Here is a 56994-nt window from a genome sequence, read left to right as displayed (position 1 = left end):
ATACAGTCTTTGCCGCAGGATCAAGTTCCTGCAGCCGGAGCACGGCAATCTCCCCCGTCACGCCAGTGTCAGGAACCGTGCCGGTCAGGGAAACATCGACGGTGAACTGTTTCCGGGAAAAACTCAGGGCCCACCCGTCAAGTCGTACCTGGGCAGACTGCCGGTCTGCCAGCTGCGTGGTCATCGGCTCGTCGTTCATCTCCTCGGTCTTGACTACAACCCAGTGCGGCTCAAGGAGATCCGTATACATCACAAGGGAATTATCGGAGTCGAAGGTTGTTCCGGTGTCAAACGAGCTGAAACTCAGGGAATATCCGGCATTCACCTGGCTGCCGGGCTGGAGCTCGGCGCCGGATGACGGGCCGGTCCAGCCGGCGAATGTCCATGCCGATACCGGCATGACAACAAGGAGGAGAAGCAGGGTGATGAGAATAGATCGGAAAAAAACCGGTGAGTGGTTCATACGTTCTTAAAGAAGACCGGAAAAACCATAAAGATACCGGTTTTATGCAAGATAGCGCGCTCTCCCGTCGCAAAAACTCCGCATCGCGGAGCCTGTGCCCGTGAGTCCTGCCATATCCTGCCTCACGTTTATTAGCATCACGGGTGCAATGGATGTAAATGCATCCCACCGGCTGCCGGCGGATCCCGGATGGCACCATCCGGCGGGACCCGGCCGCAAAAGTGCCGGTTCTTCCCCATCCTGCCTGCTCATATCCCCGTGATCCCCCATGACGTTATCCCGATTCACCCTGCCACAATGCAGCGTCAGGACAAAGATCCTGGCGGTGTTCCTGACACTCTCCCTCATCACGCTCCTCGTCACGGGATACATAGCGCTCTTTACCATCAGCAGCCTCGCGAGATCAGCCGAGTCCGGCAGCGTACAGCAGGGGCAGCAGGCTGTTGACATTGCCACCTGTGCGCTCCAGCAGTCTGCCGAGCTGTACCTCCAGCAGGCAGCAACGGACCAGGCTGCGATCGCAGGCACCCTCTTCAACGACACCGAGACGGAACTCGACCTCCTCTCCGTACAGGCAGCCACCCTGCAGGGCAATCCGCCGGTTGTGCCGGTCATTCGGTCGTATAACCGGAATACGCCACCGGTGAACCCCCTGAATGCGACCCGCTTCCTCATCAGCCCGAAGAGCACTGTCACCCTGAATTCCGAGGAGTTTTTAAAGTCCGCAGGTATGGACGACCTCTTGCAGGGGATGTATGTCACCGATTCTGACCTGGTCTCGGTTTTCCTCGCAACCGACTCCGGCATCCTGCGGTCCTATCCCTGGGAGGACACGGAGCCGGACCAGTTCGATCACCGTACCCGTGCCTGGTTTGCCGGTGCAAAGGACACAAACGGCATCTATTGGTCCAAGCCCTATGTTGACTCGTTCGGCCATGGCCTGGTGGTAACCTCGTCAAAGGCGCTGGAAACACCCTACGGGGCATGGGTCATCGGGAGTGATGTGCGGGTGGATGTGATCACCCGGGAATTCCTGAACACCACGCTCGGCGGAAGAGGGTACGCCGTTCTCATGGACAAAAACGGTGACATCATCAGCCGGCCACAGCTTGACGCCGGCGATTACCCGTGGGACCAGCCCTTTCCCCAGGACAACGTGTTCACGAGCCCTGACCCCGCGCTCAGGGCTGCCGGGAAGAACATGACCGAAGGCAGGACCGGGGTCGAGAGGGTGCAGTTCAACGGGGTGGATACCATTGTTGCCTATGCCCCGATCCCGTCGCAGGGCTGGAGCGTCGCCGTCTGCCTGCCGGTGAGCGTGGTGACGGCCCCCATCGATCAGACCCGTGCCGGGATAGAGGAATCGAGCCGGGATGCGGAAGAGAGGATCGCCATGCAGTCGCAGCAGGTAATGTTCCTCTTCTCCCTGCTCTCCGGCATCCTGATCATCATCGTCATCGCACTCTCCGTAATCCTGTCCAAAGCCATTACCCGCCCTGTCGACACCCTGCGGCAGGCAACGCAGGCCATCGGGAAAGGCGATCTTGCATACCGCGTCGAGCTCAGGACAGGCGACGAGTTCGAGGAACTTGGGGATTCCTTCAACCACATGGCAGCGGACCTCCGCCATACCATCGACAATCTCCAGCGCACCACTGCCGAAAAGGAGAGGTATGCAAGCGAAATGGAGATCGCGCAGGAGATCCAGCAGACATTCCTCCCGGAAACAATACCGGATATCCCGGGATTCGAGATCGTTGCAACAACGATCCCGGCAATGGAGATAGGGGGAGATCTCTATGACTTCATACCCCAGGAAGACGGCAGCATGGGCTTTGTCATCGGCGATGTCTCAGGCAAGGGCGTCAGTGCTGCCCTGTATATGGCCCTGTGCCGGACCCAGATCCATACCTGCGGAGCAGGAACAAAAGATCCCTCGGAAGCGATTGACCAGGCGAACCGGCTGATCTATGACGAGGGCAGGTCAAGCATGTTCATCACGGTCTTCTATGCCATTCTCGATCCACAGGCAATGTCACTCTCGTATGTGAACGCCGGACACAATCCCCCGCTGCTGATCCGAAACGAACCCCCCGTTGCGTGGTTTCTTGAAGGTAAGGGGATTGCGCTCGGCGTGATCGATGATACCCGGGTAAAGACCCAGGCGCTCCCGCTCCAACGCGGAGACCTCCTCGTGCTGTATACTGACGGCGTTACCGAGGCCTTCAACGAACGGGAGGAATATTACGGTGAGGAGCGGATGATCGCGGCTATAACGAAGAACAGGAGCCGCCCGGCCCGGGAAATCGGGGAGGCTCTCCTTGAGGACATCCGGTTGTTTGCGGGATCGGCACCCCAGTCGGATGATATCACCTTCATTCTCATTAAAGTCAGGTAAGCATGCGGCAATTCACCCGGTGATCCCGGGTGCAATGCTCACGCAATGGCAGGATCAGGGGTGATCTGCAGAAGGCCTCGTCCCACAACAATGGTATACATCTTTGCCGGGGCTGCACAACGAAAAGAGTCCCTGCGACGTAAAATCTTCCTCCGAACCCTTACCTGAGACGATCTTGTCTGCCCCAACGGCATTTGCATCCACGGTGGCAACCAGCGCTTCCAGGGCTGATAGAGGATAATGGCTGTTAAGGTGCTCCAGGAGTTCCCCGATCAATTCACGGTGGGAAACCGCGGACCGTGCGCATTCGTGGTCACTCCCGAGACTGGCGTGGCAGGTCTCCGCGAGGTATACATGGACAAGAGCCCCCAGTTCCGCAAGCAGGAGGTCGCGGTACACCTGCCCGTGCTCGTCAAGCAGGGCATCGAGTTTCTCTACGATCCGGGTGTATTCCTGTACAAGAAACGCCTTTTCTTCCGGTAATAGAGAGGTAGAATTCATAAGGGACCGGATCCTGCATTTCCCGACAAACGGTGCACTCGCGTGCCAGGAACCGGGATCCGATGGTGCAGAGAGGTGCCGGGCAGTCTCGCTGACCGATTGTTCGAACAACGTGATCTGGTCCTTGAGGAAAGCAGCAGAGTGTGTGTGCATGGGTGATCCTGCTCGTAGTTGGGGATTGTTACAGAGACACGGTGATGATGACCGGTTGAAGTATATATTATGCGTCTTCGCTCTAAAAAAAAGGATCCCACGTACCAAAAACCGCGGGATGTCCTTCCTCATTCAGATCCGGGGCTGCTGCTGGGTGGCGCAATGGAAGGTTCCAAACCCTTCGACCATGGCGCGGGCCAAAATCCCAATCACTGTTCGATCCGGGAAGATTGTGCGCAGGATATCCAGCGCAGCGGTATCCCGGGGATCGTTGAAGACCGGCACGATCACGACCGTGTTGCCGATATAGAAATTCGTGTAGCTTGCGGGATAGCGCTGCCCGTCTGCATCTTCCACCAGTCCCGGCATCGGGAGCCGGATGACGGTGAGGGGGGTGCCATCCTCGGTGGTTGAGCGGGAGAGGATCTCGAAATTCTCGTGGAGCGGTGCATAATTTGCATCGGATGTGTCCTCCTCGTACGCGCAGATAACAGTCGAAGGCCCGACAAACCGTGCGATATCATCGATGTGCCCATCGGTATCATCACCTTCGATCCCCTCGTTGAGCCAGATGATCTTCTCTGCTCCAAGATACTCGCAGAGCATGCCTTCAATCTCCCCTTCGGAGAGCGAGGGATTGCGGTTGGGATTGAGGAGGCATGCCCGGGTGGTGAGGATTGTTCCCCGGCCATTGGTATCAAACGATCCTCCTTCCATCACGATCCCCGGCTCGAACAGCGGCAGGTTGAGCCGGCGGTTCATGTGGACCGGGATTTTCCCGTCCTGGAAATGGTCCTCGTACTTGCCGCCCCATGCATTGAATTCCCACCGCACCATGGCCAGCTTCCCAAGAGCACGGCTGACGACAAAGGTCGGGCCATAGTCGCGGATCCAGACATCCGAGTATTCGGTAGTATGGAGAATGACCCGGTCAAAATCAATGCCCATCTCCCTGAGCCGTGCCCGCACTTTCCGGTGCACCACTGCGGTGGGAACGAAGACCTCGACGCGTTCCGATGTATGGACATGCGCGATGAACTCGTAATATGCCTGTTCCACGGCGGGGATATCCAGGAAGGTGGAGATGTTGTGGGGCCACGAGATCCAGACCGCATCATGCGGCTCCCATTCCGCGGACATATGAAACCCGCGGTTTTGCGGCGTGTCTTTTTCCCGCAGGTCGGGGAATCTCGCTTCTTTTCCCGCAAACGGGACCGTGATCCGGGAATAGGTCTCCGGCCGGCGGTTGCGGAAGAATCCCCATGAATCCTGAACTTTGGCATTCATCGTGAGATCGACTGGCACGACCAGAACCTCCTCGGAATCCCCGGCCCGCGCAAGTACCTTGCCGAACGCATCGGCAACAAAGGAGCCGCCAAAAAACCGACAGCTGCCTTCGGTGCCGACACGATTCACCGCGGCGACATGGACACTGTTTGCCACGGCATGACTCCTCTGGATCAGTTCCCAAGCCTCCTGCCAGCCACCTTCTTTCGGGGTGTCCGGCCCCGGGTGGCCAATCGCTGTCGGGTAGAAGATGATGTCCGCCTCGTCAAGCGCTACAGAGCGTGCTGCCTCGGGGAACCACTGGTCAAAACAGATGAGCACCGCGATGGTGCCGTACCGGGTTGGAAAGACGCGGAACATGTCTCCCGGGTAGAAGTATCCCTTCTCGAAAAAACCCGGATCCTGCGGGATATGGACCTTGTGATAAGGCTCCGAAACAGTCCCGTCCGCATCGATCACCACAGCGGCGTTGAAAAATTTCCCGTCAACTGTCTTCTCATACACCGGGAGAATGATCACGACATTGTGCTCGCGGGCAAGGGCCGCAAAGATGATCGTCGACCTGCCGGGGATGGTCTCGGCAAGATCCGCCGTCTCCTGGCCGCTGTGCTGCGGAAAGTACCGGACATGATAAAGCTCAGGGAGGCAGATAACCTGTACCCCCCGCCCTGCTGCCTCTATTACCTTCCGGCGCGCCTTCTCAATGTTCTCCTCAGGATCGGGACCCATCGCCATCTGGATGAGCCCGAGCGTTACACCTTCCAGCTCCACACACCTCGTGGTGTATGGATTTTGCCTGATCTCATATGAGAGTATCCATCCGTGCCACTGCGGATTCACTCATGAATGCCGGTGTACAGCACATTTATCACGGGCGGAGGTTAAAAACCAATAATAACGGGAAATCATGAAGAAGAACACTTTTTATCTCATGTGCGGGTGTATCGCGCTCTTCCTGCTGGCAATCTTCTGGTACTCTGTGGAGATCCACAATCCTCTCTTCATCGAGATCGCATTCCTCCTTGGCATCGCTCTTGCCTACCTGGCGCGGAAGAAGGTCACCGATCTTGTCGAGGACGAGCGGAGCGCGAAGATCACGGAACAGGCCGTGCTCCGCACCTTCCAGGTGTTCTGGGTTGTTTTCTGTGCCTTTTCAATAGGCGCAGTCATGCAGATCCTGTATATTCCGCAGAGCCCCAAAGTATTCTTCACCCAGCCACCGCCGGCGCTCCTGTCGCCGAGGATGATGGGGTATTTCCAGCTCGCCCTCCTCTGCCTGATGATCTTCCTGTATGTCGGATTCAGGATCTACTATGCCCGCAAGTACGGGGACTGGGAGACCGATGAAGAATAAGATCAAGGTCTTCCGTGCCATGCACGATATGACCCAGGAAGACCTTGCGCAGGCAATCGGGGTAACCCGGCAGACCATCCTCGCCATTGAGAAGGGTAAGTACGTCCCCTCGCTTGACCTTGCGTTCCGCATTGCCCGGCACTTTGCGGTGAATATCGAAGAAGTTTTCACGTACGAGGACGAGCCCCCGGCAGCGGGGGGCCGGGGCTGACCGGTTGTTCCTGTTCCATACCCATGACATTCGGCTTGGATACTCTTTTTCGGGCCGGAACAATGCCATTTGCTTCCCATTTTTGCTGCGCGCGACAGCCCCTTTTTCTCTTCTTCCGGCCCCTGCACCGTCGTTTGAGTAATCCCGGCCTCCTGCAAGATTGTGGAAAACAATAATATACAAAATGTTAAACATACATTACAATCTGTTTGGATTACCAGCCATTGTTCCTGATTCAGTCAGGATTGGCACCAGCCAGAACCCATCATCACCATGCAGGAGAATCCATGAAACCACTACCCCTCATGACGGGCATCCTTTTCGTGCTCGTTGTCATCTCATCGGTCAGCGCAGCCGGAAACACCATCCAGGCAACCAGCAAGGAAGACGCCGCTGCACTCGTCTACGTATCCGGCTACGATATGGAACCCGCCGTGTTTTATCCCTACGAGTCCGGGACCATCACCGTTCGCGTAACGAACGCTGCCAATGCTTCAGTCGTCCTGTCTGAACCCAGCCTCATCGAATCGCGCATTAAAATCCTGAGTGAGAAGGCATACAATACCAAGACAACAATCGGTCCCGGGCAAACGGTCTCCTACACGTTTGTTGTCGAGGCCAATGCCATGGACGGGAAGTATTACCCGCTTTTCAGCATCTCACCCGTGATCAATACCTATCCCATCCATGCAACACTCACGCTCAAGGTGGACTCAACGGATGTGAGAGCAGGCATTGCAAAGAAACCCGACACCTTCTCCGCCTCCAAGAAAGAGACCGTGAATATCAGCATCACCAATCCCCGCGACGCAGGTGTGGATAATGTTCTCATTGTCCCGGAGAGCGATGGCGCTGAGGTCTTCCCGCAGGAATCCTATATCGGCACTCTTGCTGCCGGACAATCCGTGCAGGTCCCCTTCTCCATCACACCGGACAAGGAGACGAATGTCACGTTCCATGTCAGTTTCTTAAGCGGGGACACGAAGCACACCACGGAGGTTGTCCTGCCGGTCACCCTGGAAAAAGACAAGATGGGGGCCGAGATTGTTGTCAACAATATCGAGAGTTCGTCTTCCGGTATGACAACAACGCTGAAAGGCGATGTCACAAATAACGGGCTTACCGATGCAAAATCGATCCTTGTCACGGTCGGCGATCCAGCCCGGCCCGTCAACCCGAATCCTGTCTATGCCATCGGGAATCTCGAACCTGACGACTTTTCCAGCTTCGAGATCACGTACGCTTATGCAGGGAATAAGTCCGTACCGCTGATAGTCGAATACAAGGATGAAGAGGGAAATACATTCACGGAATCCTTCAGCATTGCTGCATCTGACAGCATGGCACTACCGGGAGCAGGTTCCGCGGCCCAGCTTGGAGCCGCAGGCTCTGTCCAGCGGAGGGGCATGTTCGGATCGTTCGGCTCCGGCTTCGGCCAGATCCCGGTGACAGAGATTGTCATCATCCTCGTGGCAATAGCACTTCTTGCCTATGTATGGAGAAAGGGGTATCTCAAATCCCTTGCAAACCGGTTCAGGAAAGATCCCCTTCCGGGAGGAAAGGATAATGATGATGATGACGACGATGAGCCGGTGGAGAAATAACCCGGCTTTTCCCTGGTACGACCATGACAGCAGTACCGGTCATCGAACTCCGGGATGTCACGAAGATCTACCCGCTCCCTTCCGGTAACGTGCTGGCGCTCGACCGCCTCTCGATCCGGATCGAGCGGGGCGAGTTTGTCGCCATCATGGGGCCTTCAGGCTCCGGCAAGTCCACTCTCCTCAACCAGATCGGGGGTCTGGATGTCCCGACCTCCGGGATCCTGCGCATCACCGGCAGGAACATCAGGAAGATGTCCGATGATGAACTCACCGACCTCCGGCTCAATACCATCGGCTACATCTTCCAGAAATTCAACCTTATCCCGCTCCTCACCGCGTTCGAGAACGTGGAGTACCCCTACATCCTCAAGCACCGGTGTAATGATACCACCGGCCGGGTCAGCCGGCTGCTCAATGAAGTGGGGATCAACACGCGCATGGCCAAACACAAGCCGGCCGAACTTTCCGGGGGGCAGCAGCAGCGGGTCGCCATAGCCCGGGCGCTCGTGAATGACCCGGACATCCTCCTCTGCGACGAACCGACCGGCAACCTGGACACAAAGACAGGCGCCCAGATCATGGATATGCTCATCGCGCTTCACCGCCAGGGCAGGACCGTCATCATCGTCACTCACGACCCATCTGTCGGAGAACAGGCAGAACGGATCATCCGGATCAAGGACGGGAAGGTGGACGAAACATGACGAAAGATATCATCCTCCAGCTCTCCATCAGGAGTATCCGGCTGAATTTCCTCCGTTCGCTGCTTGCAGCGCTCGGGATCGTGATCGGTGTCGTGGCCATCTCATCCATGGGCATGATGGGTGCGAACATGACCCTCTCGGTCACCGAGGAGCTCTCGGCCATGGCCAATGTACTGGTCGTGAAGGCGAATGCCAACGGGGGCGGCGGGGGAATGATGGGGCCCGGCGGGGGCGGTTCCGGCGGTTCATCGTCATCCGATGACGACTACATCAGCAAGGATCAGCTGGACGATATCGATCGGGCTGTCGGGCAGTACGGCCTGGTCTATCCCCTGTACCAGGACACCGAGACAATTGAGGTGGGTGACAACGAAGGGCGGGCGACTATCTACGGCCTGCGCGACGAGGACATGGCAACCGTACTGACTGTCGAGGAAGGGGCCCTCCCCAAGACCACGAGTTCGGTGGTTGTCGGCCCGTCCTTTGCCGAACGCCATGGCCTGACTATCGGCAGCAGGATCACGATAGGCGACGAAGATGACGACGAGGCAGTTGTCCAGAAAGTCCGGGTGGTGGGCATTCTCGAAGAGAAAGGCATGTCCATGGACATGAACACGGACAATGCCATCGTGATGCCCGAGAAGACCTTTGTCGGGTTGTTCGGGGGCGAAAGCGAGTACGATCAGGTCAATGTTATCCTCAACGACATCAATGACGCAGACACCGCAACGGAAGCCATCGAGAACCAGCTGAACCGCAAGGAGGACGAGATCACCGTGCAGGACAGCAGCAGGATGATGGAGAGCATTACCTCGACGGTCAGCACCCTGACAACGTTCGTCATGGCAATCGCCGCCATCTCGCTGCTCGTTGCCGCAACCTCGATCTTCAATGTGATGATGATGTCGGTGACCGAACGGATCCGCGAGATTGGTATCCTGCGGAGCATCGGCACGCGGAAGAACGAGGTGCTCCGGATGTTCATCTACGAAGCGGTGATCCTCGGCCTTGTCGGAGCCGCCATCGGCGCCATCATGAGCCTCGTCCTCGGCTGGCTCGTTGTGCTCGCCATGGTTGGGACAACGAAATATTTCTTCACCTTCCAAAGCCTCATTTATGTCCCGATGGCGATGCTGATCGGGATTGCCATCTGCATCTTCTCAGGCGTCTACCCCGCCTGGCGGGCAGCAAACCTCGACCCGATCGAGGCGCTCCGGAGCGACTAAAAAAAACCAGCCCGTAACCTGGATTCCCCTTCAGCAACGGGGAAAAGCCCCCTCGATTTTTCCCGCAAATACTCCATTTTGGTGCATATCAGTGGCTCATAAAAACACGATGGTGCCTTTTTCCCTACCATTTCAGGAATGGTTATGCCACTCGAACAAAAGTGGTGCACCACAGTGCAAATAAATGATGGCGTTTTTAACAGAGAACACCATATTTTGTAGGATGTGGTGCACAAATCTCAATATAATCCAGCAATCTGGTGCATTTCCGGGGTTTTCAGCCATCACATGAGGTTATCATGCAGCATATGGAAGAAGTAAACAGGAACAATATTTTCATGATGGACAACACCGCCAACCCGGCCCCGCTTGGGCTGTGCGCTTTCGGTATGACGACCATCCTCTTGAGCCTGCACAATGCAGGATTCACCGGCCTCTCGAGCCCGATTGTCGCAATGGCGCTCCTGTATGGCGGCGTGGCCCAGTCCGTTGTCGGTGTCATGGAATGGAAGAAGAAGAACACCTTCGGCATGCTGACTTTTGGCAGCTTTGGGATCTTCTGGATCACCTTTGCCGTGATCCTGATGCTGCCCGCTCTCTCGCTTGCAAAAGCCCCGTCACCGGTGGAACTGGCGGCATTCCTTGCTATCTGGGGAATCTTCGCCCTCGGCCTCTTCATCTGCACGCTCAAGATGCACCGCCTTCTCCAGGTCACCCTTGCTTTCGTGGTGATCCTTGTCGCACTCCTGGTTGCAGCACATCTGACCGCGAACCCGCTCATCCTCACGCTGGGAGGCATCTCCGGCCTGATCGCGGGCGGCCTTGCGCTCTACATGGGCATGGGGCAGACCATCAACGAGATCTTCGGGAGCCGCGTCCTCCCGGTCTGATCTTTTTTTACCGGAACCGGACAAACATTACCTCGTCCATTGTCACACCGTTCTTCGTAACCGCGTCCTTGTGGATCGCCTCGCGGATAAACCCGCACTTTTCCAGCACCTGCATAGATGCCGGGTTATTCGAGAAGATTCCTGCCTGGATCCGTACGATGTCATACCGGTCGAATGCCACAGGGACGATGGCCCGGACTGCATCAGTCACAATACCCCTGCCCCAGTACGGCTCCGCAAGCCAGTACCCGATCTCCGCTGTCCTGTGATAAACATCCTCCAGCGGGTGGATCCCGATCGCGCCGCAGGCCTGTGCATCCACTTCAATGGCTAAGATAAGGTTCCGGCTTTCGGGTGCGGTTGCCTGTGTGATGAAGCGCTCCGCATCACCAGAAGTATAGAGGGAGGGAAAGCCATCCCGCAGGGTGGCGGCAATACGGGGATTGTTCGCGAACCGGACAAGGGATGAGACATCGTCCGCTGACCAGTCACGGAGGATTGCCGAAGGTGTTATGATCTGCACAGGAAAACCTCGTTTCTTAGCATTTGGCCTGCATCTGCAATTACCCTGACGGGCACGGGCATGCCCATGCATCACCAGCTATTTACCATGGCAAAGAGACCGTTCTTTAAAAAGGACTCAACCCGCATGTTATTCCTCTCGGAAACGGAGAAGGCTGAATGGCGCCGGTATGCCCGCGAGATTGCCGACAGTCCCACAGCCCCGGCAGAGTATGAAGGCCGGATCCGGAAAAACCTGGTCCCGGCATTCGATTACTATATCGCAGTCGACCTTGCCGGCCGGGGCGAGAGCCGTCGCGCCGTGGAATGGCTGGAAGCGGCCACGCTCGCCGAGGAGGACGACCTCTTCTCCGCAGCGTTCCTCTTAAGTTTCCTCTCGCGGCACAACGGCACCCTCATCCCGCCCGCAACGGCATTCGAGGACCCGCGCCCGTTCCTCCATTTTGCCAGCGTCCCGGTGATGAAAGCGGCACGACAGCAGCTCGTAAAGCAGTTTGCCCACAGCCTCCCTGCCTTCGACAACCCGGTGCGGTTCATTGACATCGGTTGCGGAGACGGATCCCTTACAGCAATGGTCCTCTCCCAACTGCTGGAGACCGGTAAAGCCGATGCCATTGGCGAAGTGCTCCTCATAGATGCCTCCCCGGCAATGATCGCCCTTGCCAAAAATACCGTCGGAGACCAGTTCCCGGATACACGGATCGTGACCGAGAATTCCCGGATACAGGACTGCTCCGCATCCATCCGTACCCGGTACGATATCGCCATGAGCTCCCTTGCTTACCACCACATGCCGGTAGAAGACAAGAGGCTCCACCTCCTGCGGCTCAAGCCCTGGATCGACCATTTCCTCCTCTTTGAGATGGACGCCGACAACGACACCTCCGAACTCGCCACGCCGGAACTTGCCCTCTCGGTATACCAGTCATACAGCAGGATCATGGACTTTGTCTATTCCCATGATGCACCGGTCGACATTGTCACGGACTGCATCGACTCCTTCCTCATGACCGAGGTTGTCTCGCTCCTCACCCGGCCACGGGGAGAGCGCACGGAGTACCACATGCTCCGGAGCCAGTGGCACGACCTGTTCCGTTCCTCCCTATACCCGGAGTTTGCCGTCTGTTCCGACTCCACGTGCTATGCCGACGAGTACATGACGCTCTTTACCCTCCATTATGGCAGGAAGAAGTAACCGTCACCCCGTCTTCACCAGGTCGAAAACCCAGCGCTTGATCCCCGGCGCGACATTGCCGCACTCGTCATGGAACGTGAGGGCGAATCCCTTTTTCTCAAGCGCCTCCACGAGCGCCGGCATTCCGTTCTTCGGCCCGAACGCGTAGAAGTGGATCATGCCGTCGCGGGCTGCAAACGGGGCGAAGATATCCAGGCTGTCCTTCATGCCATAGGGCGTGGGGATGATGATCCGGTCAAATCGCTTCCCCAGAAGGTGCCCCGTATCCGTTGCATCGCCAAGAATTGCCATCACTGAATCATCGACATGGTTCAGGATGATATTCTCCCGGAGCCAGCCGTACGCCTCAGGGTTCTTCTCGATTGCAGTGACCCGGCCGCCCCGGGCAGCTGCCGGAATGGCAAACGGCCCCACACCGCAGAACGGCACGAGGACCGTCTCGCCGGGCTCCACCTGTTCCGTGACCCGTCTCCGCTCATAGGCCATACGGCTGGTGAAGAAGACTTTCGTAACATCGAAACGGTACTGGAAACCGAACTCGCGGTACCGGGTGAGTGTTGTCTCCCCGGCAAGAATCTCAAAGGATGCGGTCCGTGCATCCGATCCAACCTTCTGCACTTTGTTGAGGACCGTGTACACGTTCTTCCGGGTGGACAGGATAGTTTTTGCAACCAGCGGTTTGTAGGCATCCATCTCCGGGGGGACCGAAACAATGGCAACGTCCCCCACCACATCGAAGCGGCCGGAAAACCGGCGGAGTGCGTCATCGGGTACCCGGCCTTTGAGGTGGTCCTTGAGCCGCATCGTCAGAAGGTATTCAGCATGAATCCCTATAAACCCGTTCCCGAACAGGAGGAAGTATCGCGTACGCACTAATCGATTACCCGCTATCGGAGACCGTCATGCAGCCGATGGATTAAAAAGAATCAGGGGAATGCAGGGGCCGGCGGCTGCAGGGCAAACCAGGTGAGAAGCGCGATATACACGAGCGCAAAGAAGAGGACGAGGGCAAGGTTGACGCGCTTGTCCTCTGCCGTCATTGCCGACCAGGCCGGTTTCTGCCGCTTCGCCGCGTAACCGATAATAAGGCCGGTGATGGTGCCGGCAAGCGTGCCGAGGGCGACAATATTCAGGATTACGAACGTCTCCATGGTCTCTCCTAACCGGTTGCCTGTTGACGAATATTAATCCTGTTACAGCCATGCGGGCGGGATACCCAGTGTCACACGAAAAAGGAGAGAAGGAGATGCATTCATTTATTCTTTGACCGGAGACGGATGACCGCAAGAGCTGCACACGAAAGACCGGCAAGAGTTGCTATCACAAGCCCCGGTGTCCTGATCGGAAGGGCCTGCAGCGGGGAGACCGGGGACAGGGTGAGGGAAACCGGGGTAGTAAGCCCCGCTTCAACAGAGACCTGCTGCTGCACGGTGACATATCCTTCTTTTACGACCGTCAGGTTATGCCCGCCCGGCAGTACGTTGATGAGCGTGACCGGTGCAATCCCGGCAACCGCACCGTCCAGCAGGATCTGTGCCCCTTCAGGGGTTGTATTGACCACAAGCGTGCCGCGCTCAGGAGGGAGGTATGCCGTCACAGTAGCCTCCGCGCCATTGGTGAGCTCGACCACGGTAGAATACGGCATGTACCCGAACATCGTTACATTGATGGTATAGGTTCCCGGGTAGAGGTTCCCGACAGTAAGCGGTGTCTTTCCCTTGTACTCGCCATTCACGACAACGGAACAGTCAGCGGGCTCGGACGTGATGACAAGAGAGCAGGACGGGGATGCAGCCCCTGTCGTTATTCCGCCGGAGATGCCGGCCGAGAGTCCCGGCTTTCCCAGCGTGACAGAGATGGTGCCATACTCGGCATTCCGGAGATTGGAGCGGTCGTTTGGCCCGTTCACGACCCAGACCGTATACGTGCCGTCGTCAAGGCGCCCGTTGACGTTGCCGGTATGCCACTTGTAGCTCCAGCTGTCGTCCCCCATCACCTGGACGACCGTGAAATGCCCCTCATCGGCTCGCTTGGTGATGTCATTGAGCGCAACGCCATTTGTCGGGAGGTTGGGGCCGGTCAGGAAGAGGTACACCTGGTTGCTCGTAGGCGAATATCCCGAGAGCGGGATGGTCTCCCCGGATACGGCCTCGATGCCTGCTGCCGATACTGTCGCGGCAAAAAAGAGGCACGCAACCAGGACAAGTACCGGACTGCGGATTTTTCGTGCGATTGCCATAGGATGTACAGCAGTTGGACGCACCCCACGATAATCCTTACAACCGGGCGGCAGGCATTGTGGGCCGATCCCACCAGATGAAATGGGCCCCCATGGACCCGAAACAGGCGGAGATGGACGGGGTACGGTGAACCGGATACCTGCGCCCCTGCACGACAACCACGGCACAATCGCACGGATCAAGAGCGTCGATATTATCAGGTCACGGAAAATATCTTCAAACGCTGATACCTATGGCACTGGAAGTCTCCCGTGAGAATGATACCGTCATTATCGTGATGCCACCGCGGTTTGATGCAAACAATGCACCGGATATCGAAACGGAGATCAAGACACTGCTGGCAGGAAAACCTGCAAAACTCGTGATGGACTTTTCTGCAACGGACTATATCGCCAGCGCCGGCCTCCGCATCCTTCTTGTCGTTACCCGTGACCAGATGAAGGCAGGAGGAAAAGTTGCCCTTGCCGGGATCCGGCCGCAGGTTCTCAAGGTCTTTGAAATGGCGGGATTCACCAGCATCTTCATGATCTGCGCGAACCGCGATGAAGCGATACGGAAGATCTCCTGATATTCCATAGTATCGCGCCGTAAGGAATAAGCACTATTGGCAAGGGATCCGGGGGAGAGCCCCGGATTTCCGCTCACTTTTTCTCGTCCGGTACGGTTTCGCCCTTGAAATAATCCACCCATGCCTGGCGCGTCTCTTTCTGCAGGAGGGTGCTCTTAAGGTTGAGCCAGAGGGCGACGATAACAAGTACGTAGGCAAGCGTCCGGATAACAATCAGGGGAAGTTCCAGTGATGCGGCAATACCGGCGATCGTTGCTGCATGCGAGATCCCAAAAAGCCCGAATGCAGCACCGATGAACGCAGGGAGCCGCTCCCCGCTCTTTTTGAAACAGAGGAAACCCAGAATAACAATGACAATACACAGGATAAGGTTAACAAACGGGATGGACAACAGTTGCAGGACCATGATTCTGACCCATATTGAGATGGGAACGGGAGAGGTATAAAAAATTGCGATTGTACCCCAGTAGGGATCAGAGCGGCTGCTCCCAGGTATGGCCACAGTCTGAGCAGACGCAGACGACAATGGTCTTGTCATTGACCGTCTTGCAGTCAGTCCATTCTGTATTCTTGGAACCGCACTTCGGGCAGTTTGACATCTCTCACCCGGCCCGGGAAATATAGGTCATAGTATGTATGGGTATTATTAATAGCTCCGCTTCTGCCACACACAGGGTACGGTGCGGGGGCACCCATTTTTAAAAAGGAATTATTCAGGAGTGATCTCAATGCTCTCGCCCGGGGCCAGGATCCTGACGGCGAGGTCTGTTGTCCGTTCGATGCCATTCTTCAGGACCACCGGATCGGCCTTGATCCGGTCCCAGGTATTGTAATGGATGGGGATGACAATCTTTGCGCCGATGAAGTTTGCCGCCATCATGGCCTCGGCAACGCCCATCGTGTACCGCCCGCCGATGGGGAGAAGCGCAACATCGGGATGGTACAGATCCCCGATCAGTTTCATGTCAGAGAAGAGGCCGGTGTCCCCGGCATGGTAGACCTTCACGCCATCCATACCGATAACGAATCCCGCCGGCGCACCGCCCGAGAAACCCTCGCCGGCCTCCACGATAAAGGTCGAGTGGAGTGCCGCGGTCATCGTGAACGATACCCCGTCGACAACCTGGGTACCGCCAATGTTCATGCCCTCGACCGGGACTCCCTTCCCCTTCAGGTACTTTGCTATCTCCGTGATCGCGACCGTCTTTTTCCCAATCGCCACCGCCTCTCCCATGTGGTCGTCATGCCCGTGGGTTACGGCCACGAGGTCGGGAGAGGTGCCGGCAACGCTCCCGCCTTCGATAAAGGGATCGATCAGGACCTTTTTTGATCCGGTCAAAAGGACGCAGGAATGGCCAAGCCAGGTGATTTGCATATATGCAGATCAGACTCCTCACGAATGAACCTTGCCCTGAAATGGTAAGGGGTGCGCGAGAGCTGTCTTTAGAAAAATGGATGACTGGTGTGCCGGGAGCCCGGCTGTTATGTAACATCTATCAGTTCGGCTTCGGTGATGTCGATCGATTCGCCGAGGCTGTCGGCCGTGGCGCTCCGGGTCATCTGCTCGGAGAGGTCGCGGTCTTCCATGACATCGCGTATCCGGTCGATGTAGGGATCGATGGTCGGGTCTTCCTGCTCCTCGATCACGTGCCGGTACTCGCGGAGGGTGGAGGGGCTGACGCCGAGTTCCTCGGAGACCTCCTTCATGGTCTTGCCGGACTCGATCAGCGCCTCCATCTGCTCCTTATCAAAGGGCATCCGGAAGTCGAGGTCCCGGAAGAGCTTGAGCCGGACCCGGGCCCGGGCTACCGTCTTGCTGAGTTTCTCGTCACCGAGCTCGCGGGCGATCTCGGTGTCGTTCTTGCCAGCATAGAACGATGTGACAAGCTTTGCGAGCTGGATCGGTTTTAAAGAGGTCTTGAAGATCCCCTGTTCGATGATCTCCCTCATCACGAGGGCGACCTCGCGTTCGATCGCATCGCTGTCCCTCAGCGTGCCATGGATATTCTTCATGGGCTCGACAATCTTGGTCTTGCCCGACATGGAACTGAAGAGTTTCAACAGGTGTGCCTTTCGTTTGTCTTCGGTCATTGCATACCCCGTATTGGGATTAGGATATACAATACTTCGTCAACTATTTAATGCTATCTTTACGGCCCGTTTGACCAAAAGACGTATAAATCAGACTCGGTTCGATCTGGTGCATTGATGCCAGTTGTGTCGGTTTTCTCTGATCCACCCGGTTTTTTTCTCCATCTGTCCAAGGAGGCATGATCCCTTACCCTGCCAGAAGAGAGTATCAGAGTCTTTTTGTCGCCACCCGGTCTATATTATGGAAGAAATTAGCAGCTCCGTGATCCTTATGAGTGATGTTTTTGAAAACGTGATGGAACTTGCCAGACGGAGGGGTTTCATCTGGCCAACCTCCGAGTGTTATGGTGCCGTGGCAGGTTTTATTGACTACGGCCCGCTCGGGGCGATGATGAAACGGCGCATCGAGAATATCTGGCGGGACTTTTACGTTATCCGCGAAGGGTACTACGAGATCGAGTGCCCGACGATTGCGCAGGAAGCCGTCTTTATCGCCTCCGGCCATGTTGCCGGGTTTGCCGACAAGATGTGCCAGTGCCCTCATTGTAAGGAATACCTGCGGGCCGACCATGTTGCCGAAGGCGGCGGGATCCAGAACGCCTCCACGATGAAGAACGAGGACCTCGCATCGGTCCTCGCCACCTGCAAGTGCCTTGCCTGCGAGGAAGTCCTCGGAAACGTCGAGGTCTTCGGGTTCAACCTGATGTTCAGGACCACTATAGGCCCCGGTTCCCAGCGGGTCGGCTACCTCCGCCCCGAGACGGCGCAGGGGATGTTCGTGGACTTTTCCCGGCTCCTCCGGTTCTACCGCGACAAGCTTCCGTTCGGCGCCGTCCAGATCGGTAAGTCGTACCGCAACGAGATCTCCCCCCGCCAGGGAATGATCCGGCTCCGCGAGTTCACGCAGGCCGAGGCCGAGATCTTTGTCCACCCGGACGAGAAGAACAAGCACCCCCGGTTCTCCCGCTACGCAAACTACGGCATGCCGCTCCTTACCTATGTCCAGCAACAGAAGGGCGGGGAAGCGGTCACCATGACCATGCAGGAGGCCGTTGAAAAGGGCGTGATTGCAAACCAGTATCTCGCCTACTACGTTGCATTGACACACGAGATGCTCGTCTCCATCGGGATCAAACCAGAACGGCTCCGCTTCCGCCAGCACCTCCCGGATGAGCGGGCGCATTACGCAACCGACTGCTGGGACGCCGAGATCCGGTCCGACCGCTTCGGCTGGGTCGAGACAGTAGGCCTTGCCGACCGCACGGACTACGACCTCAATGCCCACGCCAAGGAAAGCGGCACCCCGATGACGGTCTTCATCCAGTACGCTGAACCGCGGAAAGTCCCCCGCCGGCGGATTGTCCCGAACATGGGCGTGCTTGGCAAGCAGTACCGTGACAAGGCCAAGACGATCTTTGCCGCGCTCGCGGAGTCGATCCCGGAGAAAGGCGGGGTCGATGTGGAAGTCGACGGGGAAATAATCCATATCCCTCCTGACCTGTATGAAGTGAAGGACGAGATCGTGGACATCCGCGGCGAGGACATCGTCCCGCACGTGGTCGAACCCAGTTACGGAATCGACCGTATGTGTTATGCAGTGCTCGAACAGGCGTACGACGAGGACGAAGCAGATGGCGAGAAACGGACCGTCATGCGGTTCTCCCCGAAAGTTGCCCCGGTCCAGGTCGCGGTCTTCCCGCTCATGACCCGCGACGGTCTCGACACCATCGCCGACACTATCACGAAGTCGCTCCACAAAAAGGGCCTGCTCGCGGAATACGACGACAGTGGCGCCATCGGCCGGCGCTACCGCAGGCAGGACGAAATTGGGACGCCGTTTGCGGTGACGGTTGATTACGATACGAAAGAGAACAATACTGTTACACTCCGCGACCGGGATTCGATGAAGCAGGTGAGGATTGCTATCGACAAGCTGCCGGAGACGCTGAGTGCACTCGTTGAGGGCGATGTGAAGTTTGGGGAACTGGGTTAACCAACCTCCACTATTATCAGTGATGGGGGCTGATGCCCCCATACCCCAATTATGATGGCTGCCGCCAAAGTCGAAGGCTGAGGCCTTCTCATGGTAATCCTCGCTGATGCGACGATTACCTCCCCGAAGGGCGCCCCGCGGCGGCCTCAATTACCTGCTTGAGATTGTGTAAGATAATTTGCCCAGCGAGGGCCCGGCAGGCGCCCGAGCGACCCCCGAAGGGGGTGGGAATGCTCACAATATCGCGGAGGTTTTGTGCCATTCAATTTTTCAAGATTAACAAACACCCTCCTACACAATTCCACTTTCCCCTCCTCCACAATCCCCTTATAACCCGGGCAGACCAATCCTCTCATCAGAAAATGGCATTTATCAGCCACCCGATGGTGAAACCTGAAAGCATCGACAAGCGCGAGTACCAGCTCTCCATCGCAATGAAGGCACTGGACGCCAACACCATGGTGATTCTCCCCACCGGCCTTGGGAAGACTGCCGTCTCCCTGCTCGTTGCCGCATCCCGGCTCTATAACGAGGGGGGCCGGGTGCTGATGCTCGCCCCGACAAAACCTCTCGTGGATCAGCACCTCCGCTACTTTGAGGGATACCTGCTCGCAAAGAGCCCGGAAGGATCGGATACATCACCGTTTGTGATGTTCACAGGAGAAGCCCCACCTGATGAGCGGACCGCTGACTGGAACCGGGCTTCCGTCATCCTTGCAACCCCTCAGGTGATCAAAAACGACCTGATCGCCGGGCGTTACACGCTCTCCGATGTGTCACTCCTCATCGTGGATGAATGTCACCGGGCCGTGGGGAACTATGCGTATGTCTTCCTTGCGCAACGCTACATGGCGACAGCCGATAAACCCCTCATCCTCGCGATGACCGCGTCACCGGGCGGGGCGCAGGAGAAGGTGCAGGAAGTTTGCGCAAACCTCGCGATCGCCCATGTCGAGACACGGACCGAGAACGACCCGGATGTCCGGCCCTACGTCTTCGAACGCGAACTCGAATACATCTCCATCGACCTCCCCCCGGACCTGAAAGCAGCAATCCAGACCATCAACGCCCTCATCGAAGACCGGCTCGGGGTCCTTGCCTCGCTTCACTTTTCCGTGCCGAAGCGGGAGAAACTCTCGATGCGGGAACTCTCGGCCATCAATGCCCAGATCCAGCAGCGGATCGCAAACCGCGACTCGGCCGCATTCTCCGCAGCGTCTGTGTATGCCGAGCTTATGAAACTAAAACACGCAATCACCCTCGCTGAATCGCAGGGAAGTGAGGTGCTCAAAGGGTACCTGGCGAAACTCTACGCTGAAGGGACAGGAGCCGGCGGCAGTAAGGCCAGCCAGCGTCTCGTGCAGGACCGGTCGTTCCGCGAACTTTTCGAACGCTCGGTTGAGTGGACCCGTGAGCTTCACCCGAAGCCTGAGGTAGCCCTCGGCCTTGTCCGGCAGCAGCTTACAGATTCCCCCAACAGCCGGATTATCATCTTCGCCACTTACCGGGATACCGTGCAGCTCCTCGTGGACTTCCTTGCAAAGCACGGGATCGAGAGCGAACGGTTTGTCGGACAGGCAACAAAAGATGCGGAGAAGGGCCTCTCGCAGAAGAAGCAGATCGCAGCCCTCACCCGGTTCCGTGAGGGGGAGTTCAAGGTGCTGGTCGCGACCTCAGTCGGCGAGGAGGGACTCGATGTCCCCTCAACCGACCTCGTCATATTCTACGAGGCAGTCCCGTCCGAGATCCGGTCCATCCAGCGCAAAGGGAGGACCGGCCGCTCGGGAGCGGGGCGAGTCGTCGTCCTGGTCACCAAGGGTACGTCCGACGAAGTCTTCCGGCACGTCAGCACGGCCAAAGAGAAGATGATGCATAAGAGCATGCGCTCCCTCAACGCAGCGCTCTCCACCCCCCGCGAGATCCCGCTTGCCGTGGAACAGGCAAGCATCGAAGAGTTCACCCCGCAGGGCATAAAGATCGTCATCGACGACCGCGAGACTTCGTCAAAAGTAGTCGAGGTCCTCTCAACCATGGGGGCCGCCATCCGGCTCGAACGCCTCCCGCAGGGGGACTATGCCATCGGTGACCGGATCCTTGTCGAACGGAAGACCGCAAAAGATTTCGCCGACACGCTCATCAACCGTGACCTTCTCGGTCAGCTCAAGGCCATGGCCGATGCCGTCCCCCGCCCGGTCCTGATTGTCGAGGGCGGCGATATCTTCACCCAGCGCGATATCAACCCGAACGCCATCCGGGGCGTCCTCTCCGCGATTACCATCGACCTCGGGATCACCCTGCTCTTCACGAAGGACGAACAGGACACCGCCCAGATGCTGTACGTCATCGCGAAGCGCGAAGAAGGGGAACGGGGCGAGCGCAAGATGCACCCGCACAAGGTTCAGCGTTCGATGAAAGAGGAGCAGGAGTATGTTGTCTCGGCGTTCCCGGAGATTGGGCTGAAGAACGCCCGGCTGCTCCTTGCGCATTTCGGGTCAGTGCAGGGTATTGTGAATGCTTCGTTAGAAGAACTGATGGCGGTGCAGGGAATTGGGGAGAAGACGGCGGGGCGGGTGTATCAGGTGAGCCGGAGGGAGTATGAGAGATAAACTATTTTATTAACAGAAACGATTATTTTCCAATTTTCGCACGCATCTGATGATATAGTATTCCCATTTTCTTCCTTGCATCTAAAGCCATTTCGATATATCCCATCAATATACTGAAAATAATTGCTACTAACAGGCCAAGTAAAAAACCAGTAGCAGCACCATTTAGTATTAATCCCAAGGCATGTGGTTCCGATTCATATGGGAGTGGGATAGTTGCACAAGAGTTGATAAAATCTTGTATTATGGGAATGAATACCACTAACACAAAAATTGTAATAAATAGAATTATCGCCAGTGTCCCAATTCGGTGCCTCCTTTCTCTCGTACTATCAATATCTCGAAGAAAATAATAGAAAATTTCAAGATAGATGATGAACACCAAATGCGCTGCAACAATAAGCGAAATCAGATTAATCCATTCTTTTGCAATAAACACAAAAATGAGAATCGCAAACACCCAGAAATACAGTAAAAGAAAAAGCAATATTTTGATCGAGAAACCATGTTTGGCGACTTTTACAAGTTCAAAAATTAACATTCCAAGCAACACAATGAAAAATAGTAATCCAATGAATAATCCAATTTGAAGAACTGTTGTAAAAGAAATCCCTATGAAGGTTTGAGTTAGAAAATCTTTGTTACTTGGTTCATTTATGATATTTACAATATAGAAAATAATCGCTCCTAATATTCCTAAAAGAGCGAATGAGTGAAAGAAATATCTTATAAATGAAAAAATTGTTGCCTTTTCAATATTAGGTAAATATTCCCCGCACCAATCACAATATGTTTCAGAGTTGGATTTTTCTCCTCCACAATTTCGACACTTTTTCATAAGTCAAAGAATATTTTTAAATGAATCAAATAATGTTTTTGGTCTTTCTCAAAATTACGATGCCTACCGCCGCCCCCGCGGGGGCACTCCCGCGGCGGCCTCAATTACCTGCAATCAAGAATACTGGTAATCTGCCCAGGCGCGACCCGACGAGGCGTCGCGCCGACCCCCGTAGGGGATGGGAAGGCTCGTTCCACTTTTAGAGAGGAACCATAATATCTGAAGCGTATCAGACCCACCATTTTTCAAATTCGACAAGTCATCAGACTTGGAGGATGGGAAGAACCATCAGGTTCTTCGAACACAATCAGACTCTGCTGAAAAATTTTCAATCGCGATCAAACCCGCGCCCGAAAATTTTTCATCGACCCCTGCCTGTTTGTTCGAAACCCTCACGCCGGTACCCGCAAAAAATTGTCGGATAATCATATTGATTGTCGGTTAATTATCCGATAATCGGGACACTTACTGACACATGGTTTTCGCGATGAAAAATTTTTCATCGCGATCTCCCGGAAAAATTTCACGCATCCGGTCCGGCATCCAGCCCCTCCAGCTCCTGCTTCACGCTGCTGCCAAGGGATGGATCCGCATAAAACCGGAATGCTGTCTCGCCAAGTTCCGTGATCCGGTATGCTTTTTCTTTCCGGTTTTCTCCTTCTTGTCCCTCTTCAATAAAACCTGCCTTCCGGAGCGTTGTAAGAAATGTTGAAAATGTTTGCTGCGACAAATTGTTCGCCGGCTTTTGTCCCCTCCTGTACCGTGCCACCGGCGCATCCGGTTGCACCGGCTCAGCCTTCCTTGCCCGCGACCGCAGGTACAGCGGCCAGACCTGCTGGAACAGGTACGACCGTGGAATAAGCAGACCCTCGTTTCCGGGGCCGGCCAACCTCCTCCTGCGGATCAACACCGAGAGGATGGTCGCGTAATTGGGATTTGCCATAATCCCGGTCACGGAAACATTCGGCACCGGCACCCGCTGCGGGGCCTTCCCGTCGAACGCCGAATAAACCTCCGCCCCCACCCACGGCGCAACGGTAAAAAGCGCCATGCAGAGATCCTTTGGCCCGCCGGAAAGGTCGAAGCTGTACCGGGCTAAAGGATGGTTCCGGTGGATCCCTGCCAACGCATTCCGCACGGCAGGATAGACCGGGGAAAAGATGGTCACCCGTTCAAACGGGATCGCAAGCGAGCCGGAGATCTCCTTCACGCCATTGACCGCGTTCCGGGTTGCAGCCCGCTCCTTCGCGAGAGCAGGGTCCTTCGATTCTGTGTATACCTCATCGCTGGCAAGGACATATGTGTGCGAGATGGTGGGCAGGAGACGAAAGACGGCCGGGTATGCAAGGTGGATCCTCTCCCCGGCGCTGATGATGTGGACGTGTTCCTTCCGGTCCATTGATCAGTGTCCGGAGTAGATGGTTAAATGGTTGTTTATCGGAAGTTTTCCGCATGGTTACTCCGTGCATAAAAGGATCATGACCACCGTACAGCAGGTCACTACTATTTAATCCGGAGAGCCGAACTACAATCATGTTTTAAAACGGGAGAAACTGGAGCCGGCACATGAATGGAGTACACAAAGAATCCCATGAGTTACGAAGTCCGGCTACCGCTGATGCGCCCGTACCGGTGAAGCCGACGGGAAAGCTGGAATATGAAGTGCAATGGGATACTCTTTCCCACTTCAGCACGGGACAGGTGATCACCAGCCCGCAGTATGCTTCGGTGAAAGAAGCGTACGACATCAGGATGAAAGACTGGACACCAGCTCCCCCTGCGATTGACGCGATTTATCATATCTCCGGCGGAAAACGGGACCTGATCAAGCGATTTCTGGATGAGAAGCGGTACGTCGTCACCACGGAATACTATCATTACAGTATCAGGGCTCAGGGAAAGAAGGTGGATCCTCTTGCAATCTCCCAGAAGATCCAGGGCATGAATCTGAAATTTATCTGGGTTCACGTTATTGGGGAAACCGGTCCCGACAAGGCGCCCCGTACAATGCGACGGGCCCGGTCACTTCCCTGAAGATCCGGGTATTCCCCATGCGAAGGAAATCTGCCAGGGAAAAAAGAGCATTTGGTTAAAAAATTACAGCCGGCACAAAATCTCGAGCGCCTCGGTCCCTGCCTTCACGGCCTGCATCAGGGTGAGGACATTTTCAGGATCCTTCTCGTTATGGACCCGTTCGCAGAGCGCGTGGATAGTCATTGCCAGCTCCTCGGCGAGCAGACCACCCTCCTCGTCCCCGCAGGTGCAGGACTCCTCGTCATGGTCAACGCCGCACGTACAGCTGTTCGCGTGCCCATGATCATGACTTTGGGCATGGCCGTGCATGGTTGTGGCGGCGGCAGTCGCTGGGGAGGCGGAGGCTGCGGATTTTCGGGAGGGTTCCTTCTTTGCCTCCTTCTCCGTATCCTTCTCTGCGCAGACCACGCAGAGCGTCTTTCCCTTCACCTCGAAGAGCGGGCATCCGCAGGTCTTGCAGGTCTTCTCAAGCATCTTTCCCCCTTTGAGGAGGTATTCGGCCATAATCTCGTCTTCCTTTCTCGCCGTCATGGGATCACCGTCTGGTCCTTATTTAAACTATATATGCCGGTTCCGCATATTAACTACAGGTACACAGGTAAGCAGGCGATACTATGGTAAATGCTGACAAGACAATGGAAAACTGTATCCTGATGCTGCAGCACATCCAGGAAGACAGTTCGATACCGAGAAATATAAGGCGGGTAGCTGACGAGACCCGGACCATGCTTTCAAACAACAACAAGGCGATGGGGCTGCGCGCAGCAGAAGCCATTTCCAAGATTGACGAGATCTCCAACGACCCCAACATGCCCATTCACGCGCGGACCCGGATCTGGGAGCTTGTCTCCCAGCTCGAGACCATCCCGCTGGACTGACACCCCATCACCGTTTTTCCCGCATCCCCTCACGGGGGCGGTTACGTTACCGAAACAACCGGACTCTCATGTCCCTTTCCTGAGCTGTTCCTTGATCTCGCGGATGTCCCGGCGCATCTCGTCCGAGTAGGGCGAGAACCGGTAGCTCAGGTTGTTCTCCATCTGCCAGAACCCGATCTTCTCGTCATAATGCCCGATAAGGTAGCAGACAAGCACATACCCGGGGACCGAGAGCGCGATGACCTCTGGCATGGTCAGCCCGAGGTGGATCCAGAAGAAGTCCTCGAAGAGTTTGGCATTGGCGGTGATGATACCGAAGTTGAGCACGATCTGGGTCCAGGACGTTCCCCGCACGTACCGCTGCTTGAAGAGTGCCAGGGAATAGAGTATCCCGTGGTTTTCCGTCATGGCTACTCATTTTTTCCGGTACGAGAAAGCCTTTCTTGGAACGGAATGGATACACGGGAAACACTGCTGTCGTTGCAAAGGCGCGACAGCCGAAAAAATCGCGGGTATCCGGCGTGGCCCTTATGGATTCACCTTCCCATGCCACCTGCTGATGGACGGGAATTGTCGCGGGCCGGCTCCTCGCTCTGTTTTGCGGGGCAGAAGTTGCAGATAGAGTAAAAGACATCCTTCTCCTTGTCCCGGATCAGGCAGTAATAGTCACTTCCCCGCTGTTCCACGGTGAACCCGCCGGGAAACGGCATGCCCACCGGGTGCCCCGGCTCCTCGAGGACAAACATCGTGAACGCGGCAACAAGGTAATAGAAGAACCGGTTCTTCGGGTTCCGGAAGTACGGGTTCCGCTCGCCTGCATCGTTCCAGGCAAAGAGCCCTGAAGGAAGCATGTCGCAGAAGGCATCGAACCGCTCTAGGTCCCGGATCGAACCGGAGAGCCGGCGAAACGCCCCGCTCCGGTGCATGGAGAGGAGGCGATGATGGGCCAAAAAGAGCTGGTCCCGGAAAAACGGGGCAACGGCTTCGCGGTAGGGTGACGGTAGTTTCTCGATCTCGGCATTCAACCTCCCCCCGATGATCTGGAGGTCGAAGAGGGAGTACTTCTCTGCTTCGGATGCCAGGATCTCGCCGAGTTCCCCCCGAGTGCGGGCGGACTGGAGTCGTTCTGCTATTGCCCGTACATGATCCGGAGTATATTCTTTTTCCTCGGTGGGAAATGCTGTCATTGCTCTCTCCTTTACAGTCATTGACACCGCCAGTGCATAAAAAAACTGGTCTTCCCTGATTATATCCTTCCGGCATCCTTTTTACCTGCCGCTCACCATATGATCCTGATCCATGGATCTCCTCTCCATCGTCCTCATCGTGGCCGGTCTCTGTCTCTTCGAGACCATCACAAGCATTGACAATGCCATCATCAATGCCGAAGTGCTCTCGACCATGAGCGAGCGGGCGAAGCGCTGGTTCCTCCTCTGGGGCCTCATCATCGCCGTCTTTGCCGTCCGTGGCCTCCTGCCCTGGCTGATCGTCTGGCTCTCCTCGCCTGCGCTCGGGCCCGTCGGGGCGTTCATGGCAACCTTCTCAAGCGATCCCGCCGTGATCGCGGCCATTGAAGAATCCGCCCCCATGCTCCTGATGTTCGGCGGGACATTCCTCATCTTTCTCTTCTTCCACTGGCTCTTTTTGGAGCACAAGAACTTCGGCCTCCGGGGCGAACGGTTCTTTGTCCGGCAGGGAGTATGGTTCTTTGCGGTTGTCTCGATCCTCCTGACCGGGCTCGTCTGGTTTGCTCTCGGGAAGAGCACGATGCTTGCGTTTGGTGCCGTCGTCGGGTCGACTGCATTCTTTATTGTCCACGGGTTCCGGCAGAACGCCGAGCAGGCCGAGCAGAAGATGCTGCACGGCGACATGTCGGATGTTTCCAAGATCTTCTATCTTGAAGTGATCGATGCAACCTTCTCGATTGACGGCGTCATCGGGGCGTTCGCCTTCACGATGGCAGTCCCCCTCATCCTTCTCGGCAATGGTCTCGGGGCGTTCGTGGTCCGTGAACTGACGGTAAGAAACGTCGAGAACATAAAGAAGTACCTGTATCTCAAGAACGGGGCGATGTACTCGATCTTCTTCCTTGGTTGCATCATGATCATGGACAGCTTCGGCGTCCACATCCCATTCTGGGTCTCCCCGGCCATCACCTTCGGTATCGTCGGGTTCTTCTATGTAAAATCGGTAAAGGCGATCCCGAAGGCTGCCTGATCAGTATACCTGACACCGGTGCATACGGATCTTTGACCCGGGGCAGTGAGAGGCTCCCGCAAAAAGAAATACTCAGGCCGGGGGTGAAGGAGGGGCACTGCTTTCGGGCCGGGCCGGGGCAGGATCCGCAGATCCTTTCTTTATCCACCCGTTGACAACGATCCCTTCGATGACCGGGTTCCCGTACAGGTTGCTGATGATCCCCTCCATGATCCGGTCTGCCCCGTCCGCGGACTTCACTGGAAACTTCACGGCACGGACCATGCCGGGTGTCTGGAGGATCTCCTCAAGCACTCGCTTAAAGACCGGCAGGCTCTCTTCCGGGAAGAGGATGGAGAACGGTTTTCCCACGATCTGTTCCGAAGCATAACCGAGACACCGCGTGATCGAAGGGCTCTCGTGCCGGAGGGTCCCGTCGTGGTCCAGGACCGCAATCACATCAGAGGTGTCCTCGATGAGCGAGCGGAAGAACTCCTCGTTCTGCCGGGACTGTTCTTCCAGCATCTTCCGGTCCGTAATATCACGGATCGATACCGCGAAGAGGACTACATCCTCCTCCGGTGACGTGACCGGGTAGATCGCTGCATCGAACCAGCGGTTGTGGAACTCCTCCTGGAACCGGACAGGCTCCTTCTGGTTCGTAGCGAGGTTCCAGGCAGCCATGCGGGACGAGAGGATACCCTGCGTGATCAGCAGGGCGATATCGGTACCGATGAAGTCGCGGGGATGCTTTCCGGCCTTTTTTGCCAGGGCCTGGTTGACGGTGAGGATTTTTCCGCGGGGATCGATTAAGAAGAGGAAGTCATCAGTTGCATCGAGGATCACGCGGGTGGTCTCTTCGCTGATCCGGAGGGCGTGCTCCATGGCGTTCTTGTACAGGGCCATCTCGATGGTTGTCTTGAGCTCCAGTTCGCGGAACGGTTTTAAGATATACCCAAACGGCTCTGTCAGCTTGGCCTTGGCGAGGAACGAGTCATCGCTGTAAGCGGTAACGTAGACGACCGGGATATGGCAATGCCGCCGGATCTTGTCGGCGGCTTCGATGCCGTTCATCTTACCACCCAGCAAGATATCCATCAGGATAAGGTCAGGATGCAGTTCAGCTGCCTTACGTATGGCTAATTCTCCGGTTGTGGCAACGGCAACAACCGAATACCCCATCTCGACAAGGCTCTTTCTGATATCCATCCCGGTCACGGCCTCGTCTTCAACAATCAGGATCTTGGTTTCAGTCATTGTTATCCCCCCGGCATCTCTTTTGTGAACTCGATGCTAAACTCCGTTCCGTTGGACCGGTCCAGTGCGATCGTCCCGACCAGCTGCCCGACAAGCGACACGACGAGCTGGAGGCCCAGCGTCTCTATATTGTCAAGGGTGACGCTTTCGGGAAGGCCGATACCATCATCCCTGATGAGAAGTGTATACCGGTTGCCGTCCTGCTGGAGGCTGACAAGGATGGTCCCCGTCCTTTCATTGGGATAGGCATACTTGAATGCATTGGAGAGGAGCTCGTTGACGATCAGGCTGACGGGGATAGCTTTCTCCAGCGGCAGGACAACGTTCTCTCCACGGATATCCACCCGGACCTTTCCTCTCGGCACCCCGAAGGACTGCATCAGGTTCTCGGAGATCTTCATCAGGTAGTCGCGGAAATCGATCTCGGCAAAACTCTTTGACTGGTACAATTTCTCGTGAACAAGGGCAATCGACATGACCCGGTTCTGGCTCTCCAGGAGCGCCTCCCGGCTCTTCTCATCCTTCATCAACCGTATCTGGAGGTTTAAGAGGCTCGAGATCACCTGCATGTTATTCTTGACACGGTGGTGGATCTCTTTTAAAAGCGTCTCCTTCTCCAGCAGGGATGCCGCAATGGCGTTCTGCAGGTTCTTCCTCTCCGTGATGTTCCGGGCAATCCCGGAATAGCCGGTGTAGGCGTTCTCCTTGTCAAAGGTCGGCGTTGCATTGATCTCATAGAGGACAGTCCTGACATTCACCGATAACAGGAGAGGAAGCTCGAATCCTGAGATCACGTCATGGCTGGGGGCAGACGGGTCAATGAGCGCGTGGATCTGCCTGCGGTACTCCGCGGGGGCGATGTCGATGACATTGATGGGCGCCTGCGGGTTATCGATATCCCCCAGCACGTGGGGACTGATGTACGTGATCAGGCCGGACGGGTCAACATGGAAGACGATGTCACCGATCTGCTCGACCAGGGTCCGGTACTTCTCCTCGCTTGTTGTGAGCGCTTCCATGACGCGGTTCTTCTCTGCGATCTCTTTTTTCAGGCTCTCGGTGAGTTCGCTCAGCTCGTGTGTCCGTTCCGTCACCTTCTGTTCAAGGCCGGAGTATGCCTCCTTTAAGGCAGATTCCTGCTTTTTCTGTTCCGTCAGGTCGATGACAACACCGCGGATGCCGGTGATAGTCTGGCTCTTCCAGTCATGGATGGCAGTTGACCGGATCAGGGCAGGGAAACGCGAACCGTCTTTTTTCACGAGCGTGTATTCACGGGGGATACGCTCCCTGCCGCGGAAGAGTTCCTTAACACCCTGCTTTGCATCCTCACGTTCCTCGATGACGATGTGGTCCAGGATGTTGATACCGTTCACGATATCTGCAGGTGTGATCCCAAATGTCGGAAACGTGAGGCGGTTGGCAAAGGTCGCCCGGCCCTCGCGGTCAGTCTCGAAGACCATGACAGGGAGGAAATCCGCAAGGGTCCGGTACTTCTCCTCGCTTGCGACCAGTGCGGCTTCCATCTGTTTTCTGTCAGTTACATCATGAAGAATGCCCTCGATTGCGACAGGACTGCCGCTGGCATCCCGCACGACATGGCTCGTTGCTGTGACATGCCGCGGTACACCATCCTTGTTCTTTAAGATGATCTCGTAATCGTGGACTGCCCCGTTCAGCAGGAGTTCGTCGACAAGCTGCTGCCGCTGTTCCGGATCGGGATAGAGTTCAAGGACTGAATGCCCGATAAGCGTGGCAGGATCAAACCCGGTCAGTTTCCGGCAGGACGGGGACAGTGTCTGGATGATCCCCTGCATATCGGTCCTGTAATACAGGTCATCGAGTGCCTCGAAGATGGCACGGTACTTCTCTTCGCTTCTTTTGAGCGCGTTCTCGGTCCGGCGCCGGTTCACGACCTGCTCGATCTTGTGGGTGAGGTCGAGGAACATTGCCTTTGGAGTGCCACCCTTTGCAAGGTAAAAGTCAGCGCCGGAATTGTAGGCCTCGATGACGGCATCCTCCCGGCCTTTTCCTGTGAAGATAATGAAGGGGATCGTGTTGCCTTCCTTTCTCAGCTGCTGCAAAAATACGATGCCATCGGTACCGGGCATCTGGTAATCGGAGACGATGACATCGTAGGCATGCTTTTCCATCATCTCCCCTGCAGAGCGGGCGCTCGTTGTCGTGTCCACAAAAAGCCGGCCCTGCTTCTCCAGGGATAGTTTTGTCGGTTCGAGGAGAGACGGCTCATCGTCCACGTACAGGACTGAGATGGGAAGGTCTGTACCGGATTCATTTCCCTCCGGTGGGGTATAGGAGCCATGTCCAGGATCTGCAGGGGGCTCCTGTTTCCTGGTATGGGAATTCATCTGCAGGCCTTCCTGTTATGTGAGTACACTACGAAGTAGGTATATAACACTTATCCTCGTACCCCTGAACCATTTCCCTCTTGCGAGGGACACCAAAGTAGGAATTGAACGTCCCCAAATATAAAAACAGATGATTAGATCGCCGGGAATGGAAACTCTGCGAGAAACCGTCCTTCAGTCGCGGAAAACCTACCAGCTCCCGTACGTCCGTACATGGTTCCAGGACCGGTGGAGACCGGTCGCACCCGGGTTCTCCTCATCGTATACCGCACAGTCCTCCCGGCGGTACAGGGCCCGGTCGCGGCCAACCGGGCAGACCTTGATACAGATCCCGCAGGGTGAGAGAGCCCGCTTGTTCAGCGCCTCTGACCTTGCCGCACAGGTCAGTTTGTTGGTCAGGCCAAGGGGATATTCCTGGCCAGGAAGGGCATTCACCGGGCAGGTATCAACGCACCGCATACACCGTATGCAGAGGGGCTCTTCCATGACAGGGTCAGACGAGATCTCTGCCGCTGTGAAGACAGAGGCAAACCGGACACGGGGGCCGAACTCCGGTGTGAGCAGGACGTTGTTTATGCCGAAATTACCGAGGCCGGCAAGGAACGCGGCATGGCGGTGGGAGAAGAAGGCAACCGGTCTCTCTTTTAAGATCTCGATCGAGCCATACCCGTCGCGCGGGACCCAGATCAAGGGGAATCCCCGTGAGGTAAGGTGTAACGCGATCCGGTACCCGTGCTGGTCGAGCAGGCCGTTGACGGTTTTGTACAACTCGTGGTACCAGATCGATGGAGCCGAATCAACAATGGGCAGGCTGACCGGCAGACCGAATACAATCACGGTCTTTGCTTCCGGGTAGATTGACCGTGGGCGAAATTCCGGAGGTATCCACGGATCAAAGAGAGGGGTATCCCAGCGATCGGCCGGGGCAAACCCGACAAGGGGGATATCGAGCGCTGCGCATTTCTGCCGGATCTCCTGTTTCAGGTCATCACCGGCCACCGACTCATTCCCCCGTAATGGTGCAGGTAATCGAGCGTGTCCGCCCGGCATTCACGTCCAGTTCAAGGAGGACGACCTGCTGCCAGGTCCCGCAGAGCAGTTCGCCCTTCCCGACCGGTAGTGTCAGAGAAGGGCCGACCAGTGCAGCCTTGACATGGGACCGGCCGTTCCCATCGCCCCACCGGGTATTGTGGGCATAGGGGATATTGTCGGGTGCAAGGACGGACAATGCCCGTTTCAGGTCAGAAAGCACCCCAGGCTCATACTCGATGGTCGTGAGCGCGGCTGTCGAGTGATGGACAAAGAGATGGGCAAGACCTTCCTTGATCCTGCTCTCTTTTACTGCCCTCCTCACCTCTTCGGTTATATCAATGATGTCGCCTTCGCTCTGCGAAATGACGGTCAGCTCTTTCCGGTACATGAACGATCCTAATCAGGGATGTCGGGGGCAGGAGAGATAAAGGATACTCTCCTGCCATGACTACCAAAAGAAGGGTAAGGGAAAACGGTTATTCTTCCGGTTTCCCGGCTTCGCTATTATCGTTCCCGTTGCCACTCGCCATCTCTGCCGGTACAACGGCAATACCCACGACCTTGTCCTTCTCATCGAGCTTCATGACGCGGACGCCCTTGGTGCCGCGGCCGATGATCCGGAACTCGCTGACCGGGATGCGGATGACGATGCCCGAAGCGGTCATGGCAATGATCTCATCTGTGTCGGAGACCGCCCGCGACTCAATGACGACGGCAGCGCGTTCGAGCAGCATGTTCCGGACACCCATCGTGCCACGCCCGTGCCCGCGGAACTCGTCGAACTCGCTCCGCTTGCCAAAGCCTACATCGGAGATGGTAAGAAGGTGATCCTTCTCAAGGAGCGTGATGGCAACGATGGTGTCTTCGCCCCGGAGCTTCATGCCCCGGACACCCTGGGCGTTCCTGCCCACAATACGGATGGAGTCCTCGTGGAACCGGAGGCTCTGGCCGAACCGGCTGGTCAGGATCAGCTCGTTGTTGCCGCCCGTGAGGATAACGTCCACGAGCCGGTCATTCTCTTTGAGCCTGATCGCATTGGTCCCGGTGGAACGGGGGTTCGAGAATTCATCAAGCTGGATCTTGATGGTCTGGCCGAGCTTGGTTGCAAAGATCAGGTACTGGTCGGCCCGGAACTCGCGGATCGGGATGATGGTGGTGACAACCTCGTCCTTGAGGTTGAGGAGGTTTACGATCGGCTTGCCCTTTGCAATCCTCGAACTCTCGGGGATCTGGTACACCTTGAGCCAGTAGACCCGGCCGTTGTTCGTGAAGCAGAGGAGGTAGTCCTTCATGCTGGCCGTGAAGATCGAGTCGACAACATCCTCTTCCTTCGTTGTCATGCCGGTGATGCCATGGCCGCCGCGGCGCTGCTTCCGGTAGGTATCGATGTCCATGCGCTTGATGTAGTTGGCGGATGTGATGGAGACAAGCACTGCCTTGTCCTCGATGAGATCCTCAGTCGAGAGCTCGCTCGTGTCAAGGGCGATCTGGGTCCGGCGCTTGTCGCCGAACTTTTCTGCTACTGCGGCGGTCTCCTGCCGGATAACATCCTTGATGTTTGCCTCGCTCTCAAGGATCTTTTCGAGACGCCGGATCTCGGCTTCGAGATCGCTCTTCTCGTCCGTGATCTTCTTCTGTTCAAGGGCAGCGAGACGGCGGAGCTGCATCTGGAGGATCGCGTTTGCCTGCGGTTCGTCAAGCCCGAACTGGGCGATCAGGGCACTCCGGGCTGTGTCGACCGTGTCGGAAGCACGGATGGCCTTGATAATCGCATCGATCTTCGACAGGGCAATAAGGAGCCCGTTTAAGATGTGGACCTTCTCCTGCGCCTTCTTCAGGTCGAACTCTGACCTGCGCCGGATCACCTCGATCCGGTGCTGGACGAAGTGGCCAAGGAGGCCGTGCAAGGTGAGGACCTTGGGCTGGCCGTCGACAATAGCAAGGTTGGAGGTCCAGAAACTGGACTCGAGCGCCGTGTTCTTGTAAAGGTTGTTTAAGATGACCGGTGCCATCGTGCCCTTCCTGAGCTCGAAGACAACCCGTATACCCTCCTTGTCGGACTCATCGCGGATGTCGGAGATGCCGTCGATTTTCTTGTCCTTGACCATATCGGCGATCCCGCTGATCCACTGGGCCTTGTTCACCTGGTACGGGAGTTCGGTGACAATGATCCGGTCGCCCCGGTTGCCCCCCTCCGACTCCTCGATCTCCGCAACACCGCGGACAATGACACGCCCCTGTCCGGTGGCGTAGATATTCTTGACTCCCTCAACCCCCATCAGGATACCACCGGTCGGGAAGTCCGGGCCGGGCATGATCCGCAGGAGGTCCTCGACGGGGATCTCCGGGTTGTCGAGATAGGCCGAGACTGCCGAACAGACCTCCTTGAGGTTGTGCGGCGGCATCTTGGTCGCCATACCCACGGCGATACCGTCCGTCCCGTTGACGAGCAGGTTCGGGATCTTTGCCGGGAGAACGGTGGGCTCCTGCAGCGACTCGTCATAGTTCGGCTTGAACTCAACGGTCTCCTTTTCCAGGTCCTCAAGGAGTGCTTCGGCATAGGGGAACAGCCGGACTTCGGTGTAACGGGATGCTGCCGCAGAGTCGCCGTCGATTGACCCGAAGTTACCCTGCCCCTGCACGAGCATGTGCCGGTAGGAGAAGGGCTGGGCCATCTTGACAATGGTGTCGTAGATGGAAGCGTCGCCATGCGGGTGGTACTTACCCATGACGTCACCGACCACCCTCGCGCTCTTGCGGGTCGGCTTGTCGCTCGTGTTGCCCATGTCCCACATGCCGTAGAGCGAACGGCGGTGGACCGGCTTGAGCCCGTCCCGTACATCGGGGATCGCACGGCTGATGATGACTGACATCGCGTAGTTGATGAACGAGGTCTTCATCTCGTGTTCTATGCTGATCGGCTCGGTACGGTGAGTCTCGGGCTCGGGGGCGGGTGCTTCCTTTTTAGATGTCAAGGTTCGTCACCTCCCTGGCATGGCGGATGATGAAATTCTTGCGTATCTCCACGTCCTTTCCCATCAGCGTCTTGAAGATCTCGTTGGCTTCCATGGCGTCCTCGATGGTCACCTGCAAAAAGATGCGGTGGGCGGGGTCCATGGTCGTGTCCCAGAGCTGCTGGGCGTTCATTTCACCAAGACCCTTGTACCGCTGCACGGAGACGCCTTTCTCTCCCATGGCAGCGGAGACCTTCTGCATCTCCTCTTCCTTGTACACGTACTTCTCTTCCTTTCCCTTCCAGACACGGAAGAGGGGCGGTTGGGCAATGTACACGTACCCCAGCTCGATGAGCTTGGGCATGTAGCGGTAGAAGAACGTGAGAAGGAGTGTCCTGATGTGTGCACCGTCCACATCCGCATCGGTCATGATTACGATATGGTGGTAGCGGGCCCGCTCGGCATCGAACTTCTCGCCAATACCGGTCCCGATCGCTGAAATGAGGGTCTGGATCTCGGCGTTCTTTAAGATCTGGTGCTCTCCGGCTTTCTCTACGTTGAGGATCTTACCCCGCAGGGGGAGGATGGCCTGGAACTTCCGGTCCCGGCCGCCTTTTGCCGAACCGCCTGCCGAATCTCCTTCCACAATATAGATCTCGGACTTTGCCGGGTCGCGTTCCGAGCAGTCGGCAAGCTTCCCCGGGAGGCCGCCGCTTTCAAGCGTGCTCTTGCGCCGTGCCAGTTCGCGGGCGTTCCGGGCCGCCTCGCGGGCCTTTGCTGCCGAGAGCGCCTTCTCGACAATGATCTTCAGGGTATTGGGATTCTCGTCAAAATATTCCGAGAGTGCTGCGTACACGAGGGAGTCGACAATCCCCTTGACGCTGCTGTTGCCAAGGCGCATCTTGGTCTGGCCCTCAAACTGGGGGTTGGCCATCTTGACAGAGACCACTGAAGTGAGACCCTCGCGGACATCCTCGCCGCGGAGTGTGATGGTGGAGTTCTCCTTGATGACCCCGTTCTTCTTTGCTACGGTATTGATGGCCCGGGTGATGGCGCTCCTGAACCCCTCGAGGTGGGTGCCACCTTCCCGGGTATTGACCGAGTTGACATAGGAGAAGATCTTCTCGTCATACCCGGTGGTATACTGCATCGCGACCTCGATCTCGAGCTTGTTCTCGGGATCTTTTTTGGTCATATCAATGGGGGATGGGTGGAGGCAGTCCGCACCCTCGTTGAGGTACCTGACGAACTCGGAGAGCCCGCCGGCATAACAATAGGTAGCCGAATCGCCGGTCCGCTCATCGGTGATGACAATCGTGAGCCCAGCGTTGAGGAACGCAAGTTCCCGTAGCCGGTGGGCGAGGATATCATAATCGAAGGTCGTTGTCTCGAAGATCGTGGCGTCAGGGACAAACTGGATCCGGGTCCCGGTCATCTTCTGACCGAACTGCGAGAGGAACACCCGCCGGTTCTCTTCATCGCTCCTGCCGGGGTCGACCACGTATGCAGAAGATAATACACTCTGGCCGGGTTGTGGAGGCTGGACCGGTTCATCCGCGGGGGTGAACTGCGCAGACGGGGCATACCACTGCTTATAACGGTCGATGAGTTCTTTGAGTGTCTCCTCCCGCTTCGTGATAGCCATCGTCGGCTTACCCTGCGCAAACCTCATTTCGTAGATGCTCCCCTCGCGATAGACGCGGGCGGAGAGCCAGTTGGAAAGCGCGTTGACCACCGAGACACCGACACCGTGCAGGCCGCCGGAGACCTGGTAGGAGGCCTTGTCGAACTTCCCGCCGGCATGGAGGACGGTCAGGACCACCTCAAGGGCGCACTTGCCGTTCTTCTCCATGGTATCGACCGGGATACCCCGGCCATTGTCCTCAACAGAAAGGGACCCGTCCTTGTTGATGACAACCGCGATCCGTGTGCAAAACCCGGCAAGCGCCTCGTCAATAGAATTGTCCACGACCTCGTACACCAGGTGGTGCAGGCCGCGGGTGTCGGTGCTGCCAATGTACATCGCCGGACGCTCGCGGACCGGGGTGAGCCCTTCGAGTACGGTGATATGGGATGCATCGTACGTGTCAGTCAAGAAAAACCTCCGTTAAAAAAATCATCAAAATTGCGCAGAATTTCCACATATATTATTAGAGGTTTGGGCATATAAGGATGGTGCTCATTTTCAGGCGGTAATATGGGCAGATTTTTCCCGCCCGGAAAACAGCGTTTTTATGAAAAATTTTCCGGGAAATATATTTTTCCCGGAGCGGAAGGGAGCCTTACCGGAACTCCCCCAGTCCAGCATCCTTGATCCCGAGCTCGCGGTCAATTGCCACAACCAGGCTCTGCAGCGTATACAGCACCTCGCGGGCATCCTCCTTATCCATGCTGCCCGGCTGGTGCCAGACAACCTTCTTCCTCAAAAGGGTCGTGAGCTCCTCGACTTCCGTCCCCCGGAATTTGTCGGGCAGGACAAGCCCTGCAACATGGTCCCCTGCCCCCATCCATGCCTGCTCCGGGGGCAGGGCAAAGTGCATGGCGATCAGCAGGATGCTTGTCACAAAACCGTGGCCGAACTGGTGCTCCATGAAGAGATGATAGATACAGGATGGCTAAAAGATTCCGGTCAGGGCACGTCAGAAGATACTGAACTGGCCCAGCCAGACAATGATTGGGATGGCGATGATGAACGCAAGCGAGAGGGAAAGGAAAGCCCATTCCGGCCGCTTGATCGGCTTCCTCTCAACAAACAGGTAACTCTCCCTGCCATATCCCCGGCAGAGCATGCTCGTGTACACCCGCTCGCCCTGCTCGTACGAACGGATGAACATCGTCCCCATGGTGAACCCCAGCTGGCGGAGCCGGTACCGGTACGAGAGCTTCCGGTCAAAGGCATCGAAGCACTTGGTCTTTAGGGTCTCGTTCATCTTCCGGAACATGTAGCCGAAGACAAACAGGTACCGGATCATCATCCCGAGCGCAAGGGCGAACTCCGCGGGAAGGCCCATCCGTGCCCCGCCTTCGAGCATATCGGGCATCTTCGTGGTGGTGGAGAGCAGGATGATGAAGGAGATGCAGACCACGAACTTGACGAGCAGGATGAACGCAAACTCGACGGATTGGGCATATATGTTAATCCCGAAGGGGAGGCTCATGATCACGTCGTAGGTGGTGTAGTACTTGTTCTTTAAGAAGATCTGGAAGAAGATAATGACTCCCCAGAGCGGGATGATGGCAAGCGCCCGCCGGGCATAAATAACGGGTGAGAGCCCGGTGAAACACCAGAGCAGGGCAAAGAAGAGGAAGAAGACTGCCCCCACCGTGTAGATCATGGGGGAGTAGGGCACGGCAACAAGGGCGATGATCGCGGCAAAGGCGATGACGATCTTCACGCGGGCGTCCAGCCGGTGGACCGGGCTGTCCTTGTACGCGTCCCGCTCGATCTGGAAGAGTTCTTCGATCATGATCGCTTGCCAAACGCCTTCAGGAGTGCCTCTTCTGCATCCGCGTACGTGTATGCCATGGAAACATCCACGCCACTGTCCTTGAGCGATTTCAGGAGTCTTGGGATGACCGGTACATCGAGCCTCACCGATCTGAGCATGTCCGGCTGGACAAAGATCTCGTCTGTTGTCCCCTGCGCCACAATCCTTCCCTTGTCCATCACGTAAATATAATCGGCAACCTCCGGCACGAGCCCGACATCGTGGGTGGAGAAGATGACGGTCATCCCGTACTTTTTCGGGAGCGAATTGATGAAGGAATTAAGGTCGGCAACTCCCCGGGGGTCGAGCCCTGCGTTCGGCTCGTCCAGTACCAGCACCTCCGGCTCCATTGCTATGACCCCGGCAATGGCCACCCGCTTCTTCTCTCCCCCGCTCAGGTGATGGGGGACCCGGTGGGCAAGGTGCTCGATCCCCACGACCCGGAGTGCCTCGTGAACCCGGTGGTGGATGGTCTCAGGGTCCAGCCCGAGATTCGTTGGACCAAACGCAACATCCTGTTCCACAGTGGGTGAGAAGATCTGGTCGTCCGGGTTCTGGAAGACGATACCCACGAACTTCCGGATCTCCTTGATGTTCTCTTTTGTGATGGGCTCGCCCCGGATAAGCACCGAGCCCGAGGTGGCCTTGAAGATCCCGTTGAAATGCTTGAAGAGCGTGCTCTTTCCGGCACCATTCGACCCGATAACGGCGATGCGGGAGTTCCTTGGGGCAATGAAGTTGATATTGTTCAATGCAGTGACTTTACCGGGATAGGTATAACAGAGATCGCGGGTCTCGATCAGGTGCATAAGTACAGGAAATGGGGTGAAAAAAGGTAAAGGTCTATTGGTTCTGCTTTGCCGGTTTATTGATCAATTTCAGGCCGTAGGCAAGGCCAAGGACAACCAGGAACGCGAGGATAGTACCGACAGCGATTGCCACAATCCCTCCTGTGGAACCCATAGATTCGCCAAGGGAGTAGTCCGGCATCGGGGATTCATACGAGAACTTGCCGGTCAGGTCTTCGTGGATCTCGGCTCCTTCCGGCGTTGATCCGGTCAGTTCCTTCTGCCCCTGCACGACGAGCGCCGTACTCTCAAGACCATCGGGGTCTCCGGATGCAAAGAAGACTGCCACACCCCCGATGAGAAGGGCGATGACAATCCCGGCAAGGATAAAGGTCTTATTATCCATCATGATTCTCACGCTCCTGCAGGGGCCTTGACCCCGGTGTCCACCAGATCGGGCCGGGCAGTGGTGATCAGATAAATGACCGCGACGGTGACGAACCCTTCAATAATCCCGATGATCGCATGGTAGATACCCATGGCAACAAGGCCTTCGATGAGCGGGAATGTCCCGGCAACGTACATCTCGACTGCACAGGCAAGAGCCGGAATGAGACATGCAAGCCATGCCGCGAAAAAGACGGAGACCGGCATGCTCTTTGTCACACCCATCAGCCCCCTGAACGTATAGAACCCGACAAAACCTCCGATGACGCCCATGTTGATGATGTTGGCCCCAAGAACGGTAATACCGCCATCCCCAAAGAGGATCGCCTGGACGATCAGGACCAGCGTGAGGATGAAGATTGCTGCAAACGGCGATCCGAGGATGATTGCTGCAAGCGCCCCGCCCACGAGATGTCCGCTCGTCCCCATGGAAACAGGGAGGTTGAAGGACTGGAGGGCAAAAATTCCTGCAGCGAGAACCGCCACAAGCGGGAGTTTCTCCTCGCTCATCTCGTTCCTGGCCCATCTCAGGGCCAGCGCTACGAAGACCAGGGCGATGATCCAGTAGATCGCTCCCTGCCAGATGGGGATAAACGCATCAGGAATGTGCATGGGTTCTCCAGAGTAATACAATTGTAATTTTTAGTAACATTTGAGATGTTAAGAATGTGTCGATTTGATTACCCTTTTTGAACTTTTTTTCGATTCCGGCAAATGGTGAACTCCGCGTAACCAGGTTAAGGGGACCACCCGTATGGTAGTGATTACCGGAGATGCCTGGAGATGTGCCTGCATTCCCTTAAGAACCGAATGTTTTCCGTCATTCTTCCCATCATTTATCTTCCATCCCGATCTACACCGGAGGAGAGGATCGAAGAATGGTTCATTTCAGCGGGATCCAGGGATTGATCGCCGGTTACATTGCATCCCCGCAGGGCAGGGAGATGGTCAAAAGCTTCCTTTCCTCTCCCGAAGGGCAGGAGGCCATCAATGCGTACCTTGCAACACCGGAAGGTCAGGGCATGGCAAAACTCCTTCTCATAAAGGCACTCGACAACCTCAGCCTGCCCGGACCGCTCAAGGAGGAGATCCGGTCAGCTCTTGTGACTGAAGAGGAGCAGCAACGTTGTCCGGACGTTCCGGGTATATCACGGTACCCGGAAAAAGAATAAATAGCAATTTCCATTAAAATAGACCTTACAACAATACACTATACCTGCATTGAGAGTTTGGCCCTGATGATCTCACTCCTCTATGTTGACGATGAGCCGGAACTGCTCACCCTTGGCAAGCTGTTTCTCGAACGTGAGGGGGAGTTCTCGGTAACAACCACCACATCCTCCCCGGAAGTCCTGAACCTTCTCACAACGAATAGTTTCGATGCCATCATCTCGGATTACCAGATGCCTGTTATGGACGGGATCGAACTGCTCAAGCAGGTAAGGGGAAAGGACATCACCATCCCCTTTATCCTCTTCACCGGGAAAGGACGCGAGGATGTTGTGATCGAAGCGATCAACAATGGGGCCGACTTTTATCTCCAGAAAGGGGGAGCCGCCCGCCCGCAGTTCGCAGAACTCCGGCACAAGATCCTCGCGGCACTCGAGCGGCGCCGGGCCCTGGCCGCGCTGAAGGACTCCGAGCAGAAACTCGCAAGCATCATCGATTTCCTTCCCGATGCAACCTTTGCCATCAACACCGATGGCAAGGTGATTGCCTGGAACAAGGCCATCGAGACGATGACCGGGGTTAAGGCAGCAGAGATGCTGGGCAGAGGCCGGTACGAATATGCAATCCCCTTTTACTCCGATCGCAGGCCTATGCTCATCGACCTTGTCCTTTCCCCGGACAACTCCTTCGAATCAAAGCACTACCTGGACCCCTGTCACACCGGCATAACCCTCACTGCCGAGAGTGTCCTGGAACACCCAAAAAACGGCAGGACGCATATCTGGGGTAAAGCCAGCCGCCTGTACGACCAGGACGGCAACATCTCGGGCGCAATCGAATCCATCCGTGACATCACGGAACAGAGAAAAGTGGACCAGACGCTCCGGGAGAGCGAGGCAAAATACCGCGAACTCGTCGAGAACGCAAGCACAATCATCCTGAAGCTGGACAGGACGGGCACCATCACCTTCTTCAATGAATATGCGCAGCGATTTTTCGGTTTCTCCGTCGATGAGGTCATGGGTCGGCCTGTTGTGGGCACCATTGTTCCGGAGCATGAATCCGGGACCAATCGCGATCTCCCCTCCCTGCTGGAGAACATTGTCCACGATCCCGATCGGTATGCCAGTAATGAGAATGAAAATGTGACAAAAGAGGGCGACCGGGTCTGGATCCACTGGTGGAACAAACCGATCTTCGATAAAAGCGGAAAAATGCAGGGGGTCCTGTGCGTGGGTTCTGATATCACTGCCCGCCGCAGGATGGAAGACGAGCTCCGTGCAGAGAACGAGAAGAACCGGGGGCTGATGAGCCATGCCATCGATGCCATCTTCATCATCGATGCTGAATCCGGCAGGTTTACCGATGCCAACCGGAGGGGTCTTGCACTGCTTGGCAGGTCGGCAGATGAACTTAAGGAGATGCGCTACACGGACATCTGCCCGGTGGAGTTCCATGACCTCTTCAGGAGGCATTTTGCCATGGTGGCAAAGACCGGGACCGGGTCGTTCCCCCTGACGGTCATCGACCATGAGGGAAGGTACATCTCCGTGATCTCCAGTAGTACCCTTATCGAAATGGGTGGCAGACCGCACATGCTCGCCATCTTTCACGATATTTCCGAGATCCAGATGGCCCATGACGCGCTTCAGCTGGCCAATAAAAAGCTCAACCTGCTCTCTGACATCACCCGCCACGACATCATGAACAAGCTGACCATTCTTGGAGGTTACCTGCAACTGCTCCACGATAAACCGCGGGAACCCGACTTCACGATGTACATGAAGAAAGTCAACAGCATCGTCAATACGATCAGCGAGAACATCGAGTTCACAAAACTCTACCAGAACCTTGGCATGGCTGCACCCTCCTGGCAGAATGTTCACGATGTCTTTTTCCATGCCTGCGCAAGGATGGATATCCGGAAGATCTGTGTCCAGTCAGATACCGGGGACCTGGAAATCTTTGCAGATCCTCTCCTCGAACGGGCGTTTTTCAATCTTGCAGAAAATGCCATTACCCACGGGGGAAACGTGACCACCATCAGGATCTCCGCAAAGAAAGCCCACGAAGGCGGGATCTTCCTTATTGTTGAGGACAACGGTTCAGGAATACCCCCCTCCGACAAGGAGAAGATCTTTTCCAAGGGATTCGGGAAGAACACCGGCCTTGGACTCTTCTTAGTGCGGGAGATCCTCTCCATCAGCGGGATCACCATCCGCGAGAACGGCGAGTACCGCAAGGGAGCACACTTCGAGATCTTCGTCCCGCGGGGAGTCTTCCGGTATCCTGAAAATAAAGCGAGCGACCGCTGCCATATCCAGGTCACGGGATCAGACCGGCGCGATCTCCTGCACGGTTAGAAGAGGGCTTTGAAGCCGGTACGGGCGAGCGGCCCAAGAAGCCGCAGCGTGGCGGGATTCAGGAGCAGCCGCTTGACAACAGCCGATGGCCGGTCCATATCGCCGTACTCCTCGATAGTCCGGATAAGTCCCGGATCGTCAAGGGCACGCACGAGCTCGTCCATGTCATCCGGGGACAACCGTTCCCGCATTCCAAAGAGCCGGAAGCCAAGGGAGAGTTCGTTCCCGAAATCCTCGTTCCACAAGCGTTCGTAGCGGGAGAGGAACTCGTCATCGTACCGGTCATGTTCGCATGCTGCTATGGCAACGGCAGCAGCATGCCGGGCCGAGCGGATACCGGTGTATACTCCTCCGCCAGAGGTGGGTTTGGCAAAGCCGGCAGCATCACCGGTAATGAGGGTGCGGTGCCCGTAGGTCCGTGGCATGATCCCAAGGGGGATGGTACCGGTCACGAGATGGACCGTTGAGGGGGAAAACATCTTCCGGAACTCTGCAAACAGCGCGGGGACATTTGTGCGGGAGCAGAGGCCGATCCGCGTCCTGTCGGGCCCAGCGGGGATTGCCCAGCCGAAGAAGTCCGGGGACGCATCCGGGTACACCTCCACGAACCGGGGGTCGATCTCCTGGGGGACATCCGCCTGGATGCCGGCAAGGAAGACCGGCGGCCGCTCCATCCCCAGCATCCGGGCAACCGAACTCCGTGGACCGTCGGCAGCGATCAAAACCTTGTACCCGATCTCCGCGCTCCCGCTTGGCCCCCGGGTGGTGACCGCATTGATCCCAAGGCCGCATACCGCTGTGTGGAGCAGGTATTCTGCCCCGGCACCTGCCGCATGCTCCGCCATCTCCCGGTCAAGAGTCCCGCGGTCCACGACAAACGCCATGGTCTTCTTTGCATCGATAAGGATCCGGGAACCCTTGCCGGAGATTACCCGGGCACCGGAGACCTTGTTCTGGACAGCCCGCCCCGAGACCCGGCACTCGGTAAACGCCGCATTCGAGAGGAGACCGGCGCACTGGACCGGGTACCCGATCGTCCCGTGCTCCTCGATACAGAGGGTCCGGAGGCCCGCTGCCGCGCATGCACCGGCTGCCGCACTGCCGGCAGGTCCGGCACCGACAACAACAACATCGTACTTTGCGGACTGCAGCGGGATCATGGCGGGATTTTGTAAAAAAATTGGCAGGACTATGACCTGCGGCCGGGCTTATGGGTAGTGCTTGCGGTGACCGGGACGGGCTCGTTATCTGCTCCGCCAGGCCGGTAGAGCCCGAGCAGGATCGAAAAGATGCTGAATGCAATTGCCAGCGTTCCCACGATGGACAGGGACAGGTTGTTCGCAAATCCCGGGTAGTAATAGAAGAGCGCCCCGAGAAGTGCGAGCCCGAAGAGGACCATGGCAGGGATGAAGATGTATTTGGTCCGGGGGTGCTGGAGGGAAAGCGTGATATCGGTGAACCCGTTGTAGAACGCCACCCCGGCGATGATCAGGACGAAGAGGATCGAGACAAAGTCCGCGACGATAATGGAGAGGACTCCGGCTACCAGGAGGGCCGCAGCAAGCAAAAACCACATACTGGACTCGTCGCCTTTTCCCGTGATGGCAAGAAACCCGAAGAGGGCGATCCCGAGGATGATCAGGATCCAGAACATTCCATAGAACGTGCCAAGCGTTAGCTCCGGGACAAAGAGCGCGAGGAGACCAAAGATGATCCCGACAGTTCCCCGCAGGATACAGGAAGTTTTTGTGTCAAACATACTTTCACCGGGCAGTGCTGCTGTCCGTTCTTTCGTGTACAGTATTTGTCAATTCAACTACAAAATGCATACTGTCGGGAATTTATCGCAGGAGGAATGGGCGGGGAGGAACTATCGCGTTTCACAAAGCTACGAGCGCGGGGCGATGTGTACTTATGGGCGGAGAGGATAACCGGATAGAACAGGTACGCGGAAAAACCCCTATGCCGACCCAATCCACAAACCCCCGTGATTCCTCCCTGCTTTCCGGGCTCATTGCCGGTGAACTCGCTGCTGCCAGAAAAGAATGCAGCACGTTTTCGGCACAGCCGGAGCCGCGGGGCCTGCAGCAGGTCGTCCTTATCTTCTGTTTCCTGGCAAACATCGTCCTCTTTCTCCTCCGCGCTGACTATATTATCCTCTTCATCGCTGCCAGTTTCTACCTCAACATGTTTTACTTTCTGACACTCCTTGTCCCGACAAGCCCGGGTGCAGTCTCCCTCCAGAAGCCGGAGATCGCCCGGTTCCACACCTGGCTCTGGGAGAACGGCATCCGGTCCGGTACCCGGCAGTTCACCCGGATCTTCGTCAATGCATTCTTCATGAACTGCCGGACCCTGACCTTCCCGCTGGGGCTGCTCTTCTCCATCGATATTGTATTTACCCTGATTACTGCGTATACCGGCCACCTCCCCGGGGACACAGCCCTCTTTGTCATTGCTCAGTCCGCAATCATCATCATGTTTTACGCGCTCATCTGGAAAGTCGAACCCTTCACGGAAGGATTTGCCCAGAACCTTGACAGGTTCAAAAGCCGGCTCTCCCGCGACCTGCCGCCGGCAATCATCTCGCTTTTGTTCCTCACCGGGTTTCTTGCGGTCGTCTTCCTTTTCCTGACATCAATCATCCTCCTGCCGGGGATCACCCTGAACACCTTTCTCACCGAGTCGGGCCTCAGGGAACTTGCCCACCTGGTCTCGCTGCTGGCGATCCTTGCCATCAGCCAGTACTTCATCGTCCGCACCCTGCACGGGCAGCGGAGCCGGGTCATGGCCGGCCGCCTGGTGCAGTACCGGCTGCTGCTTTTAGAGAGCCTTGCACGGGATATTGCGGGCGGCCGTGGTGATACCGGTGACATCGAGAGCCGGTACGAGATGACGTCCCGGCTCCTTGAATCCCGGATTTACCGGATCACCCGCAATTCTCTTGCCGGCGCATTCCCGGTCTATGTCGTGGACCCGGACTTTTCTGTAATGATGGATACGACCACGCTCACGGCGATCAAGGGGTACCTCCGGGAAGACCGCCCAGGATGACTGTTTCAGTCCCCCCGCACCCATGCAGGTAAAAAGAGAATGGCGTATATACTTACCTCGTTTATTGTAAACCGGTAATACACGTATGGCAGACGATGTAACACTCTCCGCCCAGGACATGGTCGAGCTCCAGCTCTTCCCCTGGTGGCTCCTCCTCCTCTGGGGGATCCTTGCACTGCTCCTCGGTGTCGCTCTCCTCATGACTCCCGGGATGACCACGGTCCTCCTCATCACGTTCATGGGTGCCTACTGGCTCGTAGGCGGGATCTTTGCGCTCGCCAGCCTTGCTGTCGACAGGACCAACATGGGATGGAAGATATTCCTTTCAGTCATCAACATCATCGCGGGTATCCTAATCCTCATCTACCCGTTCTATGCCACGCTGTTCACCCTGGAACTCGTGATCATCTTCATCGGGTTCTGGGCATGTTTTATCGGGGCAGCCCACATCATCCAGGCATTCACGAAGAAGGACTGGGGCAACGGCGTGATCGGGATCATCAGCCTGATCTTCGGTCTCCTGCTGCTTGTCAACTCCCTTGTCGCAGCGATCCTCCTGCCCTTTGTGGCAGGCGGATTTGCCATCGTCATGGGGCTCTGCTCCATCTTTGTCTCGTTCATGGCAAAGAAGTGCGCAGACTCCGTGAAGGCTGCGTAATTTTTTTTATCGTTTTTCTCAGGGATACCACCTTTTCACCAGACTGCCAATCCTGCACATTTTACTGGCTGACACTCCGGCTGATTCCCATTCCGGAACGCGAACGCTATCTCCTCCCATGCCTTGTCGAGAAGCCCGCGGTAATACTGCTGGTCAAAAATCTTGGCACACCAGACAGGCTCTGCCTGGTACCGTCGGGCATCGGTCACCACATATTGGATCTTCATGCCGGGCGCAACGGTTAGTCCATGCCGGCGGCAGGCCCTGACCGCTGCCCCCTCGATGCACCGGTGGGCATAGGTCAGGCGGCTGATCCTCCGGCTGATGACCATCTCCTGCACGGGAGCTGACGGGAGCTGGGCAACCGCGTCCCGGTAGCGTGCATGGACCGTATCCCAAAGAGCGTCCAGTTCTGCCACCGTCCCCGCATAGCTCATTTCTGTCAGCATCTCCTGCTGCATGGAGCGGATGAACTCCGGCGTGTCGTGCCGGCGGGCCGCGATCCCCCTGACCTTTATGCTGCCATCCGGAAGCCTGCCGAAATACCGGTTGTACGCCCCGAAACCGTCCGCAAGCGGTTCGAACACAATCCAGTCGAAGTGTTCGACTTCGAGAGATAGCCCGGTCTCCTTCTCGACCCGGGCCTTCAGGAGTTCGACCGGGTCCCCCTGCACCCAGAGGCAGTCAACGATCCCGTGCAGGACGGTAAAGTCCATCTCCTCGGCGATCTCCTTTGTCCGGAGGAGGATCTCCCGTGACTGCCGCGTGATCCCCTCGTGCACCTCAATCATCCCGAACTTCGCGTTTTTGTAGCCCGTGTACCCGAAGCAGGTGACGAGCATCCACTTCAGGATGGAGTCGATCCCTTCGATTGCCGGGTCGGTCTTCTTCAGCTGCTTGGTCCTGATACGCATGCTGATGAGGGGATCAAGGATTTCGGGAAGGAACCCCCTGCGTTCCGGGTGCCCGATGGTCTCCGGTGAGAGATTCACCTGCACGATGATAGAGGGATACATGGACGTGAAATCGATCTCTTCCACGTTCCAGAAAACCCCCGGCCGGGGCTGGAACATCATCCCGCCCCGGTCTGCGGCCTGGAGCGTGCTGATACGCCGGACCGTTTCGCCGTCGCTCTTCCGGAACGGGACCGCGATGCCCCGCCGGATTGCCTCGTACGTCTCGTAGCTGCTGATCAGGGTCCCCGGTGTGAAGCGCGACACCAGGCTTGGGGAGAGCCCCGAGAGCCGGGCGGACATCAGGACTCCTTCAAGACCGCCTTCACGGTACACGAACGATCGTTCGGTATCGATCAGCACCCTCCCGTCAGGGACAAGGGCCGCATCCTTGTGCTCCATCCTGCCGTAACTCCAGTACGAGCGGGAGTTCATTGCCCGGTACTTCCCGTTCCGGGAAAAGGGGAGAGGCAGGCCATGTCTCTCTGCCAGCTGCCGGAGCCGTGGCATCCACGCATCCGCATCCGGCATCAGGATGACATCCGGATCGAGAGCAGAAAAAAGCGCGAAGAGGTCTGAAAGGATTGTTCCTTCGGGCCCGGCAAGGCGTTCGGTGCGCTTGTGGACCAGCTCGACCTCCGGGAGATTCGCCGAACGCTCCGGCTCGCCGTGGATCCGGATGGTGATCACGTCAAGATCGTGGGAGACTTCATGCGAGAACCGGTCATTCTCATTCGCGCTGCACGGGAAGATACCCTGTTCCGCCATGAACCGCTGGTCCCGGCGCACGTCCACATTGAAGAGCTGCACATCGTACTGCGCCTGTTCTTCGATGGCCTCGACCACCATGCGGTCTGCAACGACACGGTACCCCGGAAGGCTGCCAAAGACCGTGCGGATGGTGCACTCCTCTGCACTGTACCGCTCCTCCAGCGCACCGATCATCTCATGGCTGGCATGCGGGTCGGCAAAGTGGACGAGAAACGGGGGGTCGTACGGGTGGTGGACCCGGGTAACGGCCCCACCCTCCTTTGTCCAGAGATCAATGCCGCCATTGCGGTACGCGGAGTCAAGGATCCACATCGCCGTTCCTCTCAGCATCGAGCCGCTCCTGGCGCTTGAGGATCTCGACCAGGACCGAGAACGTCGCCGCCTCAAGCGGATCGTTGCAGGCAACGAATGCCTCGCTCGAATGCTCTTTTGCCAGGTCCGCGAGCTCCTTCCCGTATTTCTGGTCCTCCTTTTTCAGCGCACGGGCCGACCGGGCCCACCGGTCCGCCACGTCCTTCACGCCAAGGCGGGGGCTCACGAACGTCCGGCCCATCATCCCACCTCAAGCGTACGCTGCCCACCGGTGAGCGGCCCCCCGTTCCGTTGCAGCCGGATCGCCCGGGGCGAGACTCGCGAGGAGATATCTTCCGCAGCCGCTATCTCGATGATCCGGTCTGCCTGGCGCATCAGCGCGGCAAACGTACGGTCAATGGCCGGCGTATAGAGAATGACCAGCGATTCGCGGCCGGCATCCTTCAGCGCACGGGCAACCGGCGCAAGCATCTTCCCAGCCCCCTCGAAGAGCGTGGGGTCGTGCTCGACAAGGACGATGGTGTGCGACGCCTCCCGGAGCACCGAGAGGAGCTGGTGGGCCGTGAACGCCCGGCGGATCTCGAAGTTCGTGCTGTCCCGGTGGATTCCCGAAAGGACCCGGGAGTAGTTCCCGCCGATGTAGAGGAAGAGGAAACGCTGGAGATCCGCGTTGCTGTTGATGGCCGAGACCATCACGTGCACCGGCGCAACCACCGCGTTGCAGCTGCCCGGGTAGAGGTTCATTCCCTTACGGATCTCGATCTGCATAGCACCGGATCGCTGCTGCGCAGCAGGAGATAAGGCTCAGGCTGGCGGGGGGTGAAAGTGTCCGGAGCGTTCCGCAAGATTGATGTGGCGCAGGGCGCGATGAGAGAGATAATGTGCAGCCGGTACGCGCTCTGGGCCGTGGACGATCTTGAGGGAAGGTTCCTCATCGTTGATCCCACCATCGGCTTCCGGTCCCATTTCAACATTGCACCGCGGTCGGAGAACCCGGTGGTTGTCTCAGCGGAGGGCAGGAACCGGATCCGACAGATGCGGTGGGGGCTTGTGCCGGGCTGGGCAAAAGAGGGGCAGACAATGCCCCGCCCGGTCAATGCCCGGGCCGAGACCCTGTCAGAAAAACCGATGTTCCGGCAGCTGCTGGTGGAGAACCGCTGTCTTGTCCCGGCAAACGGGTTTTACGAATGGAAGACAGAGGGAACGCGGAAGATCCCGTTCTTCTTCCACCGGCCGGACAATGCGCTCTTCTCGTTTGCCGGCCTGTATGACACCTGGCTGTCCCCCGCAGGTGAGACGCTGGTGAGTTACACGATCATTACCACCAGCACAAACGAGCTCATGGCACAAGTCCATGACCGGATGCCGGTTGTCCTGGCGCGGGAGGGGGAAGAGCGGTGGCTCTCTCCTGTTACGCGTTCCCCGGATGAGCTGATGGAGGTTCTCGTGCCCTGTGCAAATGATGTACTGGAGGTGCATGCCGTGTCGCAGCGGGTGAACAGGCCCGGGAAGGATGACGGGGGGATGATTCTTCCGGTGAATGGGCGGGGGATGGTATGAGGGGGGGGGCCCGCGGCCACACTCGCTGGGGGTTGACCTGATCCGGGGCCGTATCGGGCCCGTATTCCCCCCTTTTCCGGCACCAGAAGGAATAATTCGAAGACTTCGTCTTCTCGTGACTCATGCTTTCAGCATTCGACATTTCTGAAAATGAGGGAATAATTTACTTTTCAATGACCGTTTTCACGTCTGAAAACCAGAGGTAAATTTTATCCACATTCTTTTGGCCGATCTCCTGCCGGATGGGGCTGCGGGTGGGGGGATGTGAGGAAACCCCCGATTTTCAGATACCGATCTACGACGGGGATATCTCGTTCACCGACGGTGTGCCCCGGATCACCGGCGCCTTCCGGTTCATTTCACGTGCTCCCGCCCAGAAATAATGGCGATCATTCAACCAAAAGGCACCAATTAGGTGATTTTTCTGGACTATAATTGCCTTGAATGGGGATACTATCAACGCAATGGGCGTTTTTTCAAAATGGTGTGCTGTAATTCGCGAAAAAGTGCGACTCTCCAAAAATCGGTTTTCCAAAATGGGCTCCGATTCGAAAAAGGAGCGATTTATGAGGAGATTGATTTTGTGGGGATTGACACTGAGAAAGAGGGGGCTGTAGAGCCTGTTGCCTAACCCAAAGTTCTGGCCAAACATGGATAAGCATCCGCGTTAACAAAGCAAACCGTCAGATTTCCCGTGTTCAGCACGGTGAGACCATCTCTGATTCTTCGGTGAGTTGTACTACATGTTCACAAGTGCAAGACAATTGACTGATTTTGCTGCATCAAACTGTGATGCGCAGCGGGTATTTTGGAAAAATGAAAAGCCTATGCTTAATATTGTGGTTGAAAGTTTTGGAGGGGGGATGAGCCGCAAAAATGTTTCAATCATGTGGAGGCCAATGAGGATTTAACCATTTCAAGAATTCTCAATGCTTCTTCATCTTCCGGATCAATCCTCAACGCTTCATCGATGACATTCTTTGCCAATGTAAAATCCCCTTGTGTTAAGAGGGCTCCGGCTTTCATCGTTAATGCAGGCAGATTTTCATTATCAATTCGCAGGGCCGCATCGAAATTGCTGATTGCATCATCAGGTTTGTCGAGATTGAGGTACGGTATCCCCATTCCGATATGTGCAACCATCTGATTATCGGATCCCAAGCCAGATCTAAAAGCATTCTCAAATTTCTTTACTGCCTGTTCGTTTTTTTCCTGCCCAATTAGGATCAAACCCTGTTGTATGTTGATCTCGCCATTCCCCGGATCAAGAGATTCTGCGGTATTGAACACCTTGAGCGCATCATCCAACTTTCCAAGGAACCGAAGAGCCAACCCCAGATTATGCCATGCGTGAACATTGTACCTGTCGAGTTTCACAACATGACGATATGCGGCAACTGCTTTCTGGTATTCTTCATTTTCATGATATTTCCGCCCGAGGTCGAACCACTCTTCTTTTGATTTCTCTGAATGCCTCATATAAGATCACGTTTTGTGCAACACTCATTTACTGTTGGATTGTTTTTCGTCAGTGGATTTTTCTGTCGGCAAATAGTAGCATTTGTCCAGGACCAAACTGATCTGCCCTTTGACAGGCAGGTAGTCCCTCCCATAATCCTGCGCTGGTTGTCGCAACGAGATCAGGCGCGGATCGAACGGGAGATCCTTGCCCGGGAAATCTAAAGCTCGTATTACCGGTAACTTGATACCCTGTTTTTTGAAGGCACTCAGGAAGTTCACTCGGACTTCATAGAGGAATTCAAAATAATTCGCATTACGGGGGATTTTGAGATGACTTGTCATTTTATCCCGGGATTTGGTGTCGTACGGCACGCAGATATCGGGAAGAAGAATACAAAACTGCTTGGCGAAATACACACTTTCCTTAATTTTGAAACTTTCGAATTTTTCTTTGAAATAACTGTCAAACCAGCCATCGCAGAAAAGTGTCTTGTTGTAATTGGCAGATTTTTCGGACAGGGTTTTCCATTCTCCCTTTAAATTTCGTAAGACGGTGTAAGCATCCCTGACCCGGGGTCTCAGGTTCGAAGGATCTCCCGCATCAACAGCGGTAATAACATTGAGATGATCACAACGATCGACGAACATTCTGAGGAATCCGAACATGAAGTCATCGAACTGAACATTCTTTTTCAGCTTCCAGTGACCCGTGCATCCCAGATCTTTTTTACAGGTACAGGATTCATCGCAGGTACAGTCTACATATTCCCAAAGTTCCGTCCGAGTAGCGTGTTCCTGGATCGGATACTTATTACGATTTTTCGCTGCCTGTTTGTTGGATTCGCCAATCCTTTCTGTCATCCACTGTTGGGTAATTTCATCGTCCATTCGGATCACCGTTATCTCTACTTCATTCTGTTCCCGAACACGATCCACTTCACGAATTCTTCGATTTCCCCCTCGCTGGAAAAATTGCCGTCAATAAAAATATCGCCAGGGTGCGGATTCTCCCGTTCCTGTTTTATCATCGAACCTTCAGGAAGGATCTTGATGATTTCAGCTGCGTTTTGTATTCCCATATTACTTGCAAGAATGTGGGGATAGACACGGAACCGCACCTGGTTGGATCCGGATATTGTTGGCTTGAAAAGCGAGATCATATCAAGCTCTTTCTTGTTCGGATACCCGATCTCATTTTCTGCCCGGTATGTGAACTTGGTCTTCTGATCAATGACGGATTTCCCGAAAAAAGAGTCCAATTCTTTTCGTAGTTTTGCATAAATCCCATTCGGATTGATACTGCTGATGTTCGTCCTTTCAACTGCGAGGGAACGATTCTGTGACCGGGCATTATTTTTTGTAATGATCTCTGAAGGATTCCTTTTCATCGATTGAATTTTCCCCGCAATGTTGGTGAAAATTCGTACTTCAGCAGATCCCTCGGTCAGCGGGATCGTAATTGCCGGTGTATCGCAGGGCAGGGTTATATCAGGATATCGCGGTTTTTTCCAGACATCTCCTCCGGTCCAGACAATCCCCGTTGGCCAGTCGGACGGGATTGACCGTCGGAAAAAGATAGAAGTTCCAAAAAGGGGAATCTTCCATTGGCATGATGCCTCGGACCAGCCATTTAATGGGAAGTAATTTTCCTGACACAGAAATTCTCCTTTGGGACGGAACCGGTGAATCAGATTTAATCCAATGTCGGCGTCAGGTTTCGGATATTTCCGGGGCTCGTGCCATGGGCCATAAACATCATAGCAGACGAAGGGGAAAAACCGGACACCATTTAGCTCAAAGATACGGGGTTTGCCGAGTTCGCCGTCATGGTGATTTTTAGCAAGTATGATACTGTTCCTTTCGGTATCATCAGACGGGTAAAACTTTCTGCAGATGGAAATTATTCCGGTCCTGTCGATGGTGATTGCTATCTGATCCTGATCGTATGCATCTTCAGCGACAGGTCGGTCGAAGAATCCATCAATCCCGATGCAGACTTTGATATTTCGGCTTGTTCCGGAGAGGACTTCCTTCACGCATCGTTCAATCTCCGGATACATTGTATCTGCCCTCTCGTGTTGTGTATGAACCCAACCACCGGGAAAGAGGACCACTCCGTCCCCCGATGTTTTATCGATCGTTGAACGGAGAATTTGGTCCAGCTCAGCTATTCGTATCGGGTTATTGCCGGGATCTTTTTCATCAGCAATTTTCAAATTTGATTTCAGAATAACCGTCGCAATCCAGTCTTGTCTCGGCATTTTGAGAGATATGCCATTCATACTCGTATCTCCGGCCGTGTTTTGGGCTTCAATCAGATTCTGAAATTTTTGAATGTCATTTGCATTATTTACGTCAAGACTGCACCATGCCATATCCCTCGCGAATAACCGGACCGTTGGACAGAACCCGTTCGCTTCCGGAATAAAATCCCTCAAAGTATCATACCATGTGCGCTGCTCATCACGAAAGGGAGGATCGTTGTCGCATGCACGGATTTCATCGCAATGTCTCATCCAGGTGCTGCGCGAGAATCCGAGATTAATATCGGAGGGATACTGAGAGAGAGCAATCTTCCGCGGTTCGGTGAAATGCTGCGATTCATCGAACTCAACAATCATTTTCTGTTCAGGCAGGAAAAAATCAATATCGACATATGCCGCCCTGACAAACACGGAAAAACCGCGATGGTTCTGCAGGGCAGAGTAGATGTCGTTCAGAACAGAATACCTCGGATGTTCCCGCAACTCTTCTGGTCGCGTCCCGAGTTGTATCCGGTAATTGGGAATGACCGTCCCATAGATTTTTTCAAGAAGTTGCCGGACCCTTACCTTGCATTCCCTGCATCGCTCATTGTGGGACATCAGGCACTTCCGCAATATTGTTCATCCAACGTATAAACAAAAAATTTTCCATTTTCAACAAATCCCGAGGAAGATTTTTTTTACGACTGTTCAGTTCTTGCATTAGGAAGGCATTAACTTCCTTTTTTCGATATGACCGGCTTGAAATGCAGGTAAGATCCCGGACATCATGAAATCCATAATCGATGCACCACGGGCGGGCAAGTTTGAGATCAATGTTTTCCCCGGAATAGCCTTTCACATACGAATAGACAATCGCTGATAACTGAAGGACTTCACTCTGACAAAATCCCTCAAAGACTCTAACATCTGATAGTTCTGAAAGTGAAATGTGCTGAGCGATATAACGGCCTTGAATGTCCTTTACGTTTTTCAGCAGGATCTTCTTTTGAAGACCCCATTTGGTTTTGAACACACCGAATCGAATGAATGTTCCGGTAAATGTTGCTCTCCTTCCCTCACCTCCCCCCAAACCGGAAGATCGTGATCCCGAAGAACCGCTCGAAGAAGTATAAAACCCCGAAAAAGAAGATCGCGTAGATAACAAAGCCGACGATGAACCCGAAGATCCCGGAAAGGCCAAGAGCGGCGAGCAGAATATTCGAAAGGGTATTGGAAACAAGGATGGCGCAGAGAAGGACGAGCACGAAGGTGACGATGCGCCGGGCTGAGGAGAGATCCATAGAAGTACTCCGGTGCGCGGAAATATAAACGCTTCAGGAGGGACGCTGGAATATTTCGCTCCGGTTTTTTCCTGGTACCTCACCATTATAAGTGGCTTTACGTAATAACTCCATAAACGGAAGCGAATCTCATGGAAGCCAGAAGCGAACGAAGGGACGGGATTCTTGTTTTTTTTGTCAACGGGAGACTCGATGCCCACGGGGCCCGGCAGCTCGATGAGTGGGCGCGGGAAGAACTCAATGACGATGACAAGGAACTGGTCGTCGATCTCTCGGGATCGGCCTACCTGAGCAGCGGGGGCATACGGACATTCAACGGGTTAAAGCGCGAGCTGAAGCGGAGGAACGGCCAGTTCGCGCTTGCCGCGGTCGGGGAGTACCCCTATAAGGTGCTGGAGATGGCCGGATTCACCACGGTCTTTACCCTGTACCCGACAACGGAAGAGGCAGTCGATGACATCCGCAAAAAACGGAAGAACCCGTCGCTCTTCAACGAGATCTTCTACAAGAAGATCATCGAGGGCAATGTCAGCCTGACCATCGAGCCCGGGTGGATGACCAAAAACCCGGTCCTCCGCGTCACAGGCGATCTCGACAAGGTGCTCCATGCAACCATCACCGAGCCGGACGTGAAGGTGAAGAAGTTTTCCGAGGTGACGTACTCGCTGGGCCTTGGTGCACTCGGCGCCGATGTCAAGGATGCGATCCCGCTTCTGGGCGAGATGATCACGCTCTATGGATCGATGGTCTGGCTCCCCACCGATGGCCACAGCACGCCCGATTTCCTGACACCGGGGACGGCAACCGGGGGCGACCTGCCGGTCTATACCGGGTACAATATCACGCTGGACGGCCCCTTCA

At 55.9% G+C, this 56994-nt stretch carries 57 protein-coding genes (1 of these 57 only partly in view); 20 read left to right on the top strand and 37 right to left on the bottom strand.

Features of this window, described 5'->3' with window-relative positions; translation table 11 throughout:
* On the bottom strand, window positions 1–463 hold the 5' portion of the coding sequence (locus tag PHF39_RS01195) for a hypothetical protein (RefSeq protein WP_300219338.1). 242 nt of this gene lie to the left of the window's left edge; only the first 463 of its 705 coding nucleotides appear in the window; it begins with the start codon at window positions 461–463; its stop codon lies beyond the left edge, outside the window.
* Window positions 464–731: 268 nt separating this feature from the next.
* Between PHF39_RS01195 and PHF39_RS01190 the strand changes: the two genes are divergently transcribed.
* Entirely contained in the window at window positions 732–2861 is a 2130-nt protein-coding gene (locus tag PHF39_RS01190) for a SpoIIE family protein phosphatase (RefSeq protein ID WP_300219336.1), read from the top strand.
* 54 nt (window positions 2862–2915) lie between these two features.
* Here PHF39_RS01190 and PHF39_RS01185 read toward each other — a convergent pair whose 3' ends face one another.
* A complete protein-coding gene (locus PHF39_RS01185; RefSeq protein ID WP_300219334.1) occupies window positions 2916–3515 on the bottom strand; it encodes a hypothetical protein in 600 nt (199 codons plus the stop codon).
* A 132-nt stretch (window positions 3516–3647) separates the two neighbouring features.
* Window positions 3648–5573, bottom strand: coding sequence for an agmatine deiminase family protein (locus tag PHF39_RS01180; protein ID WP_300219332.1), 1926 nt, complete (start codon window positions 5571–5573; stop codon window positions 3648–3650).
* Between the two features lie 136 nt (window positions 5574–5709).
* Here PHF39_RS01180 and PHF39_RS01175 point away from each other — a divergent pair, with 136 nt between their 5' ends.
* The 6 genes from PHF39_RS01175 (at window position 5710) to PHF39_RS01150 (ending at window position 10791) form a co-directional block, all read left to right on the top strand.
* A complete protein-coding gene (locus PHF39_RS01175) occupies window positions 5710–6156 on the top strand; it encodes a DUF2178 domain-containing protein (RefSeq protein ID WP_300219330.1) in 447 nt (148 codons plus the stop codon).
* Window positions 6146–6367, top strand: coding sequence for a helix-turn-helix transcriptional regulator (locus tag PHF39_RS01170; protein ID WP_300219328.1), 222 nt, complete (start codon window positions 6146–6148; stop codon window positions 6365–6367). The genes PHF39_RS01175 and PHF39_RS01170 overlap by 11 nt, the downstream gene beginning before the upstream one ends.
* Window positions 6368–6654: 287 nt before the next feature.
* Window positions 6655–7971, top strand: a complete 1317-nt coding sequence (locus tag PHF39_RS01165; protein WP_300219326.1) for a hypothetical protein — start codon at window positions 6655–6657, stop codon at window positions 7969–7971.
* A 23-nt stretch (window positions 7972–7994) separates the two neighbouring features.
* The gene (locus PHF39_RS01160) at window positions 7995–8675 is read left to right on the top strand and encodes an ABC transporter ATP-binding protein (protein WP_300219325.1); all 681 of its coding nucleotides are present in this window, start codon (window positions 7995–7997) and stop codon (window positions 8673–8675) included.
* Entirely contained in the window at window positions 8672–9901 is a 1230-nt protein-coding gene (locus PHF39_RS01155) for an ABC transporter permease (protein ID WP_300219323.1), read from the top strand. The genes PHF39_RS01160 and PHF39_RS01155 overlap by 4 nt, the downstream gene beginning before the upstream one ends.
* Before the next feature lie 299 nt (window positions 9902–10200).
* On the top strand, window positions 10201–10791 hold the full coding sequence (locus PHF39_RS01150; protein ID WP_300219321.1) for an acetate uptake transporter: 591 nt from the start codon (window positions 10201–10203) through the stop codon (window positions 10789–10791).
* Window positions 10792–10798: 7 nt separating this feature from the next.
* Here the strand turns inward: PHF39_RS01150 and PHF39_RS01145 are convergent, their stop codons facing one another.
* Window positions 10799–11314, bottom strand: coding sequence for a GNAT family protein (locus tag PHF39_RS01145; RefSeq protein WP_300219319.1), 516 nt, complete (start codon window positions 11312–11314; stop codon window positions 10799–10801).
* 87 nt (window positions 11315–11401) lie between these two features.
* On the opposite strand from PHF39_RS01145, the gene PHF39_RS01140 reads away from it, so the two are divergent.
* Window positions 11402–12508, top strand: coding sequence for a class I SAM-dependent methyltransferase (locus PHF39_RS01140; RefSeq protein WP_300219317.1), 1107 nt, complete (start codon window positions 11402–11404; stop codon window positions 12506–12508).
* Window positions 12509–12511: 3 nt separating this feature from the next.
* On the opposite strand, the gene PHF39_RS01135 is transcribed toward PHF39_RS01140, so the two are convergent.
* From PHF39_RS01135 to PHF39_RS01125, 3 genes are all read right to left on the bottom strand, one after another.
* A complete protein-coding gene (locus tag PHF39_RS01135) occupies window positions 12512–13381 on the bottom strand; it encodes an RsmD family RNA methyltransferase (RefSeq protein ID WP_300219315.1) in 870 nt (289 codons plus the stop codon).
* Between the two features lie 53 nt (window positions 13382–13434).
* Window positions 13435–13659: a hypothetical protein gene (locus PHF39_RS01130; RefSeq protein ID WP_015286179.1), complete on the bottom strand. Its 225-nt coding sequence runs from the start codon at window positions 13657–13659 to the stop codon at window positions 13435–13437.
* A gap of 101 nt (window positions 13660–13760) precedes the next feature.
* On the bottom strand, window positions 13761–14747 hold the full coding sequence (locus PHF39_RS01125; protein ID WP_300219314.1) for a PEGA domain-containing protein: 987 nt from the start codon (window positions 14745–14747) through the stop codon (window positions 13761–13763).
* A gap of 233 nt (window positions 14748–14980) precedes the next feature.
* Here PHF39_RS01125 and PHF39_RS01120 point away from each other — a divergent pair, with 233 nt between their 5' ends.
* Entirely contained in the window at window positions 14981–15316 is a 336-nt protein-coding gene (locus tag PHF39_RS01120; protein WP_300219312.1) for an STAS domain-containing protein, read from the top strand.
* A gap of 73 nt (window positions 15317–15389) precedes the next feature.
* On the opposite strand, the gene PHF39_RS01115 is transcribed toward PHF39_RS01120, so the two are convergent.
* The 4 genes from PHF39_RS01115 to PHF39_RS01100 form a co-directional block, all read right to left on the bottom strand.
* Window positions 15390–15722, bottom strand: coding sequence for a hypothetical protein (locus PHF39_RS01115; RefSeq protein ID WP_300219310.1), 333 nt, complete (start codon window positions 15720–15722; stop codon window positions 15390–15392).
* Window positions 15723–15789: 67 nt separating this feature from the next.
* Window positions 15790–15915 (bottom strand): hypothetical protein, encoded by a 126-nt coding sequence (locus PHF39_RS01110; protein WP_015286184.1) that lies wholly within the window; start codon window positions 15913–15915, stop codon window positions 15790–15792.
* Between the two features lie 110 nt (window positions 15916–16025).
* Window positions 16026–16691, bottom strand: coding sequence for a metal-dependent hydrolase (locus PHF39_RS01105; protein ID WP_300219306.1), 666 nt, complete (start codon window positions 16689–16691; stop codon window positions 16026–16028).
* Between the two features lie 107 nt (window positions 16692–16798).
* Window positions 16799–17407 (bottom strand): response regulator receiver protein, encoded by a 609-nt coding sequence (locus PHF39_RS01100; protein WP_300219304.1) that lies wholly within the window; start codon window positions 17405–17407, stop codon window positions 16799–16801.
* 271 nt (window positions 17408–17678) lie between these two features.
* Here PHF39_RS01100 and glyS point away from each other — a divergent pair, with 271 nt between their 5' ends.
* Window positions 17679–19400 carry a glycine--tRNA ligase gene (gene glyS / locus PHF39_RS01095; protein ID WP_300219302.1) on the top strand — a complete coding sequence of 574 codons (1722 nt, stop codon included), beginning with the start codon at window positions 17679–17681 and terminating at the stop codon, window positions 19398–19400.
* A gap of 362 nt (window positions 19401–19762) precedes the next feature.
* Window positions 19763–22006 (top strand): DEAD/DEAH box helicase, encoded by a 2244-nt coding sequence (locus tag PHF39_RS01090; RefSeq protein ID WP_300219300.1) that lies wholly within the window; start codon window positions 19763–19765, stop codon window positions 22004–22006.
* Between the two features lie 22 nt (window positions 22007–22028).
* On the opposite strand, the gene PHF39_RS01085 is transcribed toward PHF39_RS01090, so the two are convergent.
* Window positions 22029–22844: a hypothetical protein gene (locus PHF39_RS01085; protein WP_300219298.1), complete on the bottom strand. Its 816-nt coding sequence runs from the start codon at window positions 22842–22844 to the stop codon at window positions 22029–22031.
* 523 nt (window positions 22845–23367) lie between these two features.
* Window positions 23368–24243, bottom strand: coding sequence for a hypothetical protein (locus PHF39_RS01080; RefSeq protein ID WP_300219297.1), 876 nt, complete (start codon window positions 24241–24243; stop codon window positions 23368–23370).
* 167 nt (window positions 24244–24410) lie between these two features.
* Here PHF39_RS01080 and PHF39_RS01075 point away from each other — a divergent pair, with 167 nt between their 5' ends.
* Complete coding sequence (locus PHF39_RS01075; protein WP_300219295.1) at window positions 24411–24878, top strand: hypothetical protein; 468 nt, start codon at window positions 24411–24413, stop codon at window positions 24876–24878.
* 63 nt (window positions 24879–24941) lie between these two features.
* Here the strand turns inward: PHF39_RS01075 and PHF39_RS01070 are convergent, their stop codons facing one another.
* The gene (locus PHF39_RS01070) at window positions 24942–25409 is read right to left on the bottom strand and encodes an Sjogren's syndrome/scleroderma autoantigen 1 family protein (protein ID WP_300219294.1); all 468 of its coding nucleotides are present in this window, start codon (window positions 25407–25409) and stop codon (window positions 24942–24944) included.
* 83 nt (window positions 25410–25492) lie between these two features.
* Between PHF39_RS01070 and PHF39_RS01065 the strand changes: the two genes are divergently transcribed.
* Window positions 25493–25756: a UPF0147 family protein gene (locus tag PHF39_RS01065; protein WP_300219292.1), complete on the top strand. Its 264-nt coding sequence runs from the start codon at window positions 25493–25495 to the stop codon at window positions 25754–25756.
* A 66-nt stretch (window positions 25757–25822) separates the two neighbouring features.
* Here the strand turns inward: PHF39_RS01065 and PHF39_RS01060 are convergent, their stop codons facing one another.
* Window positions 25823–26164 (bottom strand): hypothetical protein, encoded by a 342-nt coding sequence (locus tag PHF39_RS01060; RefSeq protein ID WP_300219290.1) that lies wholly within the window; start codon window positions 26162–26164, stop codon window positions 25823–25825.
* A 128-nt stretch (window positions 26165–26292) separates the two neighbouring features.
* Window positions 26293–26943 carry a DUF2115 domain-containing protein gene (locus PHF39_RS01055; RefSeq protein ID WP_300219288.1) on the bottom strand — a complete coding sequence of 217 codons (651 nt, stop codon included), beginning with the start codon at window positions 26941–26943 and terminating at the stop codon, window positions 26293–26295.
* Window positions 26944–27055: 112 nt separating this feature from the next.
* Here PHF39_RS01055 and PHF39_RS01050 point away from each other — a divergent pair, with 112 nt between their 5' ends.
* Entirely contained in the window at window positions 27056–27973 is a 918-nt protein-coding gene (locus PHF39_RS01050; RefSeq protein ID WP_300219286.1) for a DUF475 domain-containing protein, read from the top strand.
* 72 nt (window positions 27974–28045) lie between these two features.
* Here the strand turns inward: PHF39_RS01050 and PHF39_RS01045 are convergent, their stop codons facing one another.
* The 11 genes from PHF39_RS01045 to cbiM all read right to left on the bottom strand — a co-directional run bounded on the left by PHF39_RS01045 (window position 28046) and on the right by cbiM (window position 40896).
* Window positions 28046–29209 (bottom strand): PAS domain S-box protein, encoded by a 1164-nt coding sequence (locus PHF39_RS01045; RefSeq protein ID WP_300219284.1) that lies wholly within the window; start codon window positions 29207–29209, stop codon window positions 28046–28048.
* Between the two features lie 2 nt (window positions 29210–29211).
* Window positions 29212–31575, bottom strand: a complete 2364-nt coding sequence (locus tag PHF39_RS01040; RefSeq protein WP_300219282.1) for a response regulator — start codon at window positions 31573–31575, stop codon at window positions 29212–29214.
* A gap of 189 nt (window positions 31576–31764) precedes the next feature.
* Window positions 31765–32574: a 4Fe-4S binding protein gene (locus PHF39_RS01035; RefSeq protein WP_300219280.1), complete on the bottom strand. Its 810-nt coding sequence runs from the start codon at window positions 32572–32574 to the stop codon at window positions 31765–31767.
* 4 nt (window positions 32575–32578) lie between these two features.
* Window positions 32579–32995, bottom strand: coding sequence for a secondary thiamine-phosphate synthase enzyme YjbQ (locus tag PHF39_RS01030; RefSeq protein WP_300219279.1), 417 nt, complete (start codon window positions 32993–32995; stop codon window positions 32579–32581).
* 88 nt (window positions 32996–33083) lie between these two features.
* Window positions 33084–35582 carry a DNA gyrase subunit A gene (gyrA, locus tag PHF39_RS01025; RefSeq protein ID WP_300219277.1) on the bottom strand — a complete coding sequence of 833 codons (2499 nt, stop codon included), beginning with the start codon at window positions 35580–35582 and terminating at the stop codon, window positions 33084–33086.
* Window positions 35572–37656 (bottom strand): DNA topoisomerase subunit B, encoded by a 2085-nt coding sequence (locus PHF39_RS01020; RefSeq protein ID WP_300219275.1) that lies wholly within the window; start codon window positions 37654–37656, stop codon window positions 35572–35574. Before PHF39_RS01020 ends, gyrA begins: the two co-directional genes overlap by 11 nt.
* A gap of 187 nt (window positions 37657–37843) precedes the next feature.
* Complete coding sequence (locus tag PHF39_RS01015; RefSeq protein ID WP_300219273.1) at window positions 37844–38152, bottom strand: hypothetical protein; 309 nt, start codon at window positions 38150–38152, stop codon at window positions 37844–37846.
* A 48-nt stretch (window positions 38153–38200) separates the two neighbouring features.
* On the bottom strand, window positions 38201–39028 hold the full coding sequence (gene cbiQ, locus PHF39_RS01010; RefSeq protein ID WP_300219271.1) for a cobalt ECF transporter T component CbiQ: 828 nt from the start codon (window positions 39026–39028) through the stop codon (window positions 38201–38203).
* Window positions 39025–39858: an ATP-binding cassette domain-containing protein gene (locus tag PHF39_RS01005; RefSeq protein ID WP_300219269.1), complete on the bottom strand. Its 834-nt coding sequence runs from the start codon at window positions 39856–39858 to the stop codon at window positions 39025–39027. Before PHF39_RS01005 ends, cbiQ begins: the two co-directional genes overlap by 4 nt.
* 34 nt (window positions 39859–39892) lie before the next feature.
* Window positions 39893–40246, bottom strand: a complete 354-nt coding sequence (locus tag PHF39_RS01000) for a PDGLE domain-containing protein (RefSeq protein ID WP_300219267.1) — start codon at window positions 40244–40246, stop codon at window positions 39893–39895.
* Window positions 40247–40251: 5 nt separating this feature from the next.
* Window positions 40252–40896 (bottom strand): cobalt transporter CbiM, encoded by a 645-nt coding sequence (gene cbiM, locus PHF39_RS00995; RefSeq protein ID WP_300219266.1) that lies wholly within the window; start codon window positions 40894–40896, stop codon window positions 40252–40254.
* Between the two features lie 266 nt (window positions 40897–41162).
* Between cbiM and PHF39_RS00990 the strand changes: the two genes are divergently transcribed.
* On the top strand, window positions 41163–41456 hold the full coding sequence (locus PHF39_RS00990; RefSeq protein ID WP_300219264.1) for a hypothetical protein: 294 nt from the start codon (window positions 41163–41165) through the stop codon (window positions 41454–41456).
* 66 nt (window positions 41457–41522) lie between these two features.
* Entirely contained in the window at window positions 41523–43817 is a 2295-nt protein-coding gene (locus PHF39_RS00985) for a response regulator (RefSeq protein WP_300219262.1), read from the top strand.
* Here the strand turns inward: PHF39_RS00985 and PHF39_RS00980 are convergent.
* Together PHF39_RS00980 and PHF39_RS00975 are read right to left on the bottom strand one after the other, a co-directional pair.
* Window positions 43814–44977, bottom strand: a complete 1164-nt coding sequence (locus PHF39_RS00980) for an NAD(P)/FAD-dependent oxidoreductase (RefSeq protein ID WP_300219260.1) — start codon at window positions 44975–44977, stop codon at window positions 43814–43816. The genes PHF39_RS00985 and PHF39_RS00980 overlap by 4 nt on opposite strands.
* Before the next feature lie 29 nt (window positions 44978–45006).
* Window positions 45007–45576: a hypothetical protein gene (locus tag PHF39_RS00975; protein ID WP_300219258.1), complete on the bottom strand. Its 570-nt coding sequence runs from the start codon at window positions 45574–45576 to the stop codon at window positions 45007–45009.
* 203 nt (window positions 45577–45779) lie between these two features.
* Here PHF39_RS00975 and PHF39_RS00970 point away from each other — a divergent pair, with 203 nt between their 5' ends.
* A complete protein-coding gene (locus tag PHF39_RS00970) occupies window positions 45780–46871 on the top strand; it encodes a hypothetical protein (RefSeq protein WP_300219256.1) in 1092 nt (363 codons plus the stop codon).
* A gap of 85 nt (window positions 46872–46956) precedes the next feature.
* Window positions 46957–47529 (top strand): DUF308 domain-containing protein, encoded by a 573-nt coding sequence (locus PHF39_RS00965; RefSeq protein ID WP_300219254.1) that lies wholly within the window; start codon window positions 46957–46959, stop codon window positions 47527–47529.
* 35 nt (window positions 47530–47564) lie between these two features.
* Here PHF39_RS00965 and PHF39_RS00960 read toward each other — a convergent pair whose 3' ends face one another.
* From PHF39_RS00960 to PHF39_RS00950, 3 genes are read right to left on the bottom strand one after another with little or no spacing between them, the layout of a single operon-like run.
* Window positions 47565–49583 (bottom strand): type B DNA-directed DNA polymerase, encoded by a 2019-nt coding sequence (locus PHF39_RS00960; RefSeq protein ID WP_300219252.1) that lies wholly within the window; start codon window positions 49581–49583, stop codon window positions 47565–47567.
* Window positions 49552–49806: a hypothetical protein gene (locus PHF39_RS00955; RefSeq protein WP_300219250.1), complete on the bottom strand. Its 255-nt coding sequence runs from the start codon at window positions 49804–49806 to the stop codon at window positions 49552–49554. Before PHF39_RS00955 ends, PHF39_RS00960 begins: the two co-directional genes overlap by 32 nt.
* The gene (locus tag PHF39_RS00950) at window positions 49806–50333 is read right to left on the bottom strand and encodes a hypothetical protein (protein ID WP_300219247.1); all 528 of its coding nucleotides are present in this window, start codon (window positions 50331–50333) and stop codon (window positions 49806–49808) included. Before PHF39_RS00950 ends, PHF39_RS00955 begins: the two co-directional genes overlap by 1 nt.
* A gap of 57 nt (window positions 50334–50390) precedes the next feature.
* Between PHF39_RS00950 and PHF39_RS00945 the strand changes: the two genes are divergently transcribed.
* Window positions 50391–51125 (top strand): SOS response-associated peptidase, encoded by a 735-nt coding sequence (locus PHF39_RS00945; RefSeq protein WP_300219244.1) that lies wholly within the window; start codon window positions 50391–50393, stop codon window positions 51123–51125.
* An 885-nt stretch (window positions 51126–52010) separates the two neighbouring features.
* Here the strand turns inward: PHF39_RS00945 and PHF39_RS00940 are convergent.
* The 5 genes from PHF39_RS00940 to PHF39_RS00920 are packed head-to-tail and all read right to left on the bottom strand — an operon-like array spanning window position 52011 to window position 56133.
* The gene (locus PHF39_RS00940; protein WP_300219241.1) at window positions 52011–52604 is read right to left on the bottom strand and encodes a tetratricopeptide repeat protein; all 594 of its coding nucleotides are present in this window, start codon (window positions 52602–52604) and stop codon (window positions 52011–52013) included.
* A 24-nt stretch (window positions 52605–52628) separates the two neighbouring features.
* A complete protein-coding gene (locus PHF39_RS00935; protein WP_300219238.1) occupies window positions 52629–53474 on the bottom strand; it encodes a hypothetical protein in 846 nt (281 codons plus the stop codon).
* Window positions 53475–53491: 17 nt separating this feature from the next.
* The gene (locus PHF39_RS00930; protein WP_300219235.1) at window positions 53492–55450 is read right to left on the bottom strand and encodes a hypothetical protein; all 1959 of its coding nucleotides are present in this window, start codon (window positions 55448–55450) and stop codon (window positions 53492–53494) included.
* On the bottom strand, window positions 55437–55865 hold the full coding sequence (locus tag PHF39_RS00925; RefSeq protein WP_300219232.1) for a hypothetical protein: 429 nt from the start codon (window positions 55863–55865) through the stop codon (window positions 55437–55439). The genes PHF39_RS00930 and PHF39_RS00925 overlap by 14 nt, the downstream gene beginning before the upstream one ends.
* A gap of 43 nt (window positions 55866–55908) precedes the next feature.
* Window positions 55909–56133, bottom strand: a complete 225-nt coding sequence (locus PHF39_RS00920; RefSeq protein WP_300219229.1) for a hypothetical protein — start codon at window positions 56131–56133, stop codon at window positions 55909–55911.
* A gap of 131 nt (window positions 56134–56264) precedes the next feature.
* Here PHF39_RS00920 and PHF39_RS00915 point away from each other — a divergent pair.
* The coding region (locus PHF39_RS00915; RefSeq protein WP_300219226.1) for an STAS domain-containing protein at window positions 56265–56994 on the top strand (730 nt) is incomplete at its 3' end.

This window comes from Methanoregula sp. (genome assembly GCF_028712425.1).
In the GTDB taxonomy this organism is placed as follows: domain Archaea; phylum Halobacteriota; class Methanomicrobia; order Methanomicrobiales; family Methanospirillaceae; genus Methanoregula.
The sequence above is the reverse complement of the archived record's forward strand: the minus strand, read 5'-3'. Positions and strand labels throughout refer to the sequence as shown.

Bases quoted from the DNA above. Each gene is read 5' to 3' on its own strand.
- PHF39_RS01190 (WP_300219336.1), top strand. From the start codon at position 732: ATGACGTTATCCCGATTCACCCTGCCACAATGCAGCGTCAGGACAAAG.
- PHF39_RS01185 (WP_300219334.1), bottom strand. From the start codon at position 3,515: ATGCACACACACTCTGCTGCTTTCCTCAAGGACCAGATCACGTTGTTC.
- PHF39_RS01175 (WP_300219330.1), top strand. From the start codon at position 5,710: ATGAAGAAGAACACTTTTTATCTCATGTGCGGGTGTATCGCGCTCTTC.
- PHF39_RS01170 (WP_300219328.1), top strand. From the start codon at position 6,146: ATGAAGAATAAGATCAAGGTCTTCCGTGCCATGCACGATATGACCCAG.
- PHF39_RS01165 (WP_300219326.1), top strand. From the start codon at position 6,655: ATGAAACCACTACCCCTCATGACGGGCATCCTTTTCGTGCTCGTTGTC.
- PHF39_RS01160 (WP_300219325.1), top strand. From the start codon at position 7,995: ATGACAGCAGTACCGGTCATCGAACTCCGGGATGTCACGAAGATCTAC.
- PHF39_RS01155 (WP_300219323.1), top strand. From the start codon at position 8,672: ATGACGAAAGATATCATCCTCCAGCTCTCCATCAGGAGTATCCGGCTG.
- PHF39_RS01150 (WP_300219321.1), top strand. From the start codon at position 10,201: ATGCAGCATATGGAAGAAGTAAACAGGAACAATATTTTCATGATGGAC.
- PHF39_RS01140 (WP_300219317.1), top strand. From the start codon at position 11,402: ATGGCAAAGAGACCGTTCTTTAAAAAGGACTCAACCCGCATGTTATTC.
- PHF39_RS01130 (WP_015286179.1), bottom strand. From the start codon at position 13,659: ATGGAGACGTTCGTAATCCTGAATATTGTCGCCCTCGGCACGCTTGCC.
- PHF39_RS01125 (WP_300219314.1), bottom strand. From the start codon at position 14,747: ATGGCAATCGCACGAAAAATCCGCAGTCCGGTACTTGTCCTGGTTGCG.
- PHF39_RS01120 (WP_300219312.1), top strand. From the start codon at position 14,981: ATGGCACTGGAAGTCTCCCGTGAGAATGATACCGTCATTATCGTGATG.
- PHF39_RS01115 (WP_300219310.1), bottom strand. From the start codon at position 15,722: ATGGTCCTGCAACTGTTGTCCATCCCGTTTGTTAACCTTATCCTGTGT.
- PHF39_RS01110 (WP_015286184.1), bottom strand. From the start codon at position 15,915: ATGTCAAACTGCCCGAAGTGCGGTTCCAAGAATACAGAATGGACTGAC.
- PHF39_RS01105 (WP_300219306.1), bottom strand. From the start codon at position 16,691: ATGCAAATCACCTGGCTTGGCCATTCCTGCGTCCTTTTGACCGGATCA.
- PHF39_RS01100 (WP_300219304.1), bottom strand. From the start codon at position 17,407: ATGACCGAAGACAAACGAAAGGCACACCTGTTGAAACTCTTCAGTTCC.
- glyS (WP_300219302.1), top strand. From the start codon at position 17,679: ATGAGTGATGTTTTTGAAAACGTGATGGAACTTGCCAGACGGAGGGGT.
- PHF39_RS01090 (WP_300219300.1), top strand. From the start codon at position 19,763: ATGGCATTTATCAGCCACCCGATGGTGAAACCTGAAAGCATCGACAAG.
- PHF39_RS01085 (WP_300219298.1), bottom strand. From the start codon at position 22,844: ATGAAAAAGTGTCGAAATTGTGGAGGAGAAAAATCCAACTCTGAAACA.
- PHF39_RS01080 (WP_300219297.1), bottom strand. From the start codon at position 24,243: ATGGACCGGAAGGAACACGTCCACATCATCAGCGCCGGGGAGAGGATC.
- PHF39_RS01075 (WP_300219295.1), top strand. From the start codon at position 24,411: ATGAATGGAGTACACAAAGAATCCCATGAGTTACGAAGTCCGGCTACC.
- PHF39_RS01070 (WP_300219294.1), bottom strand. From the start codon at position 25,409: ATGACGGCGAGAAAGGAAGACGAGATTATGGCCGAATACCTCCTCAAA.
- PHF39_RS01065 (WP_300219292.1), top strand. From the start codon at position 25,493: ATGGTAAATGCTGACAAGACAATGGAAAACTGTATCCTGATGCTGCAG.
- PHF39_RS01060 (WP_300219290.1), bottom strand. From the start codon at position 26,164: ATGACGGAAAACCACGGGATACTCTATTCCCTGGCACTCTTCAAGCAG.
- PHF39_RS01055 (WP_300219288.1), bottom strand. From the start codon at position 26,943: ATGACAGCATTTCCCACCGAGGAAAAAGAATATACTCCGGATCATGTA.
- PHF39_RS01050 (WP_300219286.1), top strand. From the start codon at position 27,056: ATGGATCTCCTCTCCATCGTCCTCATCGTGGCCGGTCTCTGTCTCTTC.
- PHF39_RS01045 (WP_300219284.1), bottom strand. From the start codon at position 29,209: ATGACTGAAACCAAGATCCTGATTGTTGAAGACGAGGCCGTGACCGGG.
- PHF39_RS01040 (WP_300219282.1), bottom strand. From the start codon at position 31,575: ATGAATTCCCATACCAGGAAACAGGAGCCCCCTGCAGATCCTGGACAT.
- PHF39_RS01030 (WP_300219279.1), bottom strand. From the start codon at position 32,995: ATGTACCGGAAAGAGCTGACCGTCATTTCGCAGAGCGAAGGCGACATC.
- PHF39_RS01015 (WP_300219273.1), bottom strand. From the start codon at position 38,152: ATGGAGCACCAGTTCGGCCACGGTTTTGTGACAAGCATCCTGCTGATC.
- cbiQ (WP_300219271.1), bottom strand. From the start codon at position 39,028: ATGATCGAAGAACTCTTCCAGATCGAGCGGGACGCGTACAAGGACAGC.
- PHF39_RS01005 (WP_300219269.1), bottom strand. From the start codon at position 39,858: ATGCACCTGATCGAGACCCGCGATCTCTGTTATACCTATCCCGGTAAA.
- PHF39_RS01000 (WP_300219267.1), bottom strand. From the start codon at position 40,246: ATGATGGATAATAAGACCTTTATCCTTGCCGGGATTGTCATCGCCCTT.
- cbiM (WP_300219266.1), bottom strand. From the start codon at position 40,896: ATGCACATTCCTGATGCGTTTATCCCCATCTGGCAGGGAGCGATCTAC.
- PHF39_RS00990 (WP_300219264.1), top strand. From the start codon at position 41,163: ATGGTTCATTTCAGCGGGATCCAGGGATTGATCGCCGGTTACATTGCA.
- PHF39_RS00985 (WP_300219262.1), top strand. From the start codon at position 41,523: ATGATCTCACTCCTCTATGTTGACGATGAGCCGGAACTGCTCACCCTT.
- PHF39_RS00980 (WP_300219260.1), bottom strand. From the start codon at position 44,977: ATGATCCCGCTGCAGTCCGCAAAGTACGATGTTGTTGTTGTCGGTGCC.
- PHF39_RS00975 (WP_300219258.1), bottom strand. From the start codon at position 45,576: ATGTTTGACACAAAAACTTCCTGTATCCTGCGGGGAACTGTCGGGATC.
- PHF39_RS00970 (WP_300219256.1), top strand. From the start codon at position 45,780: ATGCCGACCCAATCCACAAACCCCCGTGATTCCTCCCTGCTTTCCGGG.
- PHF39_RS00965 (WP_300219254.1), top strand. From the start codon at position 46,957: ATGGCAGACGATGTAACACTCTCCGCCCAGGACATGGTCGAGCTCCAG.
- PHF39_RS00960 (WP_300219252.1), bottom strand. From the start codon at position 49,583: ATGCTGAGAGGAACGGCGATGTGGATCCTTGACTCCGCGTACCGCAAT.
- PHF39_RS00955 (WP_300219250.1), bottom strand. From the start codon at position 49,806: ATGGGCCGGACGTTCGTGAGCCCCCGCCTTGGCGTGAAGGACGTGGCG.
- PHF39_RS00950 (WP_300219247.1), bottom strand. From the start codon at position 50,333: ATGCAGATCGAGATCCGTAAGGGAATGAACCTCTACCCGGGCAGCTGC.
- PHF39_RS00940 (WP_300219241.1), bottom strand. From the start codon at position 52,604: ATGAGGCATTCAGAGAAATCAAAAGAAGAGTGGTTCGACCTCGGGCGG.
- PHF39_RS00935 (WP_300219238.1), bottom strand. From the start codon at position 53,474: ATGGACGATGAAATTACCCAACAGTGGATGACAGAAAGGATTGGCGAA.
- PHF39_RS00930 (WP_300219235.1), bottom strand. From the start codon at position 55,450: ATGTCCCACAATGAGCGATGCAGGGAATGCAAGGTAAGGGTCCGGCAA.
- PHF39_RS00920 (WP_300219229.1), bottom strand. From the start codon at position 56,133: ATGGATCTCTCCTCAGCCCGGCGCATCGTCACCTTCGTGCTCGTCCTT.